54 protein-coding genes, 3 tRNA genes and 1 other RNA gene (1 of these 58 only partly in view) are annotated in these 56,504 nt (G+C 64.9%); 42 read left to right on the plus strand and 16 right to left on the minus strand.

From position 1 onward, the window contains the following. A protein-coding gene (locus tag ACUCV3_RS09700) for an Lrp/AsnC family transcriptional regulator (protein ID WP_004211443.1) crosses the window boundary here: on the minus strand, nt 1-15 show its start. Its footprint begins 471 nt before the window's first position; only the first 15 of its 486 coding nucleotides appear in the window; its start codon is at nt 13-15; its stop codon lies off the left edge, out of view. A 98-nt stretch (nt 16-113) separates the two neighbouring features. On the opposite strand from ACUCV3_RS09700, the gene putA reads away from it, so the two are divergent. Continuing rightward, on the plus strand, nt 114-3,740 hold the full coding sequence (putA, locus tag ACUCV3_RS09705; RefSeq protein ID WP_482240589.1) for a trifunctional transcriptional regulator/proline dehydrogenase/L-glutamate gamma-semialdehyde dehydrogenase: 3,627 nt from the start codon (nt 114-116) through the stop codon (nt 3,738-3,740). Nucleotides 3,741-3,797: 57 nt separating this feature from the next. Here putA and ACUCV3_RS09710 read toward each other — a convergent pair whose 3' ends face one another. Next, nucleotides 3,798-4,226 carry an organic hydroperoxide resistance protein gene (locus ACUCV3_RS09710; RefSeq protein ID WP_017502198.1) on the minus strand — a complete coding sequence of 143 codons (429 nt, stop codon included), beginning with the start codon at nt 4,224-4,226 and terminating at the stop codon, nt 3,798-3,800. Between the two features lie 128 nt (nt 4,227-4,354). On the opposite strand from ACUCV3_RS09710, the gene ACUCV3_RS09715 reads away from it, so the two are divergent. Beyond that, nucleotides 4,355-4,819, plus strand: a complete 465-nt coding sequence (locus ACUCV3_RS09715; RefSeq protein ID WP_048937354.1) for a MarR family winged helix-turn-helix transcriptional regulator — start codon at nt 4,355-4,357, stop codon at nt 4,817-4,819. 9 nt (nt 4,820-4,828) lie between these two features. Here the strand turns inward: ACUCV3_RS09715 and ACUCV3_RS09720 are convergent, their stop codons facing one another. Then, nucleotides 4,829-5,512 (minus strand): DUF6624 domain-containing protein, encoded by a 684-nt coding sequence (locus tag ACUCV3_RS09720; protein ID WP_048937353.1) that lies wholly within the window; start codon nt 5,510-5,512, stop codon nt 4,829-4,831. Nucleotides 5,513-5,515: 3 nt separating this feature from the next. Further along, the gene (locus ACUCV3_RS09725; protein WP_048937352.1) at nt 5,516-7,129 is read right to left on the minus strand and encodes an FAD-dependent oxidoreductase; all 1,614 of its coding nucleotides are present in this window, start codon (nt 7,127-7,129) and stop codon (nt 5,516-5,518) included. Nucleotides 7,130-7,334: 205 nt separating this feature from the next. Between ACUCV3_RS09725 and ACUCV3_RS09730 the strand changes: the two genes are divergently transcribed. From ACUCV3_RS09730 to ACUCV3_RS09740, 3 genes are read left to right on the plus strand one after another with little or no spacing between them, the layout of a single operon-like run. Beyond that, complete coding sequence (locus tag ACUCV3_RS09730; protein WP_048937351.1) at nt 7,335-10,748, plus strand: response regulator; 3,414 nt, start codon at nt 7,335-7,337, stop codon at nt 10,746-10,748. Further along, nucleotides 10,733-11,608, plus strand: a complete 876-nt coding sequence (locus ACUCV3_RS09735) for a CheR family methyltransferase (RefSeq protein WP_048937350.1) — start codon at nt 10,733-10,735, stop codon at nt 11,606-11,608. The genes ACUCV3_RS09730 and ACUCV3_RS09735 overlap by 16 nt, the downstream gene beginning before the upstream one ends. Then, on the plus strand, nt 11,598-13,415 hold the full coding sequence (locus tag ACUCV3_RS09740; protein WP_048937349.1) for a response regulator: 1,818 nt from the start codon (nt 11,598-11,600) through the stop codon (nt 13,413-13,415). The genes ACUCV3_RS09735 and ACUCV3_RS09740 overlap by 11 nt, the downstream gene beginning before the upstream one ends. Nucleotides 13,416-13,586: 171 nt before the next feature. On the opposite strand, the gene ACUCV3_RS09745 is transcribed toward ACUCV3_RS09740, so the two are convergent. Together ACUCV3_RS09745 and ACUCV3_RS09750 are read right to left on the minus strand one after the other, a co-directional pair. Then, nucleotides 13,587-13,663: transfer RNA gene (locus tag ACUCV3_RS09745), tRNA-Pro, on the minus strand. Nucleotides 13,664-13,767: 104 nt separating this feature from the next. After that, nucleotides 13,768-14,043 carry a JAB domain-containing protein gene (locus ACUCV3_RS09750; RefSeq protein WP_048937348.1) on the minus strand — a complete coding sequence of 92 codons (276 nt, stop codon included), beginning with the start codon at nt 14,041-14,043 and terminating at the stop codon, nt 13,768-13,770. 204 nt (nt 14,044-14,247) lie between these two features. Between ACUCV3_RS09750 and thyA the strand changes: the two genes are divergently transcribed. From thyA to ACUCV3_RS09770, 4 genes are all read left to right on the plus strand, one after another. Beyond that, complete coding sequence (gene thyA / locus ACUCV3_RS09755; protein WP_048937347.1) at nt 14,248-15,183, plus strand: thymidylate synthase; 936 nt, start codon at nt 14,248-14,250, stop codon at nt 15,181-15,183. A gap of 117 nt (nt 15,184-15,300) precedes the next feature. Next, the gene (locus tag ACUCV3_RS09760) at nt 15,301-16,596 is read left to right on the plus strand and encodes a 3-methyl-2-oxobutanoate dehydrogenase (2-methylpropanoyl-transferring) subunit alpha (RefSeq protein WP_010337241.1); all 1,296 of its coding nucleotides are present in this window, start codon (nt 15,301-15,303) and stop codon (nt 16,594-16,596) included. Between the two features lie 53 nt (nt 16,597-16,649). Then, nucleotides 16,650-17,654, plus strand: coding sequence for an alpha-ketoacid dehydrogenase subunit beta (locus ACUCV3_RS09765; RefSeq protein WP_048937382.1), 1,005 nt, complete (start codon nt 16,650-16,652; stop codon nt 17,652-17,654). A 103-nt stretch (nt 17,655-17,757) separates the two neighbouring features. After that, entirely contained in the window at nt 17,758-19,053 is a 1,296-nt protein-coding gene (locus ACUCV3_RS09770) for a dihydrolipoamide acetyltransferase family protein (protein ID WP_048937346.1), read from the plus strand. A 48-nt stretch (nt 19,054-19,101) separates the two neighbouring features. Here the strand turns inward: ACUCV3_RS09770 and ACUCV3_RS09775 are convergent, their stop codons facing one another. Next, nucleotides 19,102-19,572 carry a hypothetical protein gene (locus ACUCV3_RS09775; protein ID WP_048937345.1) on the minus strand — a complete coding sequence of 157 codons (471 nt, stop codon included), beginning with the start codon at nt 19,570-19,572 and terminating at the stop codon, nt 19,102-19,104. 165 nt (nt 19,573-19,737) lie between these two features. On the opposite strand from ACUCV3_RS09775, the gene ACUCV3_RS09780 reads away from it, so the two are divergent. The 3 genes from ACUCV3_RS09780 (at nt 19,738) to ACUCV3_RS09790 (ending at nt 21,167) form a co-directional block, all read left to right on the plus strand. Beyond that, nucleotides 19,738-20,892, plus strand: a complete 1,155-nt coding sequence (locus ACUCV3_RS09780) for an AI-2E family transporter (protein ID WP_004211703.1) — start codon at nt 19,738-19,740, stop codon at nt 20,890-20,892. A gap of 41 nt (nt 20,893-20,933) precedes the next feature. Further along, nucleotides 20,934-21,010, plus strand: a tRNA-Asp gene (locus ACUCV3_RS09785). Between the two features lie 80 nt (nt 21,011-21,090). Next, nucleotides 21,091-21,167 (plus strand) — tRNA-Asp (locus ACUCV3_RS09790). 101 nt (nt 21,168-21,268) lie between these two features. Here the strand turns inward: ACUCV3_RS09790 and aqpZ are convergent. The 6 genes from aqpZ to ACUCV3_RS09820 all read right to left on the minus strand — a co-directional run bounded on the left by aqpZ (nt 21,269) and on the right by ACUCV3_RS09820 (nt 23,942). Next, nucleotides 21,269-22,000, minus strand: coding sequence for an aquaporin Z (gene aqpZ / locus ACUCV3_RS09795; protein WP_048937381.1), 732 nt, complete (start codon nt 21,998-22,000; stop codon nt 21,269-21,271). A 255-nt stretch (nt 22,001-22,255) separates the two neighbouring features. Continuing rightward, nucleotides 22,256-22,498: a DUF2842 domain-containing protein gene (locus ACUCV3_RS09800; protein ID WP_010337236.1), complete on the minus strand. Its 243-nt coding sequence runs from the start codon at nt 22,496-22,498 to the stop codon at nt 22,256-22,258. A 5-nt stretch (nt 22,499-22,503) separates the two neighbouring features. Then, nucleotides 22,504-23,085, minus strand: a complete 582-nt coding sequence (locus ACUCV3_RS09805) for a 5-formyltetrahydrofolate cyclo-ligase (RefSeq protein ID WP_048937344.1) — start codon at nt 23,083-23,085, stop codon at nt 22,504-22,506. Nucleotides 23,086-23,113: 28 nt separating this feature from the next. Beyond that, a non-coding RNA gene (gene ssrS / locus ACUCV3_RS09810) (6S RNA) lies at nt 23,114-23,270 on the minus strand. 11 nt (nt 23,271-23,281) lie between these two features. Further along, a complete protein-coding gene (locus ACUCV3_RS09815; RefSeq protein ID WP_048937343.1) occupies nt 23,282-23,617 on the minus strand; it encodes a cell division protein ZapA in 336 nt (111 codons plus the stop codon). After that, entirely contained in the window at nt 23,610-23,942 is a 333-nt protein-coding gene (locus tag ACUCV3_RS09820; protein ID WP_137405447.1) for a hypothetical protein, read from the minus strand. Before ACUCV3_RS09820 ends, ACUCV3_RS09815 begins: the two co-directional genes overlap by 8 nt. Before the next feature lie 32 nt (nt 23,943-23,974). Between ACUCV3_RS09820 and tkt the strand changes: the two genes are divergently transcribed. From tkt to ACUCV3_RS09835, 3 genes are all read left to right on the plus strand, one after another. Next, entirely contained in the window at nt 23,975-25,942 is a 1,968-nt protein-coding gene (gene tkt, locus ACUCV3_RS09825; protein WP_048937342.1) for a transketolase, read from the plus strand. A 36-nt stretch (nt 25,943-25,978) separates the two neighbouring features. Further along, nucleotides 25,979-26,989, plus strand: coding sequence for a type I glyceraldehyde-3-phosphate dehydrogenase (gap, locus tag ACUCV3_RS09830; protein WP_004211711.1), 1,011 nt, complete (start codon nt 25,979-25,981; stop codon nt 26,987-26,989). A gap of 71 nt (nt 26,990-27,060) precedes the next feature. Continuing rightward, nucleotides 27,061-28,263: a phosphoglycerate kinase gene (locus ACUCV3_RS09835; RefSeq protein ID WP_037507546.1), complete on the plus strand. Its 1,203-nt coding sequence runs from the start codon at nt 27,061-27,063 to the stop codon at nt 28,261-28,263. A 20-nt stretch (nt 28,264-28,283) separates the two neighbouring features. On the opposite strand, the gene ACUCV3_RS09840 is transcribed toward ACUCV3_RS09835, so the two are convergent. Together ACUCV3_RS09840 and ACUCV3_RS09845 are read right to left on the minus strand one after the other, a co-directional pair. After that, nucleotides 28,284-29,495, minus strand: coding sequence for an MFS transporter (locus tag ACUCV3_RS09840; protein WP_048937341.1), 1,212 nt, complete (start codon nt 29,493-29,495; stop codon nt 28,284-28,286). A gap of 79 nt (nt 29,496-29,574) precedes the next feature. Beyond that, nucleotides 29,575-30,072, minus strand: coding sequence for a TlpA family protein disulfide reductase (locus tag ACUCV3_RS09845; protein ID WP_053094329.1), 498 nt, complete (start codon nt 30,070-30,072; stop codon nt 29,575-29,577). Nucleotides 30,073-30,331: 259 nt separating this feature from the next. Between ACUCV3_RS09845 and ACUCV3_RS09850 the strand changes: the two genes are divergently transcribed. Next, nucleotides 30,332-31,237: a fructose bisphosphate aldolase gene (locus ACUCV3_RS09850; protein WP_048937340.1), complete on the plus strand. Its 906-nt coding sequence runs from the start codon at nt 30,332-30,334 to the stop codon at nt 31,235-31,237. Nucleotides 31,238-31,242: 5 nt separating this feature from the next. After that, nucleotides 31,243-31,812, plus strand: a complete 570-nt coding sequence (locus tag ACUCV3_RS09855) for a hypothetical protein (RefSeq protein ID WP_048937339.1) — start codon at nt 31,243-31,245, stop codon at nt 31,810-31,812. On the opposite strand, the gene ACUCV3_RS09860 is transcribed toward ACUCV3_RS09855, so the two are convergent. After that, nucleotides 31,724-32,851, minus strand: a complete 1,128-nt coding sequence (locus tag ACUCV3_RS09860; protein WP_048937338.1) for a DmpA family aminopeptidase — start codon at nt 32,849-32,851, stop codon at nt 31,724-31,726. The two genes, ACUCV3_RS09855 and ACUCV3_RS09860, sit on opposite strands and share 89 nt — an antisense overlap. A gap of 74 nt (nt 32,852-32,925) precedes the next feature. Between ACUCV3_RS09860 and thiE the strand changes: the two genes are divergently transcribed. From thiE to ACUCV3_RS09985, 25 genes are all read left to right on the plus strand, one after another. Next, the gene (thiE, locus tag ACUCV3_RS09865) at nt 32,926-33,618 is read left to right on the plus strand and encodes a thiamine phosphate synthase (RefSeq protein WP_010337227.1); all 693 of its coding nucleotides are present in this window, start codon (nt 32,926-32,928) and stop codon (nt 33,616-33,618) included. Nucleotides 33,619-33,692: 74 nt separating this feature from the next. Beyond that, complete coding sequence (locus tag ACUCV3_RS09870) at nt 33,693-34,061, plus strand: DUF1622 domain-containing protein (protein ID WP_004211722.1); 369 nt, start codon at nt 33,693-33,695, stop codon at nt 34,059-34,061. A 48-nt stretch (nt 34,062-34,109) separates the two neighbouring features. Continuing rightward, entirely contained in the window at nt 34,110-35,228 is a 1,119-nt protein-coding gene (locus ACUCV3_RS09875) for a L,D-transpeptidase family protein (protein ID WP_048937337.1), read from the plus strand. Next, on the plus strand, nt 35,225-35,791 hold the full coding sequence (locus ACUCV3_RS09880) for a M23 family metallopeptidase (RefSeq protein ID WP_048937336.1): 567 nt from the start codon (nt 35,225-35,227) through the stop codon (nt 35,789-35,791). Before ACUCV3_RS09875 ends, ACUCV3_RS09880 begins: the two co-directional genes overlap by 4 nt. Before the next feature lie 214 nt (nt 35,792-36,005). Further along, nucleotides 36,006-36,569, plus strand: coding sequence for an elongation factor P (gene efp, locus ACUCV3_RS09885; RefSeq protein ID WP_004211725.1), 564 nt, complete (start codon nt 36,006-36,008; stop codon nt 36,567-36,569). Next, the gene (locus tag ACUCV3_RS09890) at nt 36,569-36,925 is read left to right on the plus strand and encodes a hypothetical protein (RefSeq protein WP_010337223.1); all 357 of its coding nucleotides are present in this window, start codon (nt 36,569-36,571) and stop codon (nt 36,923-36,925) included. Before efp ends, ACUCV3_RS09890 begins: the two co-directional genes overlap by 1 nt. 36 nt (nt 36,926-36,961) lie before the next feature. Continuing rightward, the gene (locus ACUCV3_RS09895; RefSeq protein WP_004211727.1) at nt 36,962-37,774 is read left to right on the plus strand and encodes an inositol monophosphatase family protein; all 813 of its coding nucleotides are present in this window, start codon (nt 36,962-36,964) and stop codon (nt 37,772-37,774) included. A gap of 295 nt (nt 37,775-38,069) precedes the next feature. Continuing rightward, nucleotides 38,070-38,444 carry an NADH-quinone oxidoreductase subunit A gene (locus tag ACUCV3_RS09900; RefSeq protein WP_004211729.1) on the plus strand — a complete coding sequence of 125 codons (375 nt, stop codon included), beginning with the start codon at nt 38,070-38,072 and terminating at the stop codon, nt 38,442-38,444. Further along, complete coding sequence (locus tag ACUCV3_RS09905; RefSeq protein ID WP_004211730.1) at nt 38,435-38,989, plus strand: NuoB/complex I 20 kDa subunit family protein; 555 nt, start codon at nt 38,435-38,437, stop codon at nt 38,987-38,989. The genes ACUCV3_RS09900 and ACUCV3_RS09905 overlap by 10 nt, the downstream gene beginning before the upstream one ends. Nucleotide 38,990: 1 nt before the next feature. Further along, complete coding sequence (locus tag ACUCV3_RS09910) at nt 38,991-39,779, plus strand: NADH-quinone oxidoreductase subunit C (protein WP_048937335.1); 789 nt, start codon at nt 38,991-38,993, stop codon at nt 39,777-39,779. Beyond that, entirely contained in the window at nt 39,779-41,014 is a 1,236-nt protein-coding gene (locus ACUCV3_RS09915) for an NADH-quinone oxidoreductase subunit D (RefSeq protein ID WP_048937334.1), read from the plus strand. The genes ACUCV3_RS09910 and ACUCV3_RS09915 overlap by 1 nt, the downstream gene beginning before the upstream one ends. Then, entirely contained in the window at nt 41,014-41,697 is a 684-nt protein-coding gene (locus ACUCV3_RS09920) for a complex I 24 kDa subunit family protein (RefSeq protein WP_004211734.1), read from the plus strand. The genes ACUCV3_RS09915 and ACUCV3_RS09920 overlap by 1 nt, the downstream gene beginning before the upstream one ends. Further along, a complete protein-coding gene (gene nuoF / locus ACUCV3_RS09925; protein ID WP_017501783.1) occupies nt 41,694-43,040 on the plus strand; it encodes an NADH-quinone oxidoreductase subunit NuoF in 1,347 nt (448 codons plus the stop codon). The genes ACUCV3_RS09920 and nuoF overlap by 4 nt, the downstream gene beginning before the upstream one ends. 2 nt (nt 43,041-43,042) lie before the next feature. Further along, nucleotides 43,043-45,049 (plus strand): NADH-quinone oxidoreductase subunit NuoG, encoded by a 2,007-nt coding sequence (nuoG, locus tag ACUCV3_RS09930; protein ID WP_048937333.1) that lies wholly within the window; start codon nt 43,043-43,045, stop codon nt 45,047-45,049. Further along, nucleotides 45,046-46,095, plus strand: a complete 1,050-nt coding sequence (nuoH, locus tag ACUCV3_RS09935) for an NADH-quinone oxidoreductase subunit NuoH (protein ID WP_017501781.1) — start codon at nt 45,046-45,048, stop codon at nt 46,093-46,095. Before nuoG ends, nuoH begins: the two co-directional genes overlap by 4 nt. Further along, nucleotides 46,092-46,577, plus strand: coding sequence for an NADH-quinone oxidoreductase subunit NuoI (gene nuoI / locus ACUCV3_RS09940; RefSeq protein ID WP_004211738.1), 486 nt, complete (start codon nt 46,092-46,094; stop codon nt 46,575-46,577). The genes nuoH and nuoI overlap by 4 nt, the downstream gene beginning before the upstream one ends. 29 nt (nt 46,578-46,606) lie before the next feature. After that, complete coding sequence (locus ACUCV3_RS09945) at nt 46,607-47,218, plus strand: NADH-quinone oxidoreductase subunit J (RefSeq protein WP_004211740.1); 612 nt, start codon at nt 46,607-46,609, stop codon at nt 47,216-47,218. Then, nucleotides 47,215-47,520 carry an NADH-quinone oxidoreductase subunit NuoK gene (gene nuoK, locus ACUCV3_RS09950; protein ID WP_004211745.1) on the plus strand — a complete coding sequence of 102 codons (306 nt, stop codon included), beginning with the start codon at nt 47,215-47,217 and terminating at the stop codon, nt 47,518-47,520. The genes ACUCV3_RS09945 and nuoK overlap by 4 nt, the downstream gene beginning before the upstream one ends. Before the next feature lie 10 nt (nt 47,521-47,530). Beyond that, the gene (gene nuoL, locus ACUCV3_RS09955; protein ID WP_017501780.1) at nt 47,531-49,627 is read left to right on the plus strand and encodes an NADH-quinone oxidoreductase subunit L; all 2,097 of its coding nucleotides are present in this window, start codon (nt 47,531-47,533) and stop codon (nt 49,625-49,627) included. Continuing rightward, nucleotides 49,627-51,180, plus strand: coding sequence for an NADH-quinone oxidoreductase subunit M (locus tag ACUCV3_RS09960; RefSeq protein ID WP_007714750.1), 1,554 nt, complete (start codon nt 49,627-49,629; stop codon nt 51,178-51,180). The genes nuoL and ACUCV3_RS09960 overlap by 1 nt, the downstream gene beginning before the upstream one ends. Then, complete coding sequence (nuoN, locus tag ACUCV3_RS09965; protein WP_048937332.1) at nt 51,180-52,616, plus strand: NADH-quinone oxidoreductase subunit NuoN; 1,437 nt, start codon at nt 51,180-51,182, stop codon at nt 52,614-52,616. The genes ACUCV3_RS09960 and nuoN overlap by 1 nt, the downstream gene beginning before the upstream one ends. Next, nucleotides 52,613-53,326, plus strand: coding sequence for a biotin--[acetyl-CoA-carboxylase] ligase (locus ACUCV3_RS09970; RefSeq protein WP_080993553.1), 714 nt, complete (start codon nt 52,613-52,615; stop codon nt 53,324-53,326). Before nuoN ends, ACUCV3_RS09970 begins: the two co-directional genes overlap by 4 nt. Before the next feature lie 10 nt (nt 53,327-53,336). Beyond that, complete coding sequence (locus ACUCV3_RS09975) at nt 53,337-54,119, plus strand: type III pantothenate kinase (RefSeq protein ID WP_037507523.1); 783 nt, start codon at nt 53,337-53,339, stop codon at nt 54,117-54,119. Beyond that, entirely contained in the window at nt 54,116-55,753 is a 1,638-nt protein-coding gene (locus ACUCV3_RS09980; protein ID WP_037507521.1) for a ribonuclease J, read from the plus strand. The genes ACUCV3_RS09975 and ACUCV3_RS09980 overlap by 4 nt, the downstream gene beginning before the upstream one ends. Before the next feature lie 168 nt (nt 55,754-55,921). Beyond that, entirely contained in the window at nt 55,922-56,191 is a 270-nt protein-coding gene (locus ACUCV3_RS09985) for a DUF1467 family protein (protein ID WP_007714730.1), read from the plus strand. The last annotated feature ends 313 nt before the right edge of the window (nt 56,192-56,504 follow it).

Here is a 56,504-nt window from a genome sequence, read left to right on the forward strand (position 1 = left end):
AGGCTTGTTGCTCATGCAATTTGCCTATCATGCTGCCATTAATAAGTCACTTTGGCATTTATCGGGGCATTCATAAGACGGAATGAAATGCGCCAATCGGATATTCTGGTCGCATGACCGACCAGCATCCCTTTGCCGCCTTCGCCCCCGCCATCCGCGATCAGTCGCCGCTGCGCCAGGCGATCACCGCCGCCTATCGCCGCGATGAGGCGGAGTGCCTTGCCCCGCTGCTCGACGCGGCGACCCTGCCCGGCGCCACCCGCGCCGCCGTGGCCGACACGGCGCGTCATCTGGTCACCACCCTGCGCGCCAATCACAAGGGCACCGGGGTCGAGGGGCTGGTCCAGGAATATTCGCTCTCCAGTCAGGAGGGCGTGGCGCTGATGTGTCTCGCCGAAGCTTTGCTGCGCATTCCCGACAATGACACGCGCGACGCGCTCATTCGTGACAAGATCGCCGATGGCGACTGGAGTTCGCATCTGGGCGGCGGCAAGTCTTTGTTCGTCAACGCCGCGACCTGGGGTCTGGTCGTCACCGGCAAGCTGGTCGGCAGCGTCGATGATCGCGGCCTGGCGGCGGCGCTCGCCCGCCTGGTCGCCCGTGCCGGCGAACCGGTGATCCGTCGCGGCGTCGATCTTGCCATGCGGATGATGGGCGAACAGTTCGTCACCGGCGAGACGATCAAGGAAGCGGTCAAGCGCGCCAAGGAACTGGAGGCCAAGGGCTTCGCCTACAGTTATGACATGCTGGGCGAGGCGGCGACCACCGCCGCCGACGCCGCGCGCTATTATGCCGATTATGAAAAGGCGATCCACGCCATCGGCAAGGCGGCGGCCTGTCGCGGCATCTATGCCGGCCCCGGCATCTCGATCAAGCTGTCGGCGCTCCATCCGCGCTATGTCCGGGCCCAGGCCGACCGGGTGATGGGCGAATTGCTGCCGGCGGTGAAGCAACTCGCGCAGCTGTCGAAGCGCTACGACATCGGCCTCAACATCGATGCGGAGGAGGCGGATCGCCTCGAACTCTCGCTCGACCTGCTCGAAAGCCTGGCGCTCGATCCCGACCTTGCTGGCTGGGATGGCCTAGGCTTCGTCGTCCAGGGCTATGGCAAGCGCTGCCCCTTCGTCATCGACTGGATCATCGATCTCGCCCGCCGCGCCAATCGCCGGATGATGGTGCGCCTGGTCAAGGGAGCCTATTGGGATGCGGAGATCAAGCGCGCGCAGGTCGATGGCCTCGCCGATTTCCCGGTCTATACCCGCAAGGTCCATACCGACGTCGCCTATGTCGCCTGCGCCAGGAAGCTGCTGGCCGCGCCCGACGCCGTCTTCCCGCAATTCGCGACCCATAATGCGCAGACGCTGGCCACCATCTACCAGATGGCCGGGCCGGACTTCGCGATCGGCAAATATGAGTTCCAGTGCCTGCACGGCATGGGCGAGCCGCTCTATGAGCAGGTCGTCGGCAAGGACAAGCTGGACCGTCCGTGCCGCATCTATGCGCCGGTCGGCACGCATGAGACCTTGCTCGCCTATCTCGTCCGCCGCCTGCTGGAAAATGGCGCGAACAGCAGTTTCGTCAACCGCATCGCCGACCCCGATGTCTCGATCGAGGAGATGATCGCCGATCCGGTCGAGATCGTCCGCGCCATGCCGCATCCCGGCGCCCGGCACGACCAGATCGCCGCGCCCGCCGGTCTTTATCCCGATCGCCGCAATTCTGACGGCATCGACCTTAGTGACGAAGGCGCGCTCGCCGCGCTGACACAGGCGCTGCAGCACAGCGCCACCATCGCCTGGACCGCCGCGCCCGAGGGCGGGGAAGGGCCCGAAGGCGGGGAAGGGGAGGCGCGCCCGGTCTGCAACCCCGCCGACCATCGCGACATTGTCGGCACCGTCTGGGAAGCGAGCGCCGATCACGCCCGCGCCGCCGCGATCCGCGCCGCCAACGCCTGCTGGCCCAACACGCCCGTTGCCGATCGCGCCGCCATGCTGGATCGGGCGGCCGACGCGATGCAGGACCGGATGCCGGTGCTGCTCGGCCTCATCATGCGCGAAGCGGGCAAGTCGCTGCCCAACGCCATTGCCGAAGTGCGCGAGGCGATCGACTTTCTGCGCTATTATGCGGCGCAGGCGCGCGGCACCTTCGGCCCGGATCAGGCGCCGCTGGGGCCGATTGTCTGCATCAGCCCCTGGAACTTCCCGCTTGCCATCTTCACTGGACAGGTCGCGGCGGCACTGGTCGCGGGCAATCCGGTGCTGGCCAAGCCTGCCGAGGAAACCCCGCTGATCGCGGCCGAAGCCGTCCGCCTGCTTCATGAGGCCGGCGTGCCCGGCGAAGCGCTTCAACTGTTGCCCGGTGACGGCCGGATCGGCGCCGCGCTGGTCGCCGCGCCGGAAACGGCGGGCGTCATGTTCACCGGCTCGACCGAGGTCGCCCGGCTGATCCAGCGCCAGCTCGCCACCCGCCTGTCGCCCGCGGGCAAGCCGATCCCGCTGATCGCCGAAACCGGCGGCCAGAATGCGATGATCGTCGACAGTTCGGCGCTGGCGGAACAGGTGGTGGCCGACGTCATCGCCTCCGCCTTCGACAGCGCCGGCCAGCGCTGTTCGGCGCTGCGCATCCTGTGCCTGCAGGAGGATGTCGCCGATCGCACCCTCACCATGCTGAAGGGCGCGCTCAGGGAATTGCGCATCGGCCGCACCGATCGGCTCGCGGTCGATACCGGCCCGGTCATCACGGCCGAGGCGAAGGCGGGCATCGAACAGCATATCGCCGCGATGCGTGCGCTCGGCCGCAAGGTCGAGCAGCAGGAACTGCCCGAGGAGGCGGCGCACGGCAGCTTCGTCGCGCCGACCATCATCGAACTCGACAGCATCGCCGACCTCACCCGCGAGATATTCGGCCCGGTGCTGCACGTCATCCGTTTCCGTCGCGAGCGGATGGATACGCTGGTCGATGCGATCAACGCCACCGGTTATGGCCTGACCTTCGGCCTGCACACCCGCCTCGACGAGACGGTGGCGCGCGTCACCGCGCGGGTGAAGGCCGGCAATATCTATGTGAACCGCAACGTCATCGGCGCGATCGTCGGGGTTCAGCCGTTCGGCGGGCGCGGCCTGTCGGGCACCGGACCCAAGGCGGGCGGGCCGCTCTATCTCGGCCGCCTGACCCGCACCGCGCCGGTCTTTGCTGAGCGGGTCGGCTATCTCGCCTCGCCCATCCATGATTTCGTCAGTTGGCTGGAGGCGCAGGACGATCATGAGGCGGCGGCGGTTGCGCGCCATTATGGTGATGCGTCGGCGCTCGGCGTCGAACTGGCGCTGCCCGGCCCGGTCGGCGAGACCAACCTCTATGCGCTGCATCCGCGCGGCCTGCTGCTGCTGCGTCCGGGCACGCGGCGGGGCCTGCTGGCCCAGATGGCCGCCGTGCTGGCGACCGGCAATCGCGCGGTGATCGAAGGGGCGCTGTTGCCACAGGGCCTGCCCGCCAGCGTCGCCGCTCATTTTCACGCCCAGCCTGACGCGCCTTTCGCCGCGATGCTGGTGGAGGGGGATGCCGACCAGATCCTCGCCGCAACCCAGGCGGTGGCCGAACTGGATGGGCCGATCGTCACCGTTCATGCCGCCGCGCCGGGCGACGAGCGCGCCTGGCATCTCGACTGGCTGCTGGAGGAGGTGTCGACCTCCATCAACACGACCGCCGCGGGCGGCAATGCCAGCCTGATGATGATCGGCTGATGATGAAAAGGGCGGCCCGCAAAGGCCGCCCTTTTTCTTTGGCTAGAATGCCGCGCGTCAGGCGACGCTGAGGCGCACCTCGATATTGCCGCGGGTGGCGTGCGAATAGGGGCAGATCGTGTCCGCTTCGGCGACCAGCGCCTCGGCAGCAGCCTTGTCGACGCCCGGCAGGCTGATTTCCAGCGCGACGTCCAGGCCAAAGCCCTTGTCGCTGCGCGGGCCGATGCCGACCGTGGCGGTGACGCTGGCGTCGGCGGGTACGCGGGGCAGATCCTTGTCCTGACTGGCGGCGAACTTCATCGCACCCAGGAAGCAGGCGGCATAGCCCGACGCGAACAGCTGTTCGGGATTATTGCCCTGGCCATTGCCGCCCAGTTCCTTGGGCGTGCCCAGCGTCACCGCGAAGCTGCCATCGGTGGTTGCGGCCTTGCCGTCACGGCCGCCGGTTGCGGTGGCGCTGGTGGAATAGAGGATCTTGCTGCTCATCGATCGGTCCTTTCGTTTAATCATCTGCGATTAAATCGCGTGCGATCTATATGTGCCTGCCGACGTGCGTCGTCAACCCTTGCGATCATATCGCGTGCGATTTATATTTCGGGGCAAGGAGTATCGCCATGACCACCCCCGCCATGACTACCCAAGATGCCGCGCGCGGCGCGCTCGATGATTTTCTCTGCTTCGGCGTCTATTCGACCGGGCTCGCCTTCAACCGGCTCTACAAGCCGCTGCTCGATCGCTACGGCCTCACCTATCCCCAATATCTGGTGATGGTGGCGCTGGCCCGGCGCGACGATCAGACGGTCGGCGAACTGGGCGGTCAGCTCTTCCTCGAATCCAATACGCTGACCCCGCTGATCAAGCGGCTGGAGGCGGCGGGCCTCGTCACCCGCCAGCGCGACATCATCGACGAACGAGTGGTCCGCGTGCGCCTGACGCAGCAGGGTCAGTCGGTGGCGCAGGACGTGTCAACCTGCGTCCCGGCCGAACTGATGGAGGCCGTCGGCATCTCGATCGAGGAAATCGCTGCGCTCAACCAGTCGCTGGTAACGCTGCGGGAGAAGCTGCAGCGCGCGGCCTGACCGGGCGCGCTATGCCCTCGGACACTGGGCGTTATCGAACATCGCCAGATATTGCTCGATGGTCTGTGACATGCCGATCGCCTGGCGGCGCGAATTCACCGTATCGGGTGTTTCCAGGTCGGTCGGCTGCCATCGGCCGTCGACACAATTGACCTGGGTGCCATAGCGCTGCGGCTTCTTGTCGAATGTCATCGCCACCCGGTCATAGAGCATCGCATAGGCTTGGCCCTCGGCCTCGCCATCCGGCAGCAAGGCCTCCATCCGGTTCAGCGTCCCGCGCATCAGCGCCGGATCATCGACGGCATGCTGAACGATCAGGAAGGCGGCGCGGGCCGCTTCCTTGCCGTAGACGCTAATCCGGAACCATCCTTCTTCCGGGATCAACGTCTTGAGCCGTTCCTGATTCAGCCTGTCATGGCGACTGATCTCGGCCAATATGGCTCCGCGCCATTTCGGTTGCTGGTCGGCGGGCACCAATGACCAGTCCAGTTTCATCATGGTGATGCGACCGACCTGATCCAGCGTGCCCAGCCGGATGATCTTCTCGGCATCGTCCTTCGCCGGTGGCAATGCGGCCTGTCGCGCCTCCTCCTGGCGATAGGCATCGGTCACCTGCTGGCGCATGGCGTCCATCGTCGGGGCAGGGGCCATGGCGCCGGTGGCGGCCTGCAGGAAAAGAAGCGCTGCCTTCATGCTTCACCCATTCACATGACTCCAGATGCGCGAGATCACGACCGATCCTTCGCCCACGGCGGAAGCTACGCGTTTCACCGATCCGGCGCGTACGTCGCCGACCGCGAAGATGCCGGCGCGGGAGGTTTCATAGGGGGAGGGGGCCTCGACCGCATCGCCGGTCAGCACGAACCCCTTGTCGTCCAGCGCCACCAGTCCCGACAGCCAGCCGGTATTGGGCGCCGCGCCGACCATGATGAACAGGGCGCAGCAGGCGATCTCGCGCGCGCTGCCGTCGGCATGACGGATGGTCACCGTGTCGAGCTGCGCATCGCCATGCAGGCTGTCAATTTCGGTGTCATAATGGATGGTGATCGCCGGGTCGGCCTCCAGCCGGCTCGACAGGTAGCTGGACATCGACAAAGCGAGCGAAGGCCCGCGCACCAGCAGATGGACATGGCGCGCACTGCGGCTGAGGAACATCGCCGCCTGGCCGGCGCTATTGCCGCCGCCGACCACCACGGCTTCGGCCTGGCGGCAATAGCGGGCCTCATTCTCGGTCGCGGCATAATAGATGCCGGCCCCCTCCAGCTCGGCGAGCCGGTCGATCGGCAGGCGGCGATATTCCACGCCGGTCGCGACCAGCACTGCGCGGGCGCAGATGCGCTGACCATTGTCGAAGACGCCGCAATAATGGCCGTCGCCGGTTTCCTCCAGCGCCGTCACCCGGCGCGGCATCAGGAAGCGGGTGCCAAACTTCATCGCCTGCACCTCGCCGCGCCAGACCAGGTCGGCGCCCGAAATGCCGGTGGGAAAGCCCATATAATTTTCGATCCGGCTCGACGTCCCCGCCTGACCGCCGATCGCGATATCCTCCACCACCAGCGCGTTGAGCCCTTCGGCCCCGGCATAGACGGCCGCCGCCACGCCGGCTGGCCCGCCGCCCACGATCAGCAGATCGACCGTCTCATTCTCGGTAAAGCCGCGATCGAGGCCGAACAGCCGGGCGACCTTCTCGGGCGTGGGATCGGCAACGACATTGTCGCGACCGAAGATCACGGCAGGCTGGTCCGCCTGCGCCCCGCAACTGGCAGCGACCCGCCGGGCGTCGTCGCTGCCCAGTGCGTGGGATGTGTAGGGCAGGCGGTTGCGGCTGGCGAATTCGGCGATGCAGCGCACCGCCCGATCCTCGTCCTCGCCGATCAGCACCAGGGTACTGTCGCCCATGTCGAGCTGCCGCCGGCGTCGCGCCGCCAGCACGGTGATGATGATGTCCGACATTTCCGGGATCGCCGCCATCAACCGCAGCATCGCCGGGCGCGGCACTTCCAGCACGCGGGTATCGCGCGCTGCGCGCATCGGGATCGACCAGCTGCCGCCGCCCAGGAAGGAAATCTCGCCCATGAACTGGGTCGGCCCGATGGTGGAGGGGACATGCCGCTCTTCGCCAAACGGATTGACCACCTCGATCTCGCCATCCTCGACATAGATGAAGCGGTCGACCGGGTCGCCGGGCCGGACGATATAGGTGCCCGCGGGATAGACCGCCTCGCTGCCCTCGGCCCGCAGCGCCGCGACATGCTCGGCCGTCAGCGGCACACGCTGCATCTCCCGCAGATCGCGCCCGATCGTTTCCATCGCCGGCCTCCCGCCACTCCGTGTCGCGCGATGATGGCGATGGTGCAGCCTGTGCGCAATGGTCGCGGGTGCTCGGGATGCGATCAGGCACATCAAAAGGTTGATCTCGATCAGCCCTGGCGCTCCGGCGCAAGGTGGCGCTTGCTTTCGCGCGGAAATGCCCCTTAGTCGGCACCTCCGTCACGGCAACGACAACAGGATGATAATGGGCAAGGCGAAATTTGGCTCCGTCAGCGGGCGCACGGATGCATGGGCGGCGCTGGGCCTGTTCCTCGGAATTGCCTTCTTCCTGGTAAGCGGCGCCGTCGCCTATCTCAATATCCAAGGCCTGGGCGAGAGCGACCGGGCGATCCGCCATACCCATAATGTGCTGATCGCGCTCGACGAACTGCTCTCGACCGCGCAGGATGCCGAGACCGGCCAGCGTGGCTATCTGCTGACGAGCGACCGCGGCTATCTGGAGCCCTATGAGAATGCGGTGGCGACCATGCCCGGCCGGCTCGATGCGCTGGGCAGGCTGACCCGCGACAACCCGACCCAGCAGAATAATCTCGCCCGCCTGCGGCGTCATGTCGATGCCAAGCTTGCCGAACTCAGGGAAACGATCGAGGCGCGGCGCAACCAGAGCATCATCCAGGCGCTGACGATCGTTACCACCGGCCGCGGCAAGCAGGAAATGGACGCCGTCCGGGCCCAGCTCGACACGATGGCGCGTGAGGAATTGCGACTGCGGGAAATCCGCCTCGCCGACATGGCATCGGCCTCGCAGACCGCGATCATGTCGGGGCTTGTCACCGGCCTTCTGGGCGTGGTGTTGACCATCGCCGTCTATCTGCTGGTGCGCCGCAACAGCAAGGCGCGCGCGCGCCAGGCCTGGTTGCAGGCGGGGCATCTGGGGCTGGCCGACGCCATGCGTGGCGACCAGAGCGTCGAGCAGCTGGGGGAGGCGATCCTCGCCTTCCTCGCGCGCTATCTCGGCTTCCAGGGCGGTGCGCTGTTCAAGGGGGAGGAAGGCCAGTTCAACCGCGTCGCGACGCTGGGCGTGCCGGCCGACGCCGACATGCCGCAGCGCTTCGTCGCCAAGGAAGGGCTGCTCGGCCAGGTCGCGGCTGAAGGGCGGGCGCAACTGCTGCATGACGTGCCCGATCATTATCTGACGATCGGCTCGGCCTTTGGCCGCGATCGTCCCCGCCATCTGCTGATCGTGCCGACCGTGACCGACGGCGTCGTCAATGCGGTGCTCGAACTGGGCGCCTTCGATCCGGTCGATGACCGTGTGCTCGAACTGTTGGAGGAAGCGAGCGCCGGCATGGGCATCGCACTGCGTTCGGCCCGTTTCCGCGCCCGGTTGCAGGACGCGCTGGAGGAAACCCAGCGCCAGGCCGAGGAATTGCAGGCCCAGGGCGAGGAACTGCGCGCCAATAATGACGAGCTGGAAACCCAGAGCCGCCAGCTTCAGGACTCCGCCTCCCGCCTGGAGGCGCAGCAGAGCGAACTGGAACAGACCAATGTCCAGCTGGAGGAGCAGGCCCGCCACATGCAGGCGCAGCGCGACGATCTCGCCCGTGCCCAGCTGTCGCTCCAGCAACAGGCCGCCGAGTTGGATCAGGCCAGCCGCTACAAATCCGAATTCCTCGCCAATATGAGCCATGAGCTGCGCACGCCGCTCAACTCGCTGCTCATCATGGCACGCCTGCTGGCGGAAAATCGTGCCGGCAATCTCAGCGCCGATCAGGTGCGTCATGCCGAGACGATCGAGACGTCGGGCAATGACCTGCTGACCCTGATCAACGACATTCTCGACATTTCCAAGATCGAGGCGGGCAAGCTGGAATTGCAGCCGCGTTCGGTGCGGATCGCGCCGATGCTGGACAAGCTGCAGGCGATCTTCGCGCCCTCGGCCCAGGCCAAGGGCCTGTCCTTCCGCCTCGCCGCCGGCGCCGATCCGGTCGAGATCGAAACCGATCCGCAGCGCGTCGAGCAGGTGCTGAAGAATTTCCTGTCCAATGCGATCAAGTTCACCGATCGGGGCGAGGTCGCGCTGACCGTCGGCCGGCATGCGGATGGCCGGGTCGCCTTCACCGTGCAGGACAGCGGCGTCGGTATTGCGGAAGCGCAGCAGAAGCTGATCTTCGAACCCTTCCGCCAGGCCGATGGCACGATCAGCCGCAAATATGGCGGCACCGGCCTTGGCCTATCCATCTCGCGCGAACTGGCGCGGCTGTTGGGCGGCGAACTGCGCGTCGAAAGCCAGCCGGGCGAGGGCAGTGCCTTCTCGCTGCTGCTGCCCGATCGCTTCGATCCCGCGCTCAGTCATCTGCCTTCGATCAGCCTGGCCGAAGCGCCGCGGCCCCAGCCGGTGGCGCCCGCGCGCCAGCGTGTCGCCAGCCTGGTCGATACCCAGGATGATCGCGAAACCCTGTCCGGGGATTCGCGCCTGATCCTGATCGTGGAGGATGATCCGGTCTTCGCCCGCATCCTGTGCGACATCGCGCATGAACAGGGCTTCCAGTGCCTGATCGCCGGCACCGCCGACGAAGGCGCGCTGATGGCTCGGCAATATCTGCCCCATGCCGTCATCCTGGACATGAACCTGCCCGACCATACCGGCCTGTCGGTGCTCGACCGGATCAAGCGCGACATGCGCACCCGCCACATCCCGGTCCATGTCGTGTCGGTCGATGATGACAGCCAGGCGGCGCTGGCCAGCGGCGCGATCGGCTATCTGTTCAAGCCGGTGAAGCGTGACGCGCTGATCGACATGCTCGAAGGGCTCGAAGCGCGCATGGCCCAGCGCATGCGCCGGGTTCTGGTGGTCGAGGACGACGCCCAGCAGGCCGAGAGCATCAAGCTGCTGCTCGCCTCGCGTGAGGTCGAGACGCTGGAGGCCCATTCGGCCGCCCAATGTTTCGAGATGCTGGGCCGCGAGACCTTCGACTGCATGGTGCTCGATCTCAACCTGCCCGATGCGTCCGGTTTCGATCTGCTCGAACGGTTGAGCGCAGACGACAGCGTCGGCTTCCCGCCAGTCATCGTCTATACCGGCCGCGACCTTGGCGCGGAGGAGGAACTGCGCCTGCGCCGCTATTCCAAGTCGATCATCGTCAAGGGCGCCAAATCGCCCGAACGGCTGCTCGATGAAGTGACGCTGTTCCTGCATCAGGTGGTGTCGGAACTGCCCGAACCCCAGCAGCAGTTGATCGCCCGTTCGCTCAGCCGCGACGAGGCGCTGGAAGGCAAAAATATTCTGGTTGTCGAGGATGATATACGGAACGTTTATGCTCTCACGAGCATTTTCGAACCCCATGGGGTTCATGTCCGTATCGCACGCAATGGCCGCGAGGCGCTTGTCGCGCTCGAAGAGGCTGCGCGCGCCGATGCGCCCAAGGTCGATCTCGTGCTGATGGACGTGATGATGCCCGAAATGGACGGCCTGACCGCGATGCGCGAAATCCGAAAGCAGGGCTGGGGCGTGGGCCTGCCGATCATCGCGCTCACGGCCAAGGCGATGGCGCAGGACCAGCAGGAATGTCTGGCGGCCGGTGCCAACGACTATCTCGCCAAGCCGCTCGACGTCGACAAGTTGCTCAGCCTGGTGCGTGTATGGATGCCGCGCTGATGGAAGAACATTTCGGGCCGCGGGACGAGCTGGAGCTCGACCTGCTGCTCGAAGCGATCTTCCGCCATTATCATTACGACTTTCGCGGCTATTCGCGCGGATCGCTGCATCGCCGGCTGGCCCGTGCCCAGCATCAGCATGGCTGCGACAGCCTGTCCCAGCTTCAGCATCTGCTGCTGCGCGATCCCGCCGTATTCGCCGACCTGATGGGCTTCCTCACCATCCAGGTGAGCGAGATGTTCCGCGATCCCGCCTATTTCCGGGCATTGCGCGAGCAGGTCGTGCCGCATCTCAAGACCTATCCTTCGCTCAAGGTATGGATCGCCGGTTGCGCCAATGGCGAGGAATTCTACTCGCTCGCGATCCTGTTCCGCGAGGAAGGGCTGGAGGATCGCACGATCTTCTACTGCACCGACATCAGCCCGGCCGCGCTGGAAAAGGCGGAAGCGGGCATCTACGCCATCGATCGTCTGCCGCAATTCAGCGAAAATCATCGGCTTGCGGGTGGGAAGGCCTCGCTGTCCGATTATTATACTGCCGCCTATGGCGCTGCCGTCTTCGACAAGACGCTGCGTCGCCGCGCGGTCTTTGCACAACATAATCTGGCGAGCGACCAGGTCTTCGGGGAGGTACAGCTGGTGTCCAGCCGTAATGTGCTCATCTATTTCGATCGCGAATTGCAGGACCGCGCGCTCGGCCTGTTCGGGGAATCGCTGGTCCGCGGCGGCTTCCTCGGGCTGGGCTCGAAGGAAACGCTGCGCTTCTCGCGTTATTCCGATGGCTTTGCCGATTTCGACGAGGGCGAGAAAATCTATCGCCGCAACCTTCAGGATCTGAAGGCGCTCGACCATGCAGCCTGAGCCCACCAAGATCCTGGCGGTCGACGATGTTGAGGAAAATCTGACTGCGCTTGAAGCGCTGCTGGCGGACGAGGGCGTGACCCTCATCAAGGCGCGATCGGGCATGCAGGCGCTCGAACTGCTGCTGGTGGAGGATGTCGCGCTGGCGCTGCTCGACGTGCAGATGCCGGGTATGGACGGGTTCGAGCTGGCCGAACTGATGCGCGGCACGGAACGGACCCGGCGTGTGCCGATCATCTTCCTGACCGCCGTGGCGACCGACGAGCGGCGCCAGTTTCGCGGCTATGAAAGCGGCGCGATCGACTATCTGTTCAAGCCGGTCGATCCCCATATTCTGCGGCACAAGGTCGCCTTGTTCGTCGAACTGTTCCAGCAGCGGCAGGAACTGGCGCGGGAACGGGACAGCCATGCCGCGGCGCTGGCCCGCATTCAGGCCCATGGCGACAACAGCCCGTTGGCGATCGTGGAAATCGATGCCCAGCGCCATGTCGTTGCCTGGTCCAAGGGGGCGGAACGACTGTTCGGCTGGCGTGCGGCAGAAGTGGCTGGTTTTGGTGCGTCCGAACTCAAATGGCTGGACGACAGCCAGCGTGGCGACTTTGCCGGCCTGATGGACGAGATGATCGCCGGCACCGTGCCGCGCACCAACCGCCTGCTGCGCTTCCACACGGCCGAGGGGCTGACCCTCGATTGCGAATGCTATTGCTCGGCGCTGCGCGATGCCGCCGGCCGGCTCTTCTCGATCAGCCTGCAGATCCTTGACGTGACCGAACGCAAGCGGGCGGAGGCAACGCAGAAGCTGCTGATCGGCGAACTTAACCACCGGGTGAAGAACACGCTGGCGTCAGTCCAGGCGATCGCCACCCAGACCTTGCGCCATTCGTCCGGCCCGTCCGATTTCGCCCCGACCTTCATCGGTCGCATCCACGCGCTGGCCAGCGCCCATTCGCTGCTGAGCGGCGAAACCTGGCAGGCCGCGCGGCTGGGCGATCTGATCGAGGGGCAGGTGACGATCGGCGCGATCGACGGAGAACGCTTCCATTGGAACGGGCCGGAGGTCGACCTGCGGCCCGAACCGGCGCTGCACCTGGCGCTGGTGCTGCACGAACTGGTGACCAACGCCCATAAATATGGTGCGCTGTCGGCCCCGGCCGGCCGTGTCGAACTGGAATGGCGCCTGACCAATGACCAGTTGGTTCTGGATTGGCGCGAACGCGGCGGCCCCCCGGTCGAACCGCCCAGCCGTCGCGGCTTCGGCACCGCGCTGATCGAGCGCAGCCTGCGTTCCGACGGCGGCAGTGCCCAGCCCCATTACGGCGCCGAGGGCATGGGATGGACGCTGACGCTGCCCTATGCCTCCAGCCCGCGCCTGCGCAAGAAGGCGCGTCCGGCGCCTCGAGAACAGGGCGCGAGCGGCAGTGGCAGTGACGGCAAGGCGCATCTGGGCGGCCGCCGCCTGCTGCTGATCGAGGATGAGCCGCTGGTGGCCTTCGAACTGGCCGCGACGCTGGAGGATGCGGGCGGCCATATCGTCGGGCAGGCTGCGACCGTGGCCGATGCGCTGGCCCTGATCGATCAGGCAGAATGCGACCTGGTGCTGCTTGACGGCAATCTCCAGGGTGAGGGGGTGGAGCAGGTTGCGCGTGTCCTGGCGGACCGGGCGATACCCTTCCTGTTCGTCAGCGGCTATGGGCGCGATCATCTGCCCGAGGCGTTCGATGCGGTGCCGGTGATCGAAAAGCCCTTCAAGGTCGCCGACTTGATCGACGCGATTGCCAAATTGGCGGTGCCGGCAACCGAGAAGTAATAGGCTCTTGAAGTCAGGACAGGGGGCGTACCGAACCGGGTTCGTTATGCCCTCGGTCGGTCCGCGGTCCAAAGGGCATGCAAGGAAACAGAACGCAAAAACCCCGTACTTCCGATGGAAGTCCGGGGTTTTTCTGCTTATCGTTCCGAACCGAAGTTCGGGCGAATAAGTTGGTCGGGGAAAGAGGATTCGAACCTCCGGCCCCTGCCTCCCGAAGACAGTGCTCTACCAGGCTGAGCTATTCCCCGACCGGTGCCGAAGCCGCTTTTGGGGCGGCCCCGTAAGGCAGGAGTGCGCCTATAGAGAGGGGTTTGAGGGCTGGCAAGCCACCTGATGCGCTTTTTTGAAAATTCTACAAAAGACCCGCATCGCGGAAGCTGAAACAGCCGCTCGGCGTGTCGATCCGATGGTCGGCTAGGTGGATGTCGAGCGCCCGCAGCCGGCGGTGCAGGCTGCGGGTCAGGGCGATGTCGACCGGCTGCGGCGCCGCACTGTGCCGCCGCTGGTGCAGGATGACCCGTCGCGCATCGCTGGCCAGCAGATGAGCCACCAGACAGGGCCAGTTGCCATCGGGGTGCAGCCGGTCGCGCGGCTGGCCGTCCTCGTCGAGAATCACCAATGTCAGCATCGCACCCCCTAGGCACGCAGCCTGTCAGCAATGGGCCGGGAGCGGAGACGCGGAATGATCCGTAGTGGCGGAACGGAGCGGGCCGGGCCGGCAGTCGCATCCGTTATGGCGCGACCTTTGGTCGGGACAGCGGGGCAGGGGGGATGCTACATGGACGGAACGCCCAGATTCATTCCCATCCCAGGATCACCGACCTTGCACGCCATGTCGCCGCAGCCGCCCCATTATGAAGAGCAATATCTCGACCTGATGCGCCATATCTGGCGCCATGGCGACGAGCGGATTGACCGCACCGGCGTTGGCACCCGATCGATCCTGGGCGCGACCCTGCGATTCTCGCTGGCCGACGATGCGGTGCCGCTGCTCACCACCAAGCGGGTCTATTGGAAGGTCGCCGCGCGCGAGATGCTGTGGTTCCTGACCGGCGACACCAATATCCGCGAACTGGTGAAGCAGAATGTCCATATCTGGACCGACTGGCCGCTCGACAGCTACCGCAAGGCGACCGGCGAGGATATCGACCGCGACGCGTTCGAGGCGCGAATTATCGAGGATGAAGCCTTTGCCCGGCAATGGGGTGATCTCGGTCCGGTCTATGGCGCCCAATGGGTGAACTGGCCGCGCTACGAGCCGGTCGGCGACGGCCTGTTCCGCCGGGCGGCGCAGGGCCACAACCAGATCGCTGCGCTGGTCGATGCGATTCGCACCAACCCCGGTTCGCGCCGCCTGCTCTTCACCGGTTGGAATGTCGCGGAAGTCGCGCAGATGGCCTTGCCGCCCTGCCACATGACCTATCAGTTCCAGGTGTCCGATGGCCGCCTCAACGGCCTGCTCTTCCAGCGCAGCTGCGACCTGGGATTGGGCTTTGCCTTCAACATCTTTGGCCTGTCGATGATCACCCGGATGCTGGCCCAGCAATGCGATCTGGAACCGGGCGAGGTGGTCTGGCAGGGCGGCGACGTCCATCTCTACCTCAACCATGCCGATCTGGTGGAGGAGCAGATCAGCCGCACCCCGGCGGGCGCGCCGAAGCTGCGGATCAATCGCCGGCCTTCAAGCATTTTCGACTATGGGATCGAGGATTTCGAGGTGCAGGATTATGCGCCGCAGGCCCATATTTCCGCGCCCGTCGCCGTCTGAGGTGACAGCGAAGGCGACAGGCGAAAAGGAATTGGGTCAGTAAGGCTTGCCTTGCGCGGCGTTGAAATATAATAATTGCCACAAGCAATATTATTGCAACGCACAATAGGAGGCAGGATGACCGATTCGATCGAATCCGGCGCTGTGACGGACGGGCAGGGGCGCAACCTGCCGCCGCTGCAGCTGCATGTGCCCGAGCCGCCCGCGCGGCCCGGTGAAAGCGCGGACTTCACCCATTTCGACATTCCCGCGGCCGACGCGGCGCCGCGTCCGGACGAGGCGACCCACCCGTCGCAGATGCGCGACTTCGCCTATGGGCTGGTCCGCGTGCTGGACGAGGATGGCCATGCGGTCGGCGCCTGGGACCCCAAGCTGCCGGCGGACACGCTGCTCAAAATGCTGCGCTACATGGCGCTGACCCGCGCTTTCGACGGCCGCATGTTCCGCGCCCAGCGCCAGGGCAAGACCAGCTTCTACATGAAGTCGACCGGCGAGGAGGCGGTGTCGATCGGCGCCGCGCTTGCCCTGTCGCGCGACGACATGTGCTTCCCCTCCTATCGCCAGCAGGGCATATTGATCGCGCGGGACTGGTCCATCGTCGACATGATGAACCAGATCTACTCGAACAAGGGCGACCGGATGAAGGGGCGCCAGCTGCCGATCATGTATTCGGCGCGCGAGGCCGGCTTCTTCTCCATCTCCGGCAACCTCACCACCCAATATCCCCAGGCTGTGGGCTGGGCGATGGCGAGCGCGGCCAAGGGCGATACCCGCATCGCTGCCACCTGGTGCGGCGAGGGCTCCACGGCGGAGGGCGACTTCCATTCGGCCTGCACCTTCGCCAGCGTCTATCGCGCGCCCGTCATCATGAATGTGGTGAACAACCAGTGGGCGATCAGCAGCTTCTCCGGCTTTGCCGGGGCGGAAGCGACCACCTTCGCCGCGCGCGCGATCGGCTATGGCATTGCCGGGCTGCGCGTCGACGGCAATGACGTGCTGGCCGTCTATGCCGCCACCCGCTGGGCCGCCGATCGCGCCCGCGCCAATGGCGGCCCGACCCTGATCGAGCATTTCACCTATCGCGTCGAAGGGCACAGCACGTCCGACGATCCGACCGCCTACCGCTCGGCCGAGGAAAGCAGCAAATGGCCGCTCGGCGATCCGATCGCGCGGCTGAAGCAGCATTGCATCACGCTGGGCATCTGGGACGAGGAACGCCACGCCGCGATGGACCAGGAACTGGCCGAGATGGTCCGCGACGCCGCGCGCGAGGCCGAAAAGAACGGCATATTGGGCCATGGCCTCCACCATCCGATGGAAAGCATGTTCCAGGACGTGTTCGAGGACATGCCCTGGCACCTGAAGGAACAGCAGCAGCAGATGCTCGACGAATGGAAGGCGGCAGGGCTGTGAACGACATGCGCATGGAAACGGTCGCCGCCGGCGGCCAGGACGAACCCGTCCAGATGAACATGATCCAGGCGATCAACAGCGCGCTGGACGTGATGATGGGCCGCGACCCCGATGTCGTGGTGATGGGCGAGGATGTCGGCTATTTCGGCGGCGTGTTCCGCGCCACCGCGGGCTTGCAGCAGAAATATGGCAAGAACCGGGTGTTCGACACGCCGATCACCGAATGCGGCATTATCGGCGTCGCGGTCGGCATGGGTGCCTATGGCCTGCGGCCGGTCCCCGAAATCCAGTTCGCCGACTATATCTATCCCGCGCTCGACCAGCTGGTGAGCGAGGCGGCGCGGCTGCGCTATCGCTCGGCCGGCGAGTTCATCTCGCCGATGACGGTGCGCTCGCCCTTTGGCGGCGGCATCTTCGGCGGCCAGACCCACAGCCAGAGCCCGGAGGGCATCTTCACCCATGTGTCCGGGGTCAAGACGGTGATCCCGTCCACCCCCTATGATGCCAAGGGCCTGCTGATCGCGGCGATCGAGGATAATGACCCGGTCATCTTCTTCGAGCCCAAGCGCATCTATAATGGCCCGTTCGACGGCCATTATGACACGCCGGCCAAGAGCTGGGCGGGCCATGTAGATGCGCAGGTGCCGCAGGGCTATTATCGCATCGACCTTGGCAAGGCGCGGATCGCCCGCCCCGGCGCGGCGCTGACCATCCTCTGCTATGGCACGATGGTCCATGTCGTCGAAAATACCGTGGCGAAGCTGGGCATCGATGCCGAGATCGTCGACCTGCGCAGCCTGGTGCCGCTCGATATCGACACGATCGAGGCGTCGGTCAGGAAGACCGGCCGCTGCCTGATCGTGCATGAAGCGACGCGGACCAGCGGTTTTGGCGCCGAACTGTCGGCGCTGGTGCAGGAACGCTGTTTCTATCATCTCGAAGCGCCGATCGAGCGCGTCACCGGCTTCGACACGCCTTATCCGCACAGTCTGGAATGGGCCTATTTCCCCGGCCCCGTGCGCATCCGCGAAGCCATCAACAAGATCATGCGGGACTGACCATCCCGCACCCCTTCCGTTCGTTTCGAGCGAAGTCGAGAAACGGAAGCGCCGCCCTATGATAAACGTGTCTCGACTTCGCTCGACACGAACGGAGAGTAAGATGGCCCTATTCACCTTCAAGCTGCCGGACATCGGCGAAGGCATTGCGCAGGCGGAGATTGTCGGCTGGCACGTCCAGGTCGGCGACCGGGTCGAGGAAGACCAGCCGATCGCCGACATGATGACCGACAAGGCGACGGTCGAGATGGAAAGCCCGGTCGCGGGCACGGTCGTCCGCCTGGCCGGCGAGCCGGGCGATCAGGTGTCGATCGGATCGATGCTGGTGGAGATCGAGACGGAAGGCGAGGGGGCGGCTGCCGCGCCCGTGCCGTCGGTCGAAACGGTCGAGGCCTCCATTGATGCTCCCCTCCCTTCCAGGGAGGGGCCGGGGGTGGGTGGCGAGCAAAGCGAGCTGCCTGCCGTTGAGCCAGAAGCACCGGCTTCGCCGGTACCCACCCCTAACCCCTCCCTGGAAGGGAGGGGGCCTGATGTTGCCGCCCCCATCCTCGCGTCCCCTGCCGTCCGCGCACGCGCCAGGGAACTGGGTGTCGATCTCGCCCTGGTGAAGCCGAACGGCGACCATATCCGCCACGCCGATCTCGACGCCTATCTCCTCTACGGTTCGGGGCAGGGCTATCGCCCGGCCGGCCGTACCGCACCGCGCGCCGACGAGCAGGTGAAGGTGATCGGCATGCGCCGCCGCATTGCCGAAAATATGGCCGCGTCCAAGCGCCACATCCCGCATTTCACCTATGTCGAGGAAATCGACGTCACCGCGCTGGAGGAGGCGCGGGCGCAGCTCAACGCGCACCGCGGCGATCGGCCCAAGCTCACCATGCTGCCGCTGCTGATCGTGGCGATCTGCAGGACGCTGCCCGACTTCCCGATGCTCAACGCCCGTTATGATGACGAGGCGGGCGTGGTGACGCGCCATGGCGCCGTCCATCTCGGCATGGCGACGCAGACCGACGCGGGCCTGATGGTCCCGGTGATCCGCGACGCGCAGGACAGGAATGTCTGGCAACTCGCGACCGAGATCCGCCGCCTCGCCGACGCCGCGCGCAGCGGCAAGGCGACGTCGGCCGAACTGTCGGGTTCCACCCTGACCCTGACGTCGCTTGGGGCCCTCGGCGGCATCGCCACCACCCCGGTCATCAACCGACCCGAAGTGGCGATCATCGGCCCCAACCGGGTGATCGAGCGGCCGATGTTCCGGGGGAAGGAGATCGTCGCGGCAAAGCTGATGAACCTGTCGATCAGTTGCGACCATCGCGTGGTCGACGGCTGGGACGCGGCCAGCTTCGTCCAGGCGGTGCGCAAGCTGCTGGAAACGCCGGTCCTGCTGTTCGAGGGCTGATGAATGCACGGGACCGGGGCGGCCATTGTCGCCCCGGTCCAGCCTGCGTCAGCGCACCTGCGCCCGATAGGTCAGCCGTCCCGATTGTCCCGGTGCCACGCTGTCGGGCAGGCGCCAGCGTATATGGGTAATATCCTCGGGCGTAGCGCGGCGGACACCGCCCAGCGGCGTCGGCAGCCATAATTGCTCCAGTCGGCCCCAATGGGCGCCGCCATCGACCGATGCCTGCATGGCGGGATCGGTCAGGTCGAGCAGGGTGCCGCGCGGCACCTGGCGAACCACGGTCAGCCCATGGGCCGTCCGGCTGCCTTCATGGCGCCAGTCGACCACGACGATCAACTGGTCGCCCGACATGGCGCGTTCGGCATTGGCGATGGTGCGGCGCGGGCGGCCATTGATGTCGGCCTGCACCCGTTCGACGAAGGTCCGGCTGTCGAGCCGCATATCCTGCGCCCCGGCCTGCCAGGATGCGGCCATGCCTGCGATCAGGCCCAGTCCCGCGATCAACCCTCTTGCCATGCGATATCCCCCTTATCGAATGTCCGCATCTCCTACGGCCAGTCTCCCCAATATTTGGTTAAGCCCCTGTTTGCCGTCTTCCTGATGCGATTCGCCGATGGCATTTGACCGGCCGGAGCGCCGGGTGCAGAGCAACATGGCGAATGCACAGGGGACGGATCGGGCGTGACCACCAACGAGGAACTGGAAGTCAATCGGCGGCGCGACCGTTTGCTGGCGTCGATCGCCTTGTCCTCGGGCGTCGGCCTGTTGCTGGCCTTGCCCTTCGCGCTGCGCGCGGGGGCCGAATTTTTCCTGCCGCTGACCGCCGCGCTGGTGATCGCGATCGCGCTGGTGCCGCTGCTCGAATGGCTGGAGCGGCGCGGGCTGCCCTCGGGCCTGTCGGCGCTGCTGGCGGTCGTCGCCTTCCTCAGCGTCGCCAACACCGCGCTGGTGCTGATCGTGGTGCCGGCGACCGACTGGTTCCGCATCCTGCCCCAGCGCCTACCCAAGATTCAGGCGACGCTGGCGCCGCTCATCGATTTTTATTCGCAGGCTCAGCGATTCGTCGACGAAACCGTCCAGATGCTGGTCGCGGGGCCGGCATCGGTCGCGCACCGGGCGGCGGTGGAAACGCCCGGATCGCTGCTGCAGTTCGCGGCCGCCTCCGCCCCGTCCGCGATCATCCAGATGGTGTTTGCGCTGCTCATCATCTATTTCTTCCTTGCCGGCTGGACCCGGCTGCGCCGCCGCACGATCAACAGCCGGGGCAGTTTCGACGGCGCCATGGCGGTCGCGCGGGTGATCCAGAATGTGGTCGACGCGACCTCCGCCTATGTGATGACGATCGCCACCATCAACCTGTGCCTGGGGCTCGCCGTGGCGCTGGCGCTCTGGCTTATCGGCATGCCCTCGCCCTGGATGTGGGGCGGCATCGTCGCATTGCTCAACTTCATTCCCTATTTCGGGCCGATGCTGGCCGCCGTGCTGCTGGCGCTGGGCGGCCTCATGGTGTTCGACGATGTCTGGACGGCGCTGCTGCCCGCCTTTCTCCAGATCGGCTTCCATCTGGTGGAGGCCAATGTCATCACGCCCACCATCCTTGGCCGTCGCCTGACGATGAACCCGCTGCTGATTCTCGTCTCGCTGACCTTCTGGGGCTGGGTCTGGGGCACGCCCGGTGCGCTGCTCGGCGTCCCGTTGCTCATCATCGTGCAGACCGTGGTGGCCGCCGCCGGCACGCCCGACATTGCCGGTTTCCTGTTCGAACAGGGGACGCTGACGGTCAGCCGTCGCAAAGAAAATGCAACAAGTGAAGAAACTGATGGCGAGGACGGTTGACAGCTTGGCCGGACCCGCATAGACGGCCGCCCACACCGAACGCGGGTGTAGCTCAGTTGGTTAGAGCGCCGGCCTGTCACGCCGGAGGTCGCGGGTTCGAGCCCCGTCACTCGCGCCACTTTCCCTGACAGGAAAGTCGGAAGGTAAACAGATTTGCATCATCTGGTGGCCATGGGTCACGATAGGATGCCGCCCTGCGCGGGTGTAGCTCAGTTGGTTAGAGCGCCGGCCTGTCACGCCGGAGGTCGCGGGTTCGAGCCCCGTCACTCGCGCCACTTCATCTTTGAAGTGATCCGATCGCAAGGCGATCCCTTCTTCCTCACATCGACATTGGCGGCGGGCCGACACCAACGGTATCGGCCCGTGACGATTCGTCTCAGAGGTGCTCGCCGGTCACATGCGGCGGCAGCGGTTCGTTGGCGAGCCAGCGATAGACGCCGCCGGCGGCCAGCGCGCCGATGATCGGCGCCACCCAGAACAGCCAGAGCTGATGCAGGGCCAGCCCGCCGACCAGCAGGGCAGGGCCGGTGCTGCGCGCCGGATTGACCGAGGTGTTGGTGACCGGGATGCTGATCAGGTGGATCAGCGTCAGCGCCAGGCCGATCGCGATCGGGGCAAAGCCCGCCGGCGCGCGGCTGTCGGTCGCGCCCAGGATGACGCTCAGGAAGCCGAAGGTCAGCACCATCTCGATCGCCAGCCCCGATGAGAGCGTGTAGCCGCCCGGCGAATGCAGGCCATAGCCATTGACCGCCAGGCCGTTGGGCGCCAGCTCATAGCCCGGCTGGCCGCTGGCGATGAACAGCAGCAGGGCGGCTGCGATCACCGCGCCCACCAGTTGCACGACGATATAGGGGGCGATGTCGCGGGCCGGGAAGCGCCCGCCGGCCCACAGGCCGATCGTTACCGCCGGATTGAGGTGACAGCCCGAAATATGACCGATGGAGAAGGCCATGGTCAGCACCGTGAGGCCGAAGGCCAGCGCCACGCCCAGCAGGCCGATGCCGACATCGGGAAAGGCGGCGGCCAGCACGGCGCTGCCGCACCCGCCGAACACCAGCCAGAATGTGCCGAAACATTCGGCAAATAGTCGCTTGCTCAATGGAACCATCGGATCCTCCTGTTGCACTGTGCGCCCGCCACCGGACATGGCTTGAGACCGGTGCGGGGTGGCGCCGCCCGGAGAATGCAGGATGACAGGAGGGGCGGTCCGCGGCATGGGCGGCCGATGCTGGTGACTGGCGCATGGACATGCCGTTGCCCCCGTTTCCGGCGAGCCGCCTGCATCGCGCAGAGCCGCGATGCGTCCGTTACGGTCGCCTAACGCTCAGGGATAAGGCGAAACACCATGGGCTGGGCATCGGGATTAACCCTGACGCCAGCGCCCCGTTTCCATCCAGGCGAGCAGCCGCCGCAGCGGCAGGATCCAGATCCAGATCAGGCCCAGGAAAATATAGACCGGCACCTGGCCCCACATCGGCAACTGGCCGATCAGCGGCGACAGGCTGCCGACCAGCACGGCCCAGCCCAGGATCAGTCCCAGGATCGCGAACATGCCGGCCGGCTTGCGCCAGCTGGGCTGATGATAATGGCGCGGGTCGATGCTCATCGGGTTCAGCCTGCCTCGATCACGGCGGTTTCGGTCAGGATCATGTCGAGCGGCAGATCCCACGGGTCGGCCGGCACATCATCCAGTTCCTGCGCCGACCAGGCAAGGCCGACGCGCAAGGCATCGGGATGGCGGGCAAAGGCGCGGTCATAATAGCCGCCACCCTGGCCAAGGCGGTTCATCCGCTGGTCGAAACCCAGCAGCGGCGCGATGATGACATCCGGCACCACCGCACCGCCTGACGGCTCGGGGTGGCTGGTGCCGAACAGGCCGGGGAACAGCTGGTCCTCGGGACGCCACAGCAGGAAATCCATGCTGCCGAGCCGATCGAGTACGCGCGGCAACGCCACCTGCTTGCCCATAACGCCCAGTTGCGGGGCCAGACGCTGCGCCGGCGCCTCGTCATCCAGCGCCATGTAGAGTGCGATCACCTGCGCGTCGGCGATACGCTGGGCGAGCGGGGAGGGGACGGCCTTGAACGCCAGCCTGTGGGTCAGCGCGTCGAGCGAGGCGACGAAGTTGCGCCGCCGCTGCCGGGCGATCGCGCGCAGGGTCGACTTGTCGGCGGCATCACTGTCGTCGGGCATGGGGTGCCTTTGCTGGGAAGAGGAGGGTGACGGGACCGCCTTGGCCGTTTGCTGGAATATCCTCTGACGCCTCAACGTCAGGTGGGGACCATGTAGATCGGGCCAGAGCCCGCCCAGGGACAGCCCCCGTGGATGTGATTATCGCCTCAGGGATGTTCGCTAAAGCTCGCACCAGGCAGTGCCCGTCGCCGCCAATCTAGGCGTCGGCGGCGCGGGCGGCAAGAGCCTCGCTCAGCTTTTCTACGCGCGCAGCCAACGCCTCGACCGCGCGGGCGGTCGGTTCGTCATCGCCATCCAGCGCCAGTTGCTCCTGTCGGCCGGCTGCGGCGCGCTTCAGTTCGTTGAGTTCGTCCGCCATGAACAGCGCCGCGAACAGCAAGGTGCGCACCTCGGTCAGGCCCGGCGTGCTGCGCTGCGCCTGATAGGCCTTGTCCTCGATGATCTGGGCCAGATGCGCCATATGCGCTTCCTCGCCATCGCGGCAGCGCAGCTGATAGGGGCGGCCGGCGATCTGCAGCATGATTTCAGCCATCGGTGCGCCCTCGCAATTCTCCGATCAGATCGTCCAGCGATTGCAATGCCGCCTGGGCGGCCATCTGGTCGATGCCGGAATTGCCATGGGGGACAGCCTGCGAAAGGCTGGCCACATTCTGTTCAAGCCGACTGATCGCGCGCTCCAGCGTGCCGATCGCCTGCATCATGCGGTCGCTTGCCATATTTTCTGCATAGCCAATGTTTTCGCCTTGCAAAAGCGCTGTTTGGACGGCTTGCCGCGCGCCGCGCCCCGCCTGCGGTTGACGCATGTGGATTGACGCGACAAAGGGAACCCAAATCGACTCGCCCGTTCGCGCGGGCATTCCATGCCAGTCATGAAAGACATCTTCCCGCTATGACCGTTTCCGACACGCAGCTCGCCAACGCCATCCGGGCGCTTTCCATGGACGCCGTGCAGGCTGCCAACAGCGGCCATCCCGGCATGCCGATGGGCATGGCTGACGTCGCCACCGTGCTGTTCAAGGATTATGTGAAGTTCGATCCGGCCGCGCCGAAATGGGCCGATCGCGACCGCTTCGTGCTGTCGGCCGGCCATGGCTCGATGCTGATCTACTCGCTGCTGAACCTCACCGGCTATGCCCGTCCGACGATGGACGACATCCGCGACTTCCGCCAGCTCAACAGCCCCTGCGCCGGCCACCCGGAGAATTTCGAGCTGGCAGGGGTCGAAGCGACCACCGGCCCGCTGGGTTCGGGCCTTGCCACCGCCGTCGGCATGGCGATTGCCGAGCGTCACCTGAATGCCGAGTTCGGCGACGATCTGGTCGATCACCGCACCTGGGTGATCGCCGGCGACGGCTGCCTGATGGAAGGCATCAACCATGAGGCGATCGGCCTTGCCGGTCACCTCAACCTCTCGCGCCTGATCGTGCTGTGGGACGACAACAAGATCACCATCGACGGCGCCGTCGATTTGTCGAGCAACGAAGATGTCCGCGCCCGTTATGCCGCCACCGGCTGGCATGTCGTGTCGTGCGACGGCCATGACGTTGCCGATGTCCGCCGCGCTATCGACGAAGCACTGGCCGATCCGCGTCCCTCGCTGATCGCCTGTGCCACCAAGATCGGTTATGGCGCGCCGAACAAGGCCGGCACCTCGGGCGTCCACGGCTCGGCGCTGGGCGAGGCCGAAGTCGCCGCCGCCCGCGAGTTCCTGGGCTGGACCGCCGAACCCTTCGTCGTCCCCGCCGACATCGACGCCGCCTGGAAGGCGATCGGTGCCAAGGGTGGTGATGTTCGCAAGGCCTGGGAAGGTCGCCTGGCAAATGCTTCGGAAGGCGCTGAATTTTTGCGGCGTATGGCGGGCGAACTGCCGGCTGGCTTCTCGCTCGACGCCTATATCGACAGCCTGATCGCCAACCCGCAGAAGGTCGCCACCCGCAAGGCCAGCGAACTGGCGCTGGGCGCGATCAACGATCTGCTGCCCGAAACCGTCGGCGGCTCGGCCGACCTCACCGGCTCGAACAACACCAAGACCAAGTCGACCGGCCCGCTGACCCGTGACGATTATTCGGGCCGCTATGTCTATTATGGCATCCGCGAATTCGGCATGGCCTGCGCGATGAACGGCATGGCGCTGCATGGTGGCGTGATCCCCTATGGCGGCACCTTCCTGGTCTTCTCCGACTATATGCGCGCCGGCATCCGCCTCGCCGCGCTGCAGGAACAGCGCGTGATCCACGTCCTCACCCATGACTCGATCGGTCTGGGCGAAGACGGCCCGACCCACCAGCCGATCGAGCATGTCATGTCGATGCGCATGATCCCGAACCTCGACGTCTATCGCCCGGCCGACATCGTCGAGACGGCGGAGTGCTGGGAATTGGCGCTCAAGGATGCGACCGGCCCGTCGGTGCTGGCGCTGACCCGCCAGAACCTGCCGCAGCTGCGCCTGGAAAAAGCTGAGAATCTGTCGGCCAAGGGCGCCTATCGCCTGGTCGCCGCGACCGCCGATCGCAAGGTCGTGCTGCTCGCCACCGGTTCGGAAGTCGAGATCGCCGTCGCCACCGCAAAGGCGCTGGAAGAGCAGGGCATCGGCGCCGACGTCGTGTCGATGCCCAGCTGGGCCCATTTCGACGCGCAGGACGCCGCCTACAAGGCCGACATCCTGCCCGCCGGCGTGCTGCGCGCCTCGATCGAGGCCGGCACCACCTTCGGCTGGGAACGCTATACCGGCCTTGACGGCCTGCGCTTCGGCATCGACAGCTTCGGCGCGTCGGCCCCTGCCGAAGTGCTCTACGACCATTTCGGCCTGACCGCCGCCAAGATCGCTCCGCAGATCAAGGCCGCGCTCGGCGCCTGAGCCCAAGACCTACACGCAAACCGGGAGACAAGTGCAGTGGCAACGAAGGTAGCAATCAACGGTTTCGGCCGCATCGGTCGTCTGGTGGCGCGCGCCATCCTCTCGCGCACCGACCATGATCTGGAACTGGTGAGCATCAACGACCTGGGCGATGCCAAGGCCAATGCCCTGCTGTTCAAGCGCGACTCGGTCCATGGCAACTGGGCCGGCGAAGTCAGCGTCGACGGCGATTTCCTGGTGGTCGACGGCAAGAAGATCAAGGTGACGGCAGAGCGCGATCCCGCCAACCTGCCGCACGCCGAACTGGGCGTCGAAATCGCCCTGGAATGCACCGGCATCTTCACCAGCAAGGACAAGGCCGGCGCCCACCTGACCGCCGGCGCCAAGCGCGTCGTCATCTCGGCACCGGGTACCAATGTCGACAAGACTGTCGTCTTCGGTGTCAACCATGACGAGCTGACCGCCGACGACATCATCATCTCGAACGCCAGCTGCACCACCAACTGCCTGGCGCCGCTCGCCAAGGTGCTGAACGATTCGATCGGCATCGAACGCGGCTTCATGACCACGATCCACAGCTACACCAACGATCAGAACACGCTGGACCAGATCCACAAGGACATGCGTCGCGCCCGCGCCGCTGCCCTGTCGATGATCCCGACCACCACCGGTGCCGCCCGCGCCGTGGGTGAGGTTCTGCCGGCGCTCAAGGGCAAGCTGGACGGTTCGTCGGTCCGCGTGCCGACCCCGAACGTCTCGGTCGTCGACCTGAAGTTCATCCCCAGCCGCGCCACCACGGTCGAGGAAGTCAACGGCCTGCTCAAGGCTGCGTCGGAATCCGGCCCGCTCAAGGGTATCCTCGGCTATTCGGACGAGCCGCTGGTCTCGATCGATTATAATGGCGATCCGCGCAGCTCGACCGTCGACAGCCTGGAAACGGCCGTGATCGAGGGCAACCTGGTCCGCGTGCTCAGCTGGTACGACAATGAATGGGGCTTCTCGAACCGCATGATCGACACCTCGGGTGTCATGGCGAAGTTCCTCTAAGCCTTCTCAGCCCCGCCGGATCAACCGGCGGGGTTTTTCTTCTGATATAATTCCAAATTCTAGGAGCGATCATGGCAAAGCCGTTCAAGACACTCGACGACATGGGCGACATCACCGGCAAGGTGGTGCTGGTGCGCGAGGATCTGAACGTGCCGATGCAGGACGGTTCGGTCAGCGACGACACCCGTCTGCGCGCGGCGATGCCGACTATCCTGGAACTGGCCGATCGCGGCGCCAAGGTGCTGATCCTGGCCCATTTCGGCCGGCCCAAGGGTCAGAAGAACCCGGAATTTTCGCTGAGCAAGATCACCCGTCCGCTGACCCAGGTGCTGGGCCGCGAGGTGCAGTTCATTCCCGACTGCCAGGGTGAAGCCGCGACCGACGGTATCAAGGTGATGCGCAACGGCGACATCGCCATCCTCGAAAATACCCGCTTCCATGCCGGCGAGGAAAAGAACGACCCCGCGCTGGTCGATGCGATCGCCGCGATCGGCGATCTCTATGTCAACGACGCCTTTTCCGCCGCGCACCGCGCCCATGCTTCGACCGAGGGGCTGGCCCACAAGCTGCCCGCCTTTGCCGGCCGCTCGATGGAAAAGGAGCTGGACGCGCTCGAAGCCGCGCTCGGTGCCCCGGTCAAGCCGGTCGCGGCCGTCGTCGGCGGCGCCAAGGTGTCGACCAAGCTCGACGTGCTCAACAATCTCGTCACCAAGGTCGATCATCTGATCATCGGCGGCGGCATGGCCAACACCTTCCTCCATGCCCGTGGCGTCGATGTCGGCAAGTCGCTGTGCGAAAAGGATCTGGCCGACACGGCGGACGCCATCTTCGACAAGGCGGAAGAAGCCGGCTGCATCATCCATCTGCCCTATGACGTGGTCGTGGCGAAGGAATTTGCCGCCAACCCGCCGTCGGTCCGGACCTGCAACGTCCATGAAGTCGCCGAGGACGAGATGATCCTCGACGTCGGTCCGGCCGCGGTCGAGGCGCTGGGCGATGCGCTCAAGAATTGCCGCACCCTGGTGTGGAACGGCCCGCTCGGCGCGTTCGAGATCGCGCCCTTCGACGCCGCGACCGTCGCCCTTGCCAAGACCGCGGCGGCGCTCACCAAGGAAGGGCAGCTGGTCTCGGTCGCGGGCGGTGGCGACACCGTCGCCGCGCTCAACCATGCCGGCGCGGCCGCCGACTTCACCTTCATCTCGACCGCTGGCGGCGCCTTCCTCGAATGGATGGAAGGCAAGGAACTGCCGGGCGTGAAGGCGCTCTACGCCTAAGCCTTTTGACGGCGGGGGCGTCAGCGCGTGGCGCTGGCGCCCCGGTCGAACAGGATGAAGACCAGCGCGGCCACGCCGCCAATCGCTGCACCGGCGATCGCGCTCAGGCTCCAGCCGCCCGCTTCATAGGTGGTCGACCCGATCACCGATCCCAGCGCCCCCACCACGAACATCACCGTCATATAGGCCGCGTTGATCCGGCCGCGCGCATGGGGATCGAGCGAGAAGATCAGCTTCTGCCCGGTGATCTGGCTGACCTGCACCGCCGCATCGATCAGCACCGCCATGATGGTGAAGCCGATCAGGCTGCCCGCCGCCACCGTCCAGTCCGCCAGCAGGAAGCCGATCGATAGCGCGATCAGCGCGCCGAGCGAGGCCGGGCCGGTCAGGCGCCGGTCCGCCAGCCAGCCCGCCACCGGCGCCACCAGCGCGCCGCCTGCGCCAGCGAGCGCAAAGGCGCCGATGCCGTTATGGCCCAGGCCAAAGTCATGGATCAGGCTTAGCGGCGCGGCGGTCCAGAACAGGTTGAACGCCGCGAACATCGAGGCCTGGTAGAAGGCGCGCATCCGCACGACGCGATATTTGCCAAGCTGCGAGAAGGTGGAGCTTAGGACTTCGCCATAATGCATGCCGCCCTTGGGCCGGCGCTGCGGACAGGCGATCAGCAGCGCGATCGCGACCAGCGCGATCACCCCGGCCGACAGCAGGAAGGTCGCACGCCAGCCCATCGAACCAGCAAGGAAGCTGGCGATCGGCCGCGACAGCATGATGCCGAACAGCAACCCGCTCATCACTGTGCCGACCACGCGCCCCTGCCGCTCGGGTGGGGCGAGGTGAGAGGCCAGCGGGATCAGCACCTGCACGCCGGTCGCGCCGACGCCGGTCATGACCGACGCGATCAGGAAGGTCGCGGGACCATTGGACAGGGCGATGGCGATACAGCCCAGCACCGTCGCCACCGCCGATATCAGCACGATCCGCCGGTTCTCGAACAGGTCGGCCAGCGGCACCACCAGGATGATGCCCAGGCCATAGCCAAGCTGCGTCAGCGTGGTGATGAGGCCTGCGACCCCGGCCGACATGCCGATCTCCGGCCCGATCACGTCGATCAGTGTCTGGGCATAATAGAGGTTGGCCACCATCGTCCCGCACGCGACCGCCATCAGCAATATGGCAAAGCGGGACAGGGGCGCATCATCGCGCGGCAGGGGCAGGGCGGCAGAATGGGTCATGCCGCCCTAATGGTCACCCCCGGAAGCGCTTTCAACCCGATGACGGAAATTTCATTGTGCAATGCAACGGAAATTGGCCTCAGGCGGGCGGCTGTTCGTTGAGCAAGGGCACCAGCAGCGCATTGAGATCCTCCAGATCGAACGCGCCTGACTTGGCGTAGCGCAGCCGGCCCGCCCGATCGATGACGAAATTGGTCGGCACCCCGGTCAGTGGGCCATAAGGCCCCTTGATCCTTTTGGCCGACGGGATGTGCATCGCAGCGAACAATTGCTTCAGCTGCGCGATCGGCACCGATCCTTCGGTCGTGATCGCGAATATCTTCAGCCCATGTTTCTTCTGGAGCCCATAATAGCTGTCGAGCGTCGGTAATTCCTTGCGACACGGTACGCACCAGGTCGCCCAGAAATTGAGCAGCACCACCTGGCCCTTCAGTTCCGTCAGCGACACCTTGCTGCCGTCGATCAGCGTCAGCTCGAAATCCGGCGCCATCTCGCCGACGACCGGCTTGGTCGCCGCCTGCGCCGCCCCGATATCGAGCAGCCCCAGCATCAGCGCGGCCGCCATGACGGGCCGCATCTTCCCGATCCCCATTCTTCCCCCGATTCAGACCTTTGGCCACAGCCTATCAGGCACTTTCGCACGCGCCAACGATATTGGCGGCCGCCCCGTCGCCGCGCGGGGTCAAGCATCTTGCGGTGCGACATGGGACTAGCTAACAGCCCGGATACCGGCGGGCCTGACGGCGCGCTACAGTCATGCCCTCGGGTTTGCCCGATGGCTTCCATCTTTCCGCGCTGCCGAGGGGGCGGCGCGCCCCAAGAGAAGGTATGTGCAGATGCTGGATCAGGACATGGTCAAGAAGGTTTCCGACGGTCAGGGCTTTATCGCCGCGCTCGACCAGAGCGGCGGTTCCACGCCCAAGGCGCTCAAGGGCTATGGCGTCGAAGAAAGCGCCTGGAGCAATGACGAGGAGATGTTCGGCCTGATCCATGGCATGCGCAGCCGTGTCATCACTTCGCCCGCCTTCACCGGCGACAAGGTGCTGGGCGCGATCCTGTTCGAGCGCACCATGGACGGCACCGTCGACGGCAAGCCGACCCCGACCGCGCTGCTCGAACGCGGCGTCGTGCCCTTCATCAAGATCGACAAGGGGCTGGAGGATGAGGCGAACGGCGTGCAGCTGATGAAGCCGATGCCCGAACTCGACGCGCTGCTCGCCCGCGCCAAGGGCCTGGGCGTGTTCGGCACCAAGGAACGCTCGGTCGTCAACCTCGCCAACCGTGAGGGCATTGCCGCCGTGGTCGCGCAGCAGTTCGAAGTCGGCCGCCAAGTGCTGGCCGGCGGCCTGATGCCGATCATCGAACCCGAAGTGAACATCAAGTCGCCCGAACGCGCCGAGGCCGACCAGATCCTGCTCGAGGAAATCCTCAAGCAGCTCGACGCCCTGCCCGAAGGCGAGCAGGTGATGCTCAAGCTCTCGCTGCCCGCCAAGGCCGGCCTGTTCGATCCGCTGGTCGATCATCCCAAGGTGCTGCGCGTCGTCGCCCTGTCGGGTGGCTTCAGCCGCACCGAAGCCTGCGCCGAACTGGCCAAGAATCGCGGCATCATCGCCAGCTTCAGCCGCGCGCTGCTGAACGACCTGCGCCACCAGATGAGCGACGACGAATTCAACGCGTCGCTGGGCGGCGCGATCGACGAGATCTACGCTGCTTCGGCCACCAAGACCCCGGTCGCGGCCTGACGCATATGGACGGCGCCGGGCAGAGGGAAAATCCCGCCGGCGCCGTCTTTTCCTATCATCGCGCGGTCGCGCCGATGCTCTGGGTTTTATTGGGCCTGATGGTCGTCGAGACGTCCGTGGTCCATCTGCTGGTCGCGCTGTGGAGCCCGCGCGCGGCGCTTGTCCTTTCGCTGCTGAGCCTCGCCACGATCGGTTGGTTCATCCTTTTCATCCGATCCTTCCGCGACCATCCGGTGCGGATCGGCCCGGACGGGCTGGTCTGGCCTGTGGGCAAGCTGCGCAGCCTCTCCATCCCCTGGTCGCAAGTCGCAGGGCTGCGCGACGACTGGACGCTGGCCGATCTCAAGGCGGCAGGCCTCTTCAACGGCGCGCTGGTCGCCCATCCCAACGTCGTCATCGCGCTCGACCCACCGGCCAAGGCAGGTCGGCGCACGATCCGCTACCTTGCCCACCGGCTTGACGATCCAGTCGCCTTCATCGCTGCCTTCAGCGCGTGCGCTTCAGCATCGGCAGCACCTTGTCGAGCGGCAGGGCCTCTGCCGTCCCGCGATTGCCGGCCACGGTCTGCGCCCTGAACAGCGCGTTCAACACCGCTTCCTCGGTCGCCTCGATCGTCGCCTGGAACAGCGGCGAGATGCGGTCATTGGGCAGGTCATCGACCGCCGCCACGGCATTGCGCTTCGCCGTCGTGCGCCGCACTGCATCGCTGGTGGAGAAGGCGATGGCATAGTCGCCCGACCCGTTGGAGAAGCTCGACCCGGTCCGCGCGATGCCGCCAAAGGCGCGCTCGGCGACGCGGCGCAGGTTGCGGTCGGACAGCGGCGCATCGGTCGCGATCACGATCACGACCGATCCGTCCGCCTTCTTTTCCTCCACCTGCTGGCGATAGTCGTAGCGGCCAAGCTTCACCCCCACCGGCACGCCCGCGATCGTCAGCACCCCGCCATAATTGGCCTGGACCAGCACGCCCACGGTCCAGCCCCCGAGCGACGCAGGCAGCTTGCGGGAGGATGTGCCGATCCCCGCCTTGAAGCCGAACGCCACCGTGCCGGTGCCCGCGCCCACGCCGCCTTCCTCGACCGGGCCGGCCTTGGCGCTCTCGATCGCGCGCCGCGCGTCGGCGATGGTGACATGCCGCCCGCGAATGTCATTGAGCATGCCGTCATTGGTCTCGCCCACCACGGCATTGACCGACCGCACCTCCTCATTGCCGGTCTGCGCCAGCGTCCATTCGACCGAGGCTGCGCTCGCCTCCGCCACGTTCAGCGTATTGGTCAGCAGGATCGGCGTCTCGATCTCGCCCAGTTCGGCCACCTGGGTCGATCCCATGAACTTGCCGAACGCATTATAGGCGACGAAGCCGGCCGGCACCTTGTCCTGGAACAGGTTGCCGCCATGAGGCAGGATCGCGGTGACGCCGGTGTTGACGTCCTTGCTGCGCGGCAGCGTCACCTGGCCCACCTTCACCCCCGCGACATCGGTGATCGCGTTGAGCGGGCCGGGCTGGAGGATGCCGACGGTCACGCCTGCCTCCCGCGCGCGCGGCCGCGGCGCCTCCTGCGCCAGCACGGGCGCGGCGGACAGGAGCAGCAGGGCGGCGAAAGCATGGCGCATGGAATATCCTTCGGTATTGTGATCGCGGTCATAGCCGCACTTGGCGCGGCCGCGCGAGCGGCTATAAGGCGCGCATGACCGATTTCACTGACGAAGAACTGGCGCTCGACCCCCATTTTGCCGAGCAGTTCGAAAAGGGCTTTCGCCCCGCTTGCCAACTCTATCTGATTTCGCCGCCGGCGATCGACGAGACTTTCGTCGATCAGCTCGCCCAGGCATTCGACGGCGGCAAGGTCGCCGCCTTCCAGTTGCGCCTCAAAGGGATCGACGATCATGCCATCGCGGCACTCGCCGGGCCGATCCAAGCGCTCTGTGCCGAGCGCGAGGTCGCCTTCATCATCAATGACAGCATCGGCCTTGCCAAGCGGCTGAACGCTGATGGTGTCCATCTGGGGCAGGAAGATGGCGACCCGCGCGAGGCGCGCAAGCAGCTTGGCCCCAAGGTCCAGATCGGCGTCACCTGTCACGACAGCCGCCATCTGGCGATGGAAGCGGGCGAGGCGGGAGCCGACTATGTCGCCTTCGGCGCCTTCTACCCGACCACGACCAAGGAAACGACGCACCGCGCCGAACCGTCGATCCTGGGCTGGTGGACCACCCTGTTCGAACTGCCCTGCGTCGCGATCGGCGGCATCACGCCGGACAATGCCGCCCCCCTGATCGCGGCAGGCGCCGACTTCCTGGCGGTCAGCGGCACGGTGTGGAATCACCCCGAAGGGCCCAAGGCCGGGGTCGCCGCCTTCGCGTCGGTGCTGGGCGGCGCCTAATCGCGGGTTTATCCCGATAGGCAAAGGGCCGCCGCCGGGCCAGCATCCCTGCAATCGGGCAAGGGGTGCTGGGCATGGCGTTGGAAGAATTCGTCCATCAGTTGGCGGAATATGTCGCGCTGCTGGTCAATCTGCTGGCGATCCTGGCGATCGCCATCGGCTCCGTTCAGGGTGCGATCGGCCTGACCGGGCTGCTGCTTTTCAAGGCGGACGAATCGAAGCTCATGCCGGTCTGGATGAGCTTTGGCCGCTGGGCGGTCGCCGGACTGAGTTTCCAGCTTGCGGCTGATATCGTGGAAACCAGCATCGCCCCGACCTGGGCGGAAATCGGCAAGCTCGGGGCGATCGCGGCCATCCGCACCTTCCTCAACTATTTCCTCGATCGCGATCTGGAGGGGATACGCGAGCGCGAGAAGGCCAAGGCGGAGGCCGAAGCCATCTGATCGCAGCGGCACAGGCAGCTTTCCGCCGCCTGCTGCGTTGTCTCTTCCATGATGTGGGAGAGTATCGCCTTGAAATATCGTCTTCTCGGCCTGCCGCTGCTGTGCGCGGCCTGCAATGTGTCGACCACCGACGCCAATGAAAGCCAGCCAGCCGCTCCAACCAACCAGACACCGATCAACCAGACACAGGCCGCGCCCGACCCTTCGGCTGCCTATGCTTTCCAGGTCGTGGAGGAACCCGGCGGCAAGCCCTGGCAGCCCAACCAGATATTGCAGGCGCAGGTGGCGCTCGATCGCTGGGGCTTCTCGCCCGGCGTGATCGACGGCAAGGACGGGATAAGCTTCAAGGCGGCCTTGCGCGGCTTCCAGGAGGCGAACAAGCTGCCGGTCACTGGCGATTATGACCAGAAGACCTCGGCCGCGCTGCTGGAGGGGGAGGCGAAGCCGACCACCTGGCTGGTGCGCATTCCCGACGGTTTTGCCCGCGGGCCCTTCTTCGACATCCCCAAGGGCCTGAACAATCAGGCGAGCCTGCCCGCGCTTACCTATCGCAACCTGCTCGAAAAGCTGGCGGAGCGCTTCCACACCACGCCCGAAGTGCTGACCGGCATGAACCCGCCCGATACGAAGGTCGCTGCTGGTGCGACGGTCCGTGTGCCGGCGATCGCCAACCAGCCAGTGGCACGGATCGAGGGCGACGAGCGTGGCTGGGGCGAAACGCTCGCCAGCCTGGGCGTCGCCAGGGACCAGCCACAGGCCGACCATCTGGTGGTCGACAAGTCGGAAGGGCTGCTCAAGGTCTATGGCGCGGACAACCGCCTGATCGCGCAATTCCCGGTCACCACCGGGTCACAGCATGATCCGCTGCCGCTGGGCGAATGGACGATCAAGGGCGTCAGCCGCAATCCCGATTTCCATTATAATCCCGACCTGTTCTGGGATGCCGCGTCGAAGGATCAGAAGGCGGTGCTGAAACCCGGTCCCAACGGCCCGGTCGGCGTCGTGTGGATCGATCTGTCCAAGGATCATTATGGCATCCATGGCACGCCCGAGCCGCAACTGATCGGCCGCACCGAAAGTCATGGCTGCATCCGCCTCACCAACTGGGATGCCGCGCGGCTGGCGCAGATGGTGAAGAGCGGCGTCAAGGCGAAGTTCCAGGCATGAACGTCCGGCTGTGGGGCGGTGTCGCGGTCGCGCTGCTGCTCTGCATCGCCTTCGCCCGCTATTGCGTGCGGATCGTCCCGGCCGATGCGCCGGTGCGATCCGTTGCATCCGCGCCGCCAACCGTCAGCAACGGCGCGCTGCTGATCCCGGTGGAGGGCGTGCCGGCGTCCGCGCTCACCGACACCTTCACCCAGGCGCGGGCAGGCGGCGCCCGCCCGCATGATGCGATCGACATCATGGCGGCGCGGGGCAGGGCGGTGCTGGCCGCTGCCGACGGCCGGATCGAGAAGATCTTTTGGAGCGAGGTGGGTGGCCGCACCCTTTATGAACGCGCGCCCGACGGGCACACCCTCTATTATTATGCCCATCTCGACAGCTATGCGCCCGGCCTGCACGAAGGGCAGGCGGTCAGGCGCGGGCAGCGCATCGCGACCGTGGGCAGCACCGGCAATGCCGATCCCGCCGCGCCGCACCTCCATTTCGCCGTCAACCGCATGGCGCCGGCTGATCCCTGGTATGGTGGCCAGCCGGTCAATCCCTATCCGCTGCTGGTCGGCCAATGACCTGTCCTATCGGCCCGCGATCGGCTATCATCGGGGCCAGCCGCGACCGAAAATTGCTCAAGTAGGAAAGCGAATTTCAAAATGTGCGGGAAATGTGCGAAGTTAAGCGGAAACGCCGCCCTCTTGCCCTTGGCGCCGTCTCGCGGTAAAGGCGCGGCCAGCCTCGCAGAGGCCGGCTCTTTTCCACATTCAGACATATAGGCAGGCTCTTCCCATGAAGATCAGCGGCGTGGACATTCGTCCCGGCAACAATATCGAATATGAGGGTGGCCTGTGGCGCGCCGTCAAGATTCAGCACACCCAGCCCGGCAAGGGCGGCGCCTATATGCAGGTGGAGCTGAAGAACCTGATCGATGGCCGCAAGAACAATGTCCGCTTCCGCTCGGCCGAGAGCGTCGAGCGCATCCGCCTCGACACCAAGGATTTCCAGTATCTCTACCCCGAGGGTGACATGCTGGTGTTCATGGACACCGAAACCTATGACCAGATCAACCTGCCGATGGACCTGGTCGGCGATGCCGCCGCCTTCCTGCAGGACGGCATGATGGTCATGCTGGAAATGTATGAAGAACGTCCGATCAGCGTCCAGCTGCCCGAGACGGTCGAAGCGACCATCGTCGAAGCCGACGCCGTGGTGAAGGGCCAGACCGCATCGGCCAGCTACAAGCCGGCGATCCTCGATAATGGCGTCCGCGTCATGGTTCCGCCGCACATCGTCACCGGCACGCGCATCGTGGTCGATGTCTATGAGCGCGAATATGTGAAGCGGGCCGACTGATGCGGTTCGGGCGCAGCACGGCAGTCGCCGCCATCCTCGCGATCGGCGCTGTGCCGGCTGCGCTCCCTGCCCAGACGGTCAACAAGCCGTCCAAGGCGCAGATCGACAGTGCGGCCTATGTGCTGCAGGTCATCAGCAGCGCGCTGGAGTCGAAGGAGGTCGAACAGCCGGTCAAGACCGCGCTGTTCGAATGCCTCTACAGCAATTCGCTGTCGCAGATCAGTGCGGCGACCGACAAGGTGATCGCGGGCAATCCGGGCAAGGTGAACCGCAAGGATCCCTCGCAGATGCTGGCGGTGATCGCCGGCACCTGTGGCTATCGTCCGGCCGCCGCCAAGCCCGCCCCCAAGAAATAAAGCAAAGGCCGCCCACCGGGGCGGCGGAGATTTTACATGGTATCCCATTCCGGCCTTCTCACCGTCATGGAACGCGCCGCCCGCAAGGCCGGCTCCAAGCTGCGCCGCGACTTCGGCGAGGTCGAGCATCTGCAGGTATCGCGCAAGGGGCCGGCGGACTTCGTGTCCAAGGCCGACAAGCAGGCCGAACAGACGCTGGTCGAGGAATTGCAGAAGGCGCGTCCCGACTGGGGCTTCCTGCTGGAAGAGGGCGGGGTAATCGAAGGAGATCCCAACAAGCCGCGCTGGATCATCGATCCGCTCGACGGCACCACCAACTTCCTGCATGGCATCCCGCACTTCGCCATCTCGATCGCGGTCGAGGAGCCGTTGTTCGGCGGCAAGCGCGAAGTGACCTCGGGCCTGATCTACCAGCCGGTCACCGACGAAAGCTATTGGGCGGAAAAGAATCGCGGGGCCTGGCGTCATGATCAGCGCCTGCGCGTCTCGGCCCGTCGTGACCTCGCCGACTGCCTGATCGCCACCGGTATTCCGTTCATGGGTCATGGCAACATGGCCGAATGGACGCGCATCTTCGGTGCGGTGGCGCCTTCGGTCGCCGGCCTGCGTCGCTTCGGTGCCGCCTCGCTCGACCTCGCCCATGTCGCCTCGGGCCGCTATGACGGCTTCTGGGAAAGCGGCCTCCAGCCCTGGGACGTGGCGGCTGGCATCCTGATGGTGCGCGAAGCTGGTGGCTTCGTCAGCGACTTCCGCGGCGGCGACCAGATGATCGACCGCAAGGAAGTGATCGCCGGCAATGACGCGACCCACAGCAAGCTGCACAAGCTGGTCGCAGGCGCGCTGCGCTAAGAGCCTGGTCGCGATTGGGGGAGGCGCTCCGCGCTTCCGCCGATGGCGTGAATCGGGCTCTGCTAAGCTTCTGATTTAAGAGCAAAGGGCGTCGGCCCACCGCGGCGAGTCTTCGGGCTTCCAAAGGTGGTCCGGCGCCTGTTTTTTTGTGTCTGCGGCAATCGTCTCTTGCGCTTTTGGTAACGCGATCAAGCCTTTGCAATTGTTGCGAATCATTCTCATAGGTTCGCCCCTTGCTTCGCATATGCAGCAGGCCTAAAGGCCCCCCAGAACAATTTTCGCCCAGGGGATTCCATTGGTCGATCTCAGCCAATATCTGCCGATCCTGATCTTTCTCGGGATCGCTCTGCTGCTCTCCAGCACCTTCGTCTTCTTGCCGATGCTGGTTGGCCGCCTGACCGGTGCGCACAAGCCCGATCCTGCCAAGCTGTCCGAATATGAATGCGGCTTCCCCGCATTTGAAGAGCCGCGCAGCCAGTTCGACGTGCGTTTCTACCTTGTCGCCATCCTGTTCATCATTTTCGACCTGGAAGCGGCATTCCTCTTTCCCTGGGCGGTGAGCCTTGACCAGATCGGCTGGGCCGGCTGGGCGACGATGATGATCTTCATAGCGGAGCTGGTGCTCGGCCTCGTCTATGCGTGGAAGAAGGGAGCACTCGATTGGGAGTAGAACTGACCAGCCCCATTCCCGGCACCATGCCGCCAATGGGGACGCAGCCCGACCAGGACTTCTTCAACGCGCTCAGCAGTGAAGTCAGCGACAAGGGCTTCCTTGTCACCTCGACCGAGGAACTGTTCCAGTGGGCCCGCACGGGTTCGCTGTGGTGGATGACCTTCGGTCTCGCCTGTTGCGCGGTGGAAATGATCCACGTCAACATGCCGCGCTACGACATGGAGCGCTTCGGCGCCGCGCCGCGCGCGTCTCCGCGTCAGTCGGACGTGATGATCGTCGCCGGCACGCTGTGCAACAAGATGGCTCCGGCGCTCCGCAAGGTCTACGACCAGATGTCCAACCCGAAATATGTGATTTCGATGGGCAGCTGCGCCAATGGCGGTGGTTACTACCACTATAGCTATTCGGTGGTCCGTGGCTGCGACCGCATCGTGCCGGTCGACATCTATGTGCCGGGTTGCCCGCCGACTGCCGAGGCTCTGCTCTACGGTATCATGCAGCTGCAGCGGAAGATCCGCCGGATCGGGACGATTGAGCGTTAATATGGGCCATTCTGCACCCAAGATCGTGAACCCCGAGGGGATTGCCGAGGAAATCGCCGCCCTGCTGGGTTCGATGCTGGTCGAAACCGTCGACCATGCCGACGAACTGAGCTTTACCGTCGTGCGCGAGGATTTGGCCAACGCCATGGTCGCGCTGCGCGACATGGGCCATTATCAGCAGCTGATGGAAATCGCCGGCGTCGACTATCCGGAGCGTCCGGACCGGTTCGAGGTCTGCTACCATCTGCTGAGCGTCACGCGGAACCATCGCGTTCGCGTGAAGGTATCGACCGACGAGGATACGCCGGTGCCGACCGTCACGCACCTCTGGCCGGTCGCCGGCTGGCTGGAGCGCGAAGTGTTCGACATGTATGGCGTCATCTTCGACGGCAATACCGACCTGCGTCGCATCCTGACCGATTATGGCTTCAAGGGGCATCCGCAGCGCAAGGACTTCCCGCTGACCGGCTATGTCGAGCTGCGCTATTCCGAAGAAGACAAGCGCGTCGTCTATGAGCCGGTGAAGCTGGCCCAGGACTTCCGCAGCTTCGACTTCATGTCGCCCTGGGAAGGCGCGCAGTACGTGCTGCCGGGTGACGAAAAGGCCGCAGCACCTGCTGCTGCGCCCGCAGCCGCACCCACGCCCAAGGCGACGGAAAGCAAGGCCGACACCGGTGCTGGCGATGCCGCCAACAAGAAGGCCGAGGAAAAGTCGGCCGACGCGCCGGCCAAGCCCGCCGCCGAAACCGATGAAGGCAAGGGGGCTGCCAAGCCCGAAGGTAAGGCCTGATGTCCGACTATCTCGAAAAGATGGATCATGTCACCGATGCGGCCGACCCGGCCTATGGTGACACGGAAATCCAGAACTACACGATCAACTTCGGTCCGCAGCACCCTGCGGCGCACGGCGTTCTGCGTCTGGTCATGGAACTGGACGGCGAAATCGTCGAGCGCTGCGACCCGCATGTCGGCCTGCTGCATCGCGGCACCGAAAAGCTGATCGAGCACAAAACCTATATGCAGGCGCTGCCCTATTTCGACCGGCTGGACTATTGTTCGCCGCTCGGCATGGAGCATAGCTATGTCCTGGCGGTCGAAAAGCTGCTGAACCTGGAAGTGCCGCTGCGCGCGCAATATCTGCGCGTGTTCTTCGCGGAACTGACCCGCATCTGCAATCACATGCTGAACCTGGGTTCGCACGTCATGGACGTCGGCGCGATGACGCCGAACCTGTGGCTGTTCGAAATTCGCGAGGACTGCCTCAACTTCTTCGAGCGCGCGTCGGGCGCCCGCATGCACTCGGCCTATTTCCGGCCGGGCGGCGTGCATCAGGACGTGCCGCTCAAGCTGCTGACCGACATCGCCGACTGGCTCGACACCCGTCTGCCGCGCCTGTTCGAGGACGCGATGAGCCTGGTCGTCGACAACCGCATCTTCAAGCAGCGCAATGTCGACATTTCGATCGTCAGCAAGGAAGACGCGCTGAAGTGGGGCTTCTCCGGCCCGATGCTGCGTGGCTCGGGCATCGCCTGGGACATCCGCAAGGCGCAGCCCTACGACGTCTATGACCGCATGGACTTCGACGTTCCGGTCGGCACTGCGTTCGACTGCTATGACCGTTTCATGGTCCGCGTCGAGGAAGTGCGCCAGTCCGCGCGCATCATGAAGCAGTGCCTCAACGAGATGCCCGAAGGGCCGATCGCCAGCTTCGACCGCAAGGTCTCCCCGCCCAAGCGCGGCGAGATGAAGAAGTCGATGGAAGCGCTGATCCACCACTTCAAGCTCTATACCGAGGGCTTCCACGTCCCCGCGGGCGAAGTCTATGTGGCGACCGAAAGCCCCAAGGGCGAATTCGGCGTCTATCTGGTCAGCGACGGCTCCAACAAGCCCTATCGCTGCAAGATCCGCCCGACCGCCTTCAGCCATCTGCAGGCGATGGACTTCATGATGAAGGGCCACATGCTGGCCGATACAACCGCTGTACTGGGCGCGATGGACATCGTGTTCGGAGAATGTGACCGATAATGGCTGACGCAGTTCATATCCCCGATGAGGCCGAAACCCGCGCGCGCTGGGGCGCGTTCGAGTGGACGCCCGAAAATGCCGAGCAGGCCAAGAAGGTCATCGCGCGCTATCCCGCCGGTCGCCAGCAGTCGGCGGTGATGCCGCTGCTCGACCTGGCCCAGCGTCAGGTCGGTGCGGAAACGCAGACCAATGGCTGGCTGCCGGTTCCGGTCATGGAATATATCGGGCGCCAGCTCGATATGCCGTACATGCGCGTCTATGAGGTCGCGACCTTCTACACCATGTACAATCTGGCGCCGGTCGGCCGCTATCATGTGCAGGTCTGCGGCACGACGCCGTGCATGCTGCGCGGGTCGGACGATGTCTTCGCCGCGTGCAAGAACAAGGGCCTGGTCAAGGGCGGCACGACCCCCGACGGCCTGTTCACCCTCAATGAGGTCGAATGCCTTGGGGCCTGCGCCAACGCGCCGATGGTCCAGATCAACGACGATAATTTCGAAGATCTAACCTACGACAGCACCATCGCCATCCTGGAAACGCTGGCCGCCGGCGGCCAGCCCAAGATCGGCCCGCAGATCGATCGTCAGACCAGCGCGCCGGAAGGTGGCCCGACCACCCTCAAGGAGATGGTCGGCGAAAATCACGACTATCGCGGTCAATGGAACGAAGGAGCGACGGCATGACCGATGCACCCGCAGCAGCTCCGACTCCGGCCCCCTTCGTCGGGCCGCTGTCCGACAAGGACCGCATCTTCACCAACGTCCACGGCTTCCAGGATTGGGGCGTCGACGCCGCGATGAAGCGTGGCGATTGGGACAATACCAAGAAGCTGATGGAAATCGGCCAGGACGCGATCATCGACACCATCAAGGCGTCGAACCTGCGCGGCCGTGGCGGCGCCGGCTTCCCGACCGGCATGAAGTGGAGCTTCATGCCCAAGGAAAGCAAGGACGGCCGTCCCAGCTTCCTGGTCATCAACGCCGACGAATCCGAACCGGGTTCGTGCAAGGACCGCGAAATCATTCGCCACGATCCGCACAAGCTGATCGAGGGCGCGCTGATCGCCGGTTTCGCGATGCGGGCGCGTGCCGCCTACATCTATATTCGCGGCGAGTTCATCTATGAGGCGAAGGTGCTCTTCGCCGCCGTCGAACAGGCCTATGAAAAGGGCTTCATCGGCAAGAATGCCTGCGGTTCGGGCTATGATTTCGACGTCTTCGTCCATCGCGGCGCGGGCGCCTACATCTGCGGCGAGGAAACCGCGCAGATCGAAAGCATCGAAGGCAAGAAGGGCCAGCCCCGCCTGAAGCCGCCTTTCCCGGCGGGCGCAGGTCTCTATGGCTGCCCGACCACTGTGAACAATGTGGAATCGATCGCGGTTGCGCCGACGATCCTGCGTCGCGGCGCGGCCTGGTTCAACGGCTTCGGTCGCGAGAATAACCGCGGCACGAAGCTGTTCCAGATCAGCGGCCATGTGAACAAGCCGTGCGTCGTCGAGGAATCGATGTCGATCCCGTTCCGCGAGTTGATCGACCGCCATTGCGGCGGCATTCGTGGCGGTTGGGACAATCTGCTCGCGGTCATCCCCGGCGGTTCGTCGGTGCCTCTGGTTCCCGCAAAGGAGATCATGGACGCGCCGATGGATTTCGACGGCCTGCGTGCGCTGGGCTCCGGCCTTGGCACCGCCGCCGTCATCGTCATGGACAAGTCGACCGACATCGTCCGCGCCATTTCGCGTCTCTCCTACTTCTACAAGCATGAGAGCTGCGGCCAGTGCACGCCGTGCCGCGAAGGCACCGGCTGGATGTGGCGCGTCATGGAGCGTCTGCGCACCGGCGACGCCGACCAGAGCGAAATCGACATGCTGTTCCAGGTGACCAAGCAGGTTGAAGGCCACACCATCTGCGCGCTCGGCGACGCGGCGGCATGGCCGATCCAGGGGCTGATCCGGCACTTCCGTCCGGAAATCGAGCGCCGGATCAACGAGAACAAGGGTAGTGCCCCCGTCATGGAGGCAGCGGAGTAACCATGCCGAAGGTCAAAGTAGACGGCGTAGAACTCGAAGTCCCGGCGGGCGCCACAGTCCTCCAGGCTTGCGAGCAGGCGGGGAAGGAAATCCCCCGTTTCTGCTATCATGAGCGCCTTTCCATCGCCGGCAATTGCCGCATGTGCCTGGTCGAGGTGAAGCCTGGACCGCCCAAGCCGCAGGCTTCGTGCGCGCTTCCGGCCACGGAAGGCCAGGAAATCCGCACCGACAGCGAAATGGTCAAGAAGGCCCGCGAAGGGGTGATGGAGTTCCTGCTCATCAACCACCCGCTGGATTGCCCGATCTGCGACCAGGGCGGCGAGTGCGATCTTCAGGACCAGTCGGTGGCCTATGGCCGCGGCTCGTCGCGCTATGACGAAAACAAGCGCGCCGTCACCGAGAAGAATATGGGTCCGATCGTCAAGACGGTCATGACCCGCTGCATCCAGTGCACCCGTTGCGTGCGCTTTGCGGAAGAAGTCGCGGGCGTGCCGGAAATCGGCGCGATCTATCGCGGTGAGAATATGCAGATCACCACTTATCTCGAACATGCCGCCAAGAGCGAGCTGTCGGGCAACGTGGTCGACCTCTGCCCGGTCGGCGCTCTGACGTCGAAGCCCTACGCATTCGAAGCGCGTCCGTGGGAACTCAAGAAGACCCATGCGATCGACGTGATGGACGCGGTCGGCACCAACATCCGCCTCGACAGCCGTGGCCGTCAGGTGCTGCGCGCCGTGCCGCGCATCAATGACGACGTGAACGAAGAGTGGGCGTCGGACAAGACCCGGCACAATGTCGACGGTCTGGTCCGCAAGCGCCTCGACAAGCCGTTCGTGCGCAAGGATGGCAAGCTGGTTCCGGCGACCTGGGCGGAAGCTTTCGCCGCCGTCGCCGCTGTCCAGCATGGCGGCAGCGTCGCGGCGATCGCCGGCGACCTGCTCGATTGCGAAACCATGTTCGCCGGCAAGGCGCTGGTCGAAAAGCTCGGCGGTTCGCTGCTGGAAGGCCGCCAGACCGGCCTGTCCTACGATGTGTCGAGCCTGTCGTCGGTGGTGTTCAACACGCCGCTCGCCGATCTCGAAACCGCGGACGTCATCCTGCTGGTCGGCACCAACCTGCGCTGGGAAGCGCCGCTGGTGAACACCCGCATCCGCAAGGCGATCAAGAAGGGCGCGAAGGTCTTCGCCGTTGGTCCCGAATTCGACCTTACCTACAAGGTCGAATGGCTGGGCAATGACGCGTCGCTGCTGGCCAAGCTGCCGGACGCCGTGGTCGAAGCCTTCAAGGGCGCTGCCCGTCCGGCGATGATCGTCGGTGGCGGCGTGCTGGCCAAGGACGGCGCGCATGGCGACACGCTGGCGCTGGTCGAGACGCTGGGCCTGATCAAGGACGGCTGGAACGGCTATAATGTCCTGCACTTCGCGGCGGCCCGCATGGGCGGCCTGATGCTGGGCTATGCGACCAAGGGCGGCATCAAGGCCGTGGCCGCTGCCGCGCCCAAGCTGCTCTTCTCGCTCGGCGCCGACGAGGTCGACTATTCGGCCTTCGAGGGCAGCTTCAAGGTCTATGTCGGCCATCATGGCGATCAGGGCGCCCATGCGGCGGACGTGATCCTGCCGGGCGCAAGCTATGCCGAAAAGGCCGGCACCTACGTCAACCTGGAAGGCCGGGTGCAGTTCGGTGAAAAGGCTGTGTTCGCGCCGGGCGACGCCCGCGAAGACTGGTCGATCCTGCGCGCCCTGTCGGAAGCGCTGGGTGCCAAGCTGCCGTTCGACAGCTTCGACGCGCTGCGCGCCGAAATGGTCAAGGCGGTTCCCGCGCTCGGCGTCGAGGGTATCGCCGACTATGGCTGGTCGGTCCCGTCGCTGCCGACCGGTGCGACCGGCGAGCTGGGTTCGCCGATCAAGGATTTCTACCTCACCAACGCGATCTGCCGCGCCAGCCCGACGATGCAGCAATGCTCGGCCGAGCTGATCCATGGTGAAAGCTTCGCGGAGGCCGCAGAGTGACCGCTTTCTTCCAAGGCCTTGGCCTGCCTTTCGAGGGCGCCTGGCTGCTTTCGACCATTATCGGCATTCTGGTCATCGCACTGCCGCTGATGCTGGCCGTCGCCATGATCATCTATGCCGACCGCAAGATCTGGGCGGCCATGGCGCTGCGCCGTGGTCCCAACGTCGTCGGCCCGCTGGGCCTGCTTCAGTCCTTCGCGGACGGCCTCAAGGTCTTCCTGCAGGAAACCATCGTTCCCTCGGCGTCGAACAAGGCGCTGTTCCTGATCGCGCCGATCATCACCTTCACCGTGGCGCTGATGGCCTGGGCCGTCATCCCCTTCGGCGTCGGCGTGATGGTGTCGAACGTCAATGTCGGCCTGCTCTACATCCTCGCCATCTCGTCGCTCGGCGTCTATGGCGTAGTGCTGGCGGGCTGGGCGTCCAACTCCAAATATCCCTTCTACTCCGCGATCCGTGCCAGCGCGCAGATGATCTCCTATGAAGTCTCGATCGGCTTCATCCTGATCACCGTCGTGCTGTGGGCCGGCAGCTTCAACATGTCGGCGATCGTGGAAAGCCAGAAGGGCTATTATGGCTTCCTCAACGGCAACGGCTTCAACCCGCTGCTGTTCCCGATGGCGATCATGTTCCTGATTTCGGCCATGGCGGAAACGGCGCGCGCGCCGTTCGACCTGACCGAAGCGGAATCCGAACTGGTCGCGGGTTACCAGACCGAATATTCGTCGATGGCCTTCGCCCTGTTCTGGCTCGGCGAATATGCCAACGTCATCCTGATGTGCGGCCTCAACGCGATCCTGTTCTGGGGTGGCTATCTGCCGCCGTTCGACTGGGCGCCGCTGTATCTGGTGCCGGGCATCATCTGGTTCCTGCTCAAGATCGCCTTCTTCTTCTTCGTCTTCTCCTGGGTGAAGGCGACGGTGCCCCGCTACCGTTATGACCAGCTGATGCGGCTGGGCTGGAAGATCTTCCTGCCGACCTCGCTCTTCTTCGTCTTCCTGGTTTCGGGCTTCCTCATGCTGACGCGCTATGGAGGCGCACAATGAGCCTCGGTTACTACGTCAAAAGCTTCACCCTCTGGGAGTTCGTGAAGGCGCACTGGCTGACCTTGAAGTATTTCTTCAAGCCCAAGGCGACGATCAACTACCCGTACGAGAAGAACCCGATTTCGCCGCGTTTCCGTGGTGAACATGCGCTGCGCCGCTATCCCAACGGGGAAGAGCGCTGCATCGCGTGCAAGCTGTGCGAGGCCATTTGTCCGGCGCAGGCGATCACCATCGAGGCGCAGCCGCGCGACGATGGCAGCCGCCGCACCACGCGCTACGACATCGACATGACCAAGTGCATCTATTGCGGCTTCTGCCAGGAAGCCTGCCCGGTCGATGCGATCGTCGAGGGCCCGAACTTCGAGTTCGCGACCGAAACCCGCGAGGAGCTGATCTACGACAAGGCCAAGCTCCTGGAAAACGGTGACAAGTGGGAGCGTGCCATCGCTGCCAATCTTGCTGCCGATGCCCCCTATCGTTAAGCCGCCGGCGTCAAAGGGAATATGAACCTGTGATCCACGTCCTCGCCTTTTACCTGTTCGCCATTCTGGTGGTGAGCAGCGGCGCGCTCACGATATTGTCGCGCAACCCGGTCCACTCGGTCCTCTGGCTGATCCTGGCCTTCTTCAACGCTGCCGGTCTGATGATCCTGCTCGGCGCCGAATTCATCGCGATGCTGCTTGTCATCGTCTATGTCGGCGCGGTCGCGGTGCTGTTCCTGTTCGTCGTCATGATGCTCGACATCGACTTCGCCGAACTGCGCGCCGGCTTCGTCAGCTATCTGCCGTTCGGCCTGCTGATCGCGCTGGTGCTGCTGGCGGAAATCGTCCTGGGCATCGGCCTGTGGAGCGCCGGTCCGATCGAGCTTGCGCAGCGTGCGGCCCCGGCCAATCCGGAACTTTCCAACATCCAGGCGATCGGCGGCATTCTCTATACCCGCTACATCTTCCTGTTCGAGGCGGCGGGTATCGTCCTGCTGGTCGCGATGATCGGCGCCATCGTGCTGACCCATCGTGCCCGTGGCGGCGTCCGTGGTCAGAATGTTGCCAAGCAGAACCGCCGTCGTCCGCAGGACGCCGTGCGCAACATCAATCAGCCCGTGGGGCAGGGGGTGGAGCTGTGATCGGCCTTCAACATTATATGGTGGTCAGCGCCATCCTCTTCGTGATGGGGGTGCTCGGCATCTTCATCAACCGCAAGAATGTCATCATCATCCTGATGGCGATCGAGCTGATCCTCCTCAGCGTGAACATCAACCTCGTGGCCTTCAGCGCCTTCCTGGGCGATCTGGTGGGCCAGGTCTTCTCGATGTTCGTGCTGACCGTCGCGGCGGGTGAAGCGGCCATCGGCCTCGCCATCCTCGTCATTTACTTCCGTGGTCGCGGCACCATCGCCGTCGACGATGTCAACCGGATGAAGGGCTGAGCCAAATCCCATGATCCAGCTTATCGTCCTTCTCCCGCTGCTCGCCGCAGCCATCGCCGGCCTTGGCAACAAGGCCCTGGGCAAGATCCCGGCGAAGATCGTCACGACCGGCGCGCTGTTCGCAGCCTGCGCCATGTCCTGGCCGATCTTCATCAGCTTCCTGACCGGCCACGCCGAACCCTATGTCGCGCCCGTCTTCACCTGGATCGAAAGCGGCAGCTTCGATGCCCAGTGGGCGCTGCGGGTCGACACCATGACGGCGGTCATGCTGGTGGTCATCACCAGCGTGTCCAGCCTCGTCCACCTCTATAGCTGGGGCTATATGGACGAAGAGCCGGATCAGCCGCGCTTCTTCGCCTATCTCTCGCTCTTCACCTTCGCGATGCTGATGCTCGTGACCGCGAACAATCTGCTGCAGATGTTCTTCGGTTGGGAAGGCGTGGGTCTGGCCTCCTACCTGCTGATCGGTTTCTGGTTCCGTAAGCCGAGTGCAAACGCGGCTGCGATCAAGGCGTTCGTCGTCAACCGCGTCGGCGACCTTGGCTTCATGATGGGCATTTTCGGCACCTATCTGGTGTTCAATACCATCTCGATCCCGGAAATCCTGGAAATGGCCCCGTCGATGGCCGGTTCGACCATCGGCTTCCTGGGACACCGCTTTGACACCATGACCGTGCTCTGCCTGCTGCTGTTCATCGGCGCGATGGGCAAGTCGGCACAGCTTGGCCTCCACACCTGGCTTCCCGACGCGATGGAAGGCCCGACCCCGGTGTCGGCGCTGATCCACGCGGCCACCATGGTCACCGCTGGCGTCTTCATGGTTTGCCGTCTGTCGCCGATGTTCGAAATGTCGCCGACCGCGCTGACCGTGGTCACCTATGTCGGTGCCGCCACCTGTCTGTTCGCCGCCACCGTCGGCACCGTGCAGACCGATATCAAGCGCGTCATCGCCTATTCGACCTGTTCGCAGCTGGGCTACATGTTCTTTGCGGCCGGTTGCGGCGCCTATGGCGCGGCGATGTTCCACCTCTTCACCCATGCCTTCTTCAAGGCGTTGCTGTTCCTGGGCGCCGGCTCGGTCATCCATGCGATGCACCATGAGCAGGACATGCGCTACTATGGCGGCCTGCGTAAGAAGATCCCCGTGACCTTCTGGACCATGACGCTCGGCACGCTCGCCATCACGGGCGTCGGCCTGCCGCTCGTCGGCGTCGGTTTCGCCGGCTTCTATTCGAAGGACGGCATTCTCGAAGCGGCCTTCGCGTCGGGCGGTGCGGGCATCGGTGCCTATTATGTCGGCGTGTTCGCCGCGCTGCTGACCAGCTTCTACAGCTGGCGCCTGGTCTTCCTGACCTTCTTCGGCAAGCCGCGCTGGACCCAGTCCGAGCATATCCAGCATGCGCTCCATGATGCCCATGGGCATGACGATCACGGCCACGGCCATGACGATCACGCCCATGCGGGCCATGGTCATGACGATCATGCCCACGCCCACGCCGATCATGGCCATGACCATCATGCCCATGACGCTGGCGACGGCACCGGTGGCTACCATCCGCATGAAAGCGGCCTGGTCATGCTGATCCCGCTGCTGGTGCTCAGCCTGGGCGCCGTGTTCGCCGGCTTCGTCTTCCACGACCAGTTCATTGGTCCGGAAGGGGGCATCGAGTTCTGGAAGGGCGCGCTCGCGTTCGACAGCCACCTGATGCACGCCGCGCATGAAGTGCCGACCTGGGTCAAGTTCGGTCCGTTCACCGTGATGCTGACCGGCCTGGTCATTGCCTGGCTCGCCTACATCAAGAACACCGACTGGCCGCAGCGCTTTGTCGCCACCTTCGGCGCCCTGCACCAGTTCTTGCTCAACAAGTGGTATTTTGACGAGCTGTACAACTTCCTGTTCGTCAAGCCCGCCTTCGCCATCGGCCGCTTCTTCTGGCAGTTCGGTGACGTCGGCTTCATCGACCGCTTCGGCCCCAACGGGCTGGCTGCTCTGGTCGTGCAGGGCAACAAGATCACCCGTCGGCTTCAGTCCGGCTACCTCTACACCTATGCGCTGGTGATGCTGATTGGCCTCGCCGCGGCTGCAACCTGGGCGATGACACGATAATGGACGGCTTCCCCATCCTCTCCCTGATGATGGCAGTGCCGATGGCTGGTGCCATCGCCTGCCTCTTCGCTGGCGCCAATAATGCGCGCTGGATTGCGCTGATCGCCACGCTGGTCGATCTGGTCCTGGGCATCGTCCTGTGGGTCAACTTCGATCAGTCGGGCGCAGGCGCCCAGTGGCAGTTCACCGAATATGCGCCGATCTTCGGCCGCTTCGCGTGGGCGCTCGGGATCGACGGCATCGCCTTGCTGCTGATCGCGCTGACCGTGTTCCTGATGCCGATCTGCATCGGCGCCAGCTGGAACGCGATCAACAAGCGCGTCGGCGAATATATGGCGGCGTTCCTGTTCATGGAGGTGCTGATGATCGGCGTCTTCACCGCGCAGGATCTCTACCTCTTCTACATCATGTTCGAAGCCGGCCTGATCCCGATGTATCTGATCATCGGTATCTGGGGTGGTGCGAACCGTATCTACGCCTCGTACAAATTCTTCCTCTACACGCTGCTCGGCTCGGTCCTGATGCTGATCGCGATGATGTGGATGGTGCATGAGGCCGGCACGACCCGCATCCCCGACCTGATGGCCTACAACTTCGATCCGAAGATCCAGATCTGGCTGTTCCTCGCCTTCTTCGCCAGCTTCGCGGTGAAGATGCCGATGTGGCCGGTCCATACCTGGTTGCCCGACGCGCACGTTCAGGCGCCGACCGCCGGTTCGGTCATCCTGGCAGGCGTGCTGCTGAAGATGGGTGGCTATGGCTTCATCCGCTTCTCGCTGCCGATGTTCCCGGAAGCCTCGGCGCAGCTCGCGCCCTGGGTCTGGGGCCTGTCGATGGTCGCCGTCGTCTATACCAGCCTCATCGCGCTGGTTCAGTCGGACATGAAGAAGCTGATCGCCTATTCGTCGGTCGCGCACATGGCGATCGTCACCATCGGCCTGTTCGCCTTCAACCAGGCGGGCCTGGAAGGCGCGATGATGGTCATGCTGGGCCACGGCCTCGTCTCGGGCGCGCTGTTCCTCTGTGTCGGCGTCATCTATGACCGCCTGCACACCCGTGAGATCAACCGCTATGGCGGCCTCGCGATCAACATGCCGCGCTACGCCGTGCTGTTCCTGCTCTTCACCATGGCTTCGGTCGGTCTGCCGGGCACCAGCAACTTCGTCGGTGAATTCCTGTCGCTGATGGGCATCTATCAGGTCTCGACCTGGGCAGCACTGATCTGCACCACCGGCATCATCCTGGGTGCGGCCTATATGCTCTACCTCTATCGCCGCATCTGCTACGGCGATCAGGTGAACGCCGATGCCGCCGCCATGCCTGACCTGTCGGCGCGTGAAATCTGGCTGCTCGCCCCGATTGCCGCGGCGGTGCTCTGGATGGGCGTCTATCCGGAAAGCTTCCTGGCCCCGATGCGTCCCGACATCCGCGCGCTCGAAGCGCGTCTCGCCCCTGCGGCTCCCGCAGGAGATTCCCAGATCAAGATGGGTGCGCCCAAGCCGGTAGGCGAGGGCCATCATGAAGAAGCCGCTGCGCACGGGGAGGCGCACTAATGATCGAAACCGCTTCCCTTCTGGCCGTACTGCCGGAACTCATCCTCACCGGCTCTGGCCTGGTGCTGATGCTGATCGCCGCCTTCGGTGGTGACCGCTCGACCCATGCCGTCAACTGGCTGGCAGTGCTGGCACTGCTCGCCGCCGGCCTCAGCCTCTGCACCTCGATGGCGCATGGCCCGGTCGCGTTCGACGGCCTGGTCCGTGCCGACGCCTTCTCGGTCTACGCCAAGGCGCTGATCTATGGCGCGGCCGGTGCGGCCATCCTGCTGGCCCCGCGCTTCTTCGCCACCGGCGGCGCGCTGCGTCCCGAATATGCCGTCCTGATCGTCTTTGCCGCCATCGGCATGGGCATGATGGTCTCGGCCGGTGACATGCTGACGCTCTATGTCGGCCTGGAAATGAACAGCCTCGCATCCTACGTGCTGGCCAGCTTCATGCGCCAGGACGAGAAGTCGTCGGAAGCGGGCCTCAAATATTTCGTGCTCGGTTCGCTGGCCAGCGGCATCCTGCTCTACGGCATCTCGCTGCTCTACGGCTTCACCGGTTCGACCGCGTTTGACGGCATTGCCATTGCCATGGGTGACGGCGTGTCGAAGGGCGAGCTGTTCGGCCTGGTCTTCGTGCTCGCGGGCCTCGCCTTCAAGATCAGCGCCGTGCCGTTCCACATGTGGACGCCCGACGTCTATGAAGGCGCGCCGACCCCGGTCACCGCCTTCTTCGGCAGCGCGCCCAAGGTCGCCGCGATGGGCCTGATGGTCCGCGTCGCGATCGAAGCGCTTGGCCCGGCCGGCCTCGACTGGCAGCAGATCATCATCTTCGTTGCGCTCGCCTCGATCCTGTTCGGTGCAGTCGCGGCGATCGGCCAGACCAGCCTCAAGCGTCTGATGGCCTATTCGTCGATCAACAATGTCGGCTTCGCGCTGGTCGGCCTCGCCGCCGGCACGCCCGCCGGCGTTGCCGCGACGATGAGCTACATGGCGATCTATGTCGTCATGACCATCGGCGCCTTCGCCTGCATCCTCCAGATGCGCACCGCCGACGGCAAGCCGGTCGACACGATCGCCAGCCTTGCCGGCCTGTCGCAGTCGCGCAAGGGCCTGTCGGCCGCTTTCGCGATCTTCATGTTCTCGATGGCCGGTATCCCGCCGCTGTTCGGCTTCTGGGCGAAGTTCCTGGTGTTCGATGCCGCGGTCGCCGCCAATCTGACCGCGCTCGCCGCCTTCGGCATCGCCATGTCGGTGATCGGCGCCTTCTATTATCTCAAGATCATCAAGACGATCTATTTCGACGAACCGGCCGCGCCCTATGAGGCGAAGGGCGGGGCGGTCGAGAATATCATCATGGCTGCCTGCGCCATCGTGATCGTCTTCGGTTATCTGCTCAACCCGCTGCTGGACAAGGCCAGCGCGGCTGCGGCGGCTTCGCTGTTCTGACGCAGTTTCGCACCGTAGAAGAAACCGGCTCCACCAATGCCGACATGCTGGCATTGGCGGAGCAGGGTGAAACCGAGGGCCTCTGGCTGCGCGCAAAGCGACAGTCCGGAGGCCGCGGTCGTTTGGGCCGGGCGTGGGAAAGTCCGGTCGGCAATCTCTATTGCTCCACCCTGATCCGGCTGCAGCCGGGCGACCCGATGGCGCACACGCTGGCGCTGGTCGCGGCGAACGCCGTCCATGCGCTGGTCGCGCCGCTCTGTGCCGGACAGGCGCGGATCAAATGGCCCAATGACATATTGGTCGACGGCGCGAAGATCGCCGGCATCCTGCTGGAACGCACCGGCGATGCCGTGGTGGTCGGCATCGGCATCAATGTCACCCATTTCCCGGAAGGGCTCGACCGTCCGGTGACCAGCCTCGTCGCGCAAGGCGCGGACGGGCAGGGCGCGGACGCCGCCGCGCTGCTGGAACGGCTCGCCCAGCTTTTCGGCCATTGGCTGGCGATCTGGCGTGCCCAGGGACTTGATCCGGTGCGCACCCATTGGCTGCTCAACGCCCATCCGACCGGCACGCCGATGCGTGTCGTCCAGCCCGATGGCGACGTGGTGGAGGGTGGCTTCGGCACGCTCGACAGCCAGGGCATGTTGATCCTGCGCTTGGCGAATGGCGATACCCGTGCCATTCATGCCGGCGATATCTTTCTCATCTGAGGGTTCGGCCATGCTTCTCGCGATCGACGCGGGCAACACCAATGTCGTTTTCGCGCTGCTCGACGGGCGTGAGATCAAGACGCGCTGGCGCATCGCCACCGACCCGCGCCGCACGGCCGACGAATATGCCGTGTGGCTGAACCAGCTGCTGATGCTGGAAGGCTATGCCATGGCCGATGTCGACGCGGTGATCGTCGCCACGGTCGTGCCGCGCGCGCTGCATAATCTTCAGGTGCTGGCCGACAAATATTTCAAGACGACCGCGCTGGTCGCCGGCCAGTCGCCGGTCGACTGGGGCATCGAACTGGACGTGGCGGAACCGGCCTCGGTCGGCGCCGACCGGGTTGTAAACGCGATCGCGGCCCACCATCTTTATGAGGGCGACCTGATCGTCATCGATTTCGGCACGGCGACGACTTTCGATGTGGTGGACTATCGCGGCGCCTATAAGGGCGGCATCATCGCGCCGGGCATCAACCTGTCGCTCGATGCGCTGGTGGCGGCCGCGGCCAAGCTGCCCCGCATCGCGATCGCCCCGCCAGAGAACCGATCGGTTATCGGTCGGACCACGGCCGACGCCATGCTGATCGGCGTCTTCTGGGGCTATGTGGCGATGATGGAGGGGCTGGTCGCCCGGATGCGGGCCGAGATCGGCCGCCCGACCAAAGTGATTTCGACCGGAGGACTCGCTGTCCTCTTCAATGACAATAGCGATATTTTCGATGCGATCGCGCCCGACCTGACGATCCAGGGCCTCGCATTGCTGTACGAACGGAGTTTACAGACAGAATGACACCCAAGGACGAGCTGCTCTTCCTGGCCCTCGGCGGCTCGGGCGAGATCGGCATGAACGTCAATCTTTATGGTTGCCAGGGCAAATGGGTCATGGTGGACCTCGGCCTGACCTTTGCCGATCCGCTTTATCCCGGCGTGGAGCTGGTGCTGCCCGACCTTGCCTTCATCGAGGAGCGCAAGGACGACCTACTCGGCATCGTGCTGACCCATGGCCATGAAGACCATATCGGCGCCATCCCCTACCTCGCGGCGGACCTGGGCGTGCCGCTCTATGCCACGCCCTTCACTGCAGGCCTGATCCGCCTGAAGCTGGAGGAAGAGGGCCTGACCAAGGAGGTCAAGCTCCACGTCATCGAGAATGAGGGCAGCTTCAATCTCGGCCCGTTCGGCTTCCGTTATGTGCCGCTGGCCCACTCGATCCCGGAGGGCAATGCCGTCCTGATCGATACGCCGCACGGCCGCATCTTCCACACCGGCGACTGGAAGCTGGACGCCGCCCCGCTGCTTGGCCAGCCCTCCACCCCGGAGGAACTGACCGCGATCGGCGACGAGGGCGTGCTGGCCTTGGTGTGCGACAGCACCAATGTCTTCAATCCAGAACCATCGGGTTCTGAAAGCACGGTGCGCGATGGCCTGATGCAGACCGTCGCAGCGGCGAAGGGCCGCGTGCTGGTCACGACCTTCGCCTCCAACGCCGCGCGCGTGCAGACGCTGGGCGAGGTCGCGGCCGCCACCGGGCGCAAGCTGTGCGTCGCCGGCCGCTCGCTCGACCGCATTATCAGCACTGCCAAGGCCGCCGGTTATCTCAAGGATTTCCCGCCGCTGGTCGACTGGGATGATGCGATGGACCTGCCGCGTTCGGAAGTGATGTTCATCGCCACCGGCGGCCAGGGCGAGGCGCGCGCCGCGCTCTCGCGCATCGCCTTTGACAGCCACCCGATCAAGCTGGCCGAGGGCGACACCGTCGTCTTCTCGTCCAAGCAGATTCCGGGCAATGAAATCGCGATCGGCCGCATCCAGAATGCGCTGGCGACCAAGGGCATCATCATGGTGACCGACCGCCAGGCCGAGGTCCATGTCTCGGGCCATCCGGGCCGTCCGGAACTGGAATCCATGTATCGCTGGATCCGCCCCGCCATCCTGCTGCCGGTTCATGGCGAGCGCCGCCACATGGCGGAACAGGCGCGGCTTGGCCTCGCCACCGGCATCCCCGATGCCGTGGTCCAGTCGAACGGCGACCTGCTGCGCCTGGCACCGGGGAAGCCGACGATCATCGGCCATGAGGATACCGGCCGTCTGGTCCTCGACGGCGACGTCATCCTGCCCGCCGACGGCGCGACCATGAACGAACGGCGCAAGCTCGGCCTGCACGGTCAGATCAGCGTCGCCGTGGCGCTCGACGCGAAGAACCGCCTGATCGGCGAACCCGTGCTGCGCACCCAGGGCGTGCCGGTGGAGGAAGACAAGGACGCCTTCCTCGCCGAAGCGGCCGAGGAAGCGGCGGCGGCCGTCGCCAAGGGATCGATGGAGCAGGAAGCCCTGCGCGAACGCCTGCGCCTCGCCGTGCGCCGCACCGCGACCCGCTGGACCGGCAAGAAGCCGATCGTCGACGTACTGCTGATCCGCGCATGATATAAGAGAGCGCCGTTCGCTATCCTGCGGGAGCAACGCGAACGGCGCTTTCGTTGACAGCCGGAAGCCTTTAGGCTCGGGCCGATCAAAATTGAATCGTCATAGCGAGCGAAACGCCGCTGTGACGGGAGAGGGTAGAGGCATGCGCTGCAATAACGGGCGGGCCGGATGAACTGGTACGCCATCTTCGCCATCTATGTGCTGTTCTGGGTGATCAGCGCCTTCCTCGTCCTGCCCTTCGGCCTGCGCACGCCCGACGAGACGGGCGAGCTACTGCTGAAAGGCCAGGCGGACAGCGCCCCCAGCAACTTCCGTCCCGGTCGCGTCATGCTGCGCGCAACCCTGCTCTCGGCCGTCCTGTTCGGCCTCTATTATGCCAATTATGTGCAGGGCTGGGTCACGATCGACAATATCCCCGGCCTCCATCCGCCACGCTGAGTGGGGATGACGGAGTTGGGTTGGAACAAGACATAGCCCCTCCCTTCCAGGGAGGGGTTGGGGTGGGTGGCGAGCGTAGCGAGCTTCTGCCCTATCGACCGTAGACCGCCGCTACGCGGCGCACCCGCCCCCAGCCCCTCCCTGGAAGGGAGGGGAGTAGGAAACGTCCGCAAGTGGTCGCTAGCTTCCATCCCCATCCCGTCATGCCGGGCTTGACCCGGCATCCCGCTTTTCTTGCTTTGCGAGTGCGACCCAACCAAGGGCGCGCACCCTCTGTCCTATTCGGCCCGTTCATGATCTACTCCGGCCATGA

This window comes from Sphingobium sp. VMM, from assembly GCF_056790315.1.

Coding starts and splice junctions, on each gene's coding strand:
- ACUCV3_RS09840 (WP_048937341.1), bottom strand. CDS start 29,495: ATGACCCATTCTGCCGCCCTGCCCCTGCCGCGCGATGATGCGCCCCTG.
- putA (WP_482240589.1), top strand. CDS start 114: ATGACCGACCAGCATCCCTTTGCCGCCTTCGCCCCCGCCATCCGCGAT.
- nuoL (WP_017501780.1), top strand. CDS start 47,531: ATGATCCAGCTTATCGTCCTTCTCCCGCTGCTCGCCGCAGCCATCGCC.
- ACUCV3_RS09800 (WP_010337236.1), bottom strand. CDS start 22,498: ATGAGCATCGACCCGCGCCATTATCATCAGCCCAGCTGGCGCAAGCCG.
- ACUCV3_RS09725 (WP_048937352.1), bottom strand. CDS start 7,129: ATGGAAACGATCGGGCGCGATCTGCGGGAGATGCAGCGTGTGCCGCTG.
- tkt (WP_048937342.1), top strand. CDS start 23,975: ATGACCGTTTCCGACACGCAGCTCGCCAACGCCATCCGGGCGCTTTCC.
- ACUCV3_RS09985 (WP_007714730.1), top strand. CDS start 55,922: ATGAACTGGTACGCCATCTTCGCCATCTATGTGCTGTTCTGGGTGATC.
- ACUCV3_RS09920 (WP_004211734.1), top strand. CDS start 41,014: ATGGCTGACGCAGTTCATATCCCCGATGAGGCCGAAACCCGCGCGCGC.
- ACUCV3_RS09890 (WP_010337223.1), top strand. CDS start 36,569: ATGCGGTTCGGGCGCAGCACGGCAGTCGCCGCCATCCTCGCGATCGGC.
- ACUCV3_RS09860 (WP_048937338.1), bottom strand. CDS start 32,851: ATGCGCCATGCTTTCGCCGCCCTGCTGCTCCTGTCCGCCGCGCCCGTG.
- thiE (WP_010337227.1), top strand. CDS start 32,926: ATGACCGATTTCACTGACGAAGAACTGGCGCTCGACCCCCATTTTGCC.
- ACUCV3_RS09820 (WP_137405447.1), bottom strand. CDS start 23,942: ATGCCCGCGCGAACGGGCGAGTCGATTTGGGTTCCCTTTGTCGCGTCA.
- ACUCV3_RS09895 (WP_004211727.1), top strand. CDS start 36,962: ATGGTATCCCATTCCGGCCTTCTCACCGTCATGGAACGCGCCGCCCGC.
- ACUCV3_RS09805 (WP_048937344.1), bottom strand. CDS start 23,085: ATGCCCGACGACAGTGATGCCGCCGACAAGTCGACCCTGCGCGCGATC.
- thyA (WP_048937347.1), top strand. CDS start 14,248: ATGTCGCCGCAGCCGCCCCATTATGAAGAGCAATATCTCGACCTGATG.
- ACUCV3_RS09855 (WP_048937339.1), top strand. CDS start 31,243: ATGGACGGCGCCGGGCAGAGGGAAAATCCCGCCGGCGCCGTCTTTTCC.
- ACUCV3_RS09960 (WP_007714750.1), top strand. CDS start 49,627: ATGGACGGCTTCCCCATCCTCTCCCTGATGATGGCAGTGCCGATGGCT.
- ACUCV3_RS09715 (WP_048937354.1), top strand. CDS start 4,355: ATGACCACCCCCGCCATGACTACCCAAGATGCCGCGCGCGGCGCGCTC.
- ACUCV3_RS09815 (WP_048937343.1), bottom strand. CDS start 23,617: ATGGCTGAAATCATGCTGCAGATCGCCGGCCGCCCCTATCAGCTGCGC.
- ACUCV3_RS09735 (WP_048937350.1), top strand. CDS start 10,733: ATGGATGCCGCGCTGATGGAAGAACATTTCGGGCCGCGGGACGAGCTG.
- ACUCV3_RS09770 (WP_048937346.1), top strand. CDS start 17,758: ATGGCCCTATTCACCTTCAAGCTGCCGGACATCGGCGAAGGCATTGCG.
- ACUCV3_RS09760 (WP_010337241.1), top strand. CDS start 15,301: ATGACCGATTCGATCGAATCCGGCGCTGTGACGGACGGGCAGGGGCGC.
- ACUCV3_RS09910 (WP_048937335.1), top strand. CDS start 38,991: ATGGGCCATTCTGCACCCAAGATCGTGAACCCCGAGGGGATTGCCGAG.
- nuoI (WP_004211738.1), top strand. CDS start 46,092: ATGAGCCTCGGTTACTACGTCAAAAGCTTCACCCTCTGGGAGTTCGTG.
- nuoG (WP_048937333.1), top strand. CDS start 43,043: ATGCCGAAGGTCAAAGTAGACGGCGTAGAACTCGAAGTCCCGGCGGGC.
- ACUCV3_RS09870 (WP_004211722.1), top strand. CDS start 33,693: ATGGCGTTGGAAGAATTCGTCCATCAGTTGGCGGAATATGTCGCGCTG.
- ACUCV3_RS09835 (WP_037507546.1), top strand. CDS start 27,061: ATGGCAAAGCCGTTCAAGACACTCGACGACATGGGCGACATCACCGGC.
- ACUCV3_RS09975 (WP_037507523.1), top strand. CDS start 53,337: ATGCTTCTCGCGATCGACGCGGGCAACACCAATGTCGTTTTCGCGCTG.
- efp (WP_004211725.1), top strand. CDS start 36,006: ATGAAGATCAGCGGCGTGGACATTCGTCCCGGCAACAATATCGAATAT.
- ACUCV3_RS09740 (WP_048937349.1), top strand. CDS start 11,598: ATGCAGCCTGAGCCCACCAAGATCCTGGCGGTCGACGATGTTGAGGAA.
- ACUCV3_RS09980 (WP_037507521.1), top strand. CDS start 54,116: ATGACACCCAAGGACGAGCTGCTCTTCCTGGCCCTCGGCGGCTCGGGC.
- ACUCV3_RS09775 (WP_048937345.1), bottom strand. CDS start 19,572: ATGGCAAGAGGGTTGATCGCGGGACTGGGCCTGATCGCAGGCATGGCC.
- ACUCV3_RS09720 (WP_048937353.1), bottom strand. CDS start 5,512: ATGAAGGCAGCGCTTCTTTTCCTGCAGGCCGCCACCGGCGCCATGGCC.
- ACUCV3_RS09710 (WP_017502198.1), bottom strand. CDS start 4,226: ATGAGCAGCAAGATCCTCTATTCCACCAGCGCCACCGCAACCGGCGGC.
- ACUCV3_RS09845 (WP_053094329.1), bottom strand. CDS start 30,072: ATGCGGCCCGTCATGGCGGCCGCGCTGATGCTGGGGCTGCTCGATATC.
- ACUCV3_RS09915 (WP_048937334.1), top strand. CDS start 39,779: ATGTCCGACTATCTCGAAAAGATGGATCATGTCACCGATGCGGCCGAC.
- ACUCV3_RS09850 (WP_048937340.1), top strand. CDS start 30,332: ATGCTGGATCAGGACATGGTCAAGAAGGTTTCCGACGGTCAGGGCTTT.
- nuoF (WP_017501783.1), top strand. CDS start 41,694: ATGACCGATGCACCCGCAGCAGCTCCGACTCCGGCCCCCTTCGTCGGG.
- ACUCV3_RS09730 (WP_048937351.1), top strand. CDS start 7,335: ATGGGCAAGGCGAAATTTGGCTCCGTCAGCGGGCGCACGGATGCATGG.
- ACUCV3_RS09875 (WP_048937337.1), top strand. CDS start 34,110: ATGATGTGGGAGAGTATCGCCTTGAAATATCGTCTTCTCGGCCTGCCG.
- ACUCV3_RS09750 (WP_048937348.1), bottom strand. CDS start 14,043: ATGCTGACATTGGTGATTCTCGACGAGGACGGCCAGCCGCGCGACCGG.
- ACUCV3_RS09880 (WP_048937336.1), top strand. CDS start 35,225: ATGAACGTCCGGCTGTGGGGCGGTGTCGCGGTCGCGCTGCTGCTCTGC.
- ACUCV3_RS09765 (WP_048937382.1), top strand. CDS start 16,650: ATGAACATGATCCAGGCGATCAACAGCGCGCTGGACGTGATGATGGGC.
- nuoN (WP_048937332.1), top strand. CDS start 51,180: ATGATCGAAACCGCTTCCCTTCTGGCCGTACTGCCGGAACTCATCCTC.
- aqpZ (WP_048937381.1), bottom strand. CDS start 22,000: ATGGTTCCATTGAGCAAGCGACTATTTGCCGAATGTTTCGGCACATTC.